Raw genomic sequence first — 57,671 nt, forward strand, 5'->3', positions numbered from 1 at the left:
AAAAGGCAAACAATCGTACCTTTCATCACTTTGGACTCTCACCCGAGAGGAAGTTCTGCTAAAAGCAGGCACATCCAGTGCCTAACGCAGAACCTCGCGCGTCGTGCGCTTCGGAGTCCAGTATGGCTCACCATATGTTTATCCCATGTGCGGGTGTGGCGGAATTGGCAGACGCACTAGACTTAGGATCTAGCGCTTCGGCGTGGGGGTTCAAGTCCCTCCACCCGCACCATAAATTGTCATTCTAACTACCTCGAATTACTTCCTGCTAGAATGACATCAGTAGTACCCGTTGAGGGTGCACCATATTTTCTTAACAAAACACAAAAGATGCGGACATAGCTCAGTTGGTAGAGCACGACCTTGCCAAGGTCGGGGTCGCGAGTTCGAGTCTCGTTGTCCGCTCCATTTATTTAACCAAAAAATAAATAAGATGTGCCCGTAGCTCAATCGGATAGAGTGTCTGACTACGAATCAGAAGGTTGGGAGTTCGAGTCTCTCCGGGCACGCCATAATGTGCCGATGTGGCGGAATTGGCAGACGCGCACGACTCAAAATCGTGTTCCTTCTGGAGTGTCGGTTCGACCCCGACCATCGGTACCATACATAAAGAAAACTTGGCTAGCGGCCAAGCCGCAGGCGCTGGTGATCGCCTTAGTTGCCCTTATCTACTAAAAAATAAGCACTTTTTCCTGACAAAGGATAAGTGCTTTTTGCCTTATAATAAAACGGTTTTTTTCTAAATTAAAACATATTCTTCATCATAGATTGGACCATAGGATTCTGCAGAAGCTTTGTAATTTGAGCCATATCAATTCCGCCCAGCATATCTGAAAGCCCTCCAGCTCCATTCTTGCTTCCGCTGTTTCCTCCTCCATTTTTCTTAAGAAGAGACTGAACAGCAGGGTTTTTCAGCAATTCCCCGATAGAAGGCAGGTCACTGCTTTTGGGCTTATTTTCGCTTTGCTTTTTACCGAACGGCAATATACTTGATTGCGTCTTGTTCTCGCTTTCCCCATTACGCCCTCCACCAAACAAAGAAATCCGCCGACGATTGCCTCTTCTGCTATTTCGTTCATTCAATTGTTGTTTTATTTCACGCAGCTCGCTCAGAATTTCTTCAAGTCTATACATGCTTGTTTTCGTTTGAGATACCTGATCCTGTACCCCGTGAAGCGAATGTTCAATTCGAATAAGCCTCTCGTTTGTTGAATCGCTTTTTCCTGCCTTTCGTTTCTTTTTATTTCGTGACATTAAGGGAACACCTCCTTTAGTCGTACTAAGTCATATATCATTGTATGACGGATAGGAAAGAGAAGGGATAGGGTATGTACCTAGATTAGACAAATACCGCTTTTACAATTGTTCAAAGCGTATTTTATCCTATATACTTGAAATAACCGGCTTGTTTGCAAGTTTCAATCCTGCAGCTAAGAAAGGGGTCACATGAAAAAAAATCAGAGCAATATTATAAGAGAAGAAGAAGCCGGGATGCGCGATATTTTCTTGCGCCGGCCATTTATCTTTAAATTCGTGGAAACGCTGCTCTATGTTTTCATCGTACTTGGTGTTCTTACATGGATACCAGGCAACCGGGTTGCAGCCATCCTTGTTGCGACTGTAGCGGCGATCATCATTGTCGGCTTTGCTCCGGCGATTTATAAAGCAATTTTGCATCCGCTCTATCAGATTACAAGAACGGACCTGATTATCCATATGTTTAATAAACAAACGAAGCTGCCCCTTCACGAGCTTCAGAGAGATAGTATATGGAAGCCGGTATACCGGGCAAACGGTAAGAAATACACGGTTATGGCATCACGCGAGTTTCTTGCCGATTTAGACAGGCAAATTGAACGAAGACAGAAAAGAGGGAAAGTATGAAGCAGCAGGATGAATTCTATCGGGATGCGTGGGCTGAAATCAATCTCGATGCAATAGGGGACAACGTTCGGACATTTCGGCATCATCTTCCTGAGGACGTAAAAATAATGGCGGTTGTCAAAGCGGACGGTTATGGGCATGGCGCCTATGCGGTTGCGGAAAAAGCGCTTCAGGAGGGAGCCGATTATTTAGGGGTAGCACTTCTTGATGAAGCGCTGGAACTTCGGGAGAAAGGAATTTCCTCACCTATTCTCGTCCTTAGCTCATTCCCTTCCCGCGGAATTGAGCTTGCTCTTAACAATGATATTACGATGACCGTATACCAGCATGAAATGCTGGATAACCTCATAAAAGCGGCAAAAGCTTCACAAAAGACTGCCCGTATTCACATTAAACTCGATACGGGAATGGGGCGCATCGGCATTCGTACGCTTGAAGAGCTGGACTCTTTTATCCAACTCGCTTTGACAAGCCCATGGGTTAGAATTGAAGGTATTTTCACCCATTTTGCGACGGCCGATGAAGAAGAAACGGGATATCTTGAAGAGCAAAGACAAGGTTTTAAGCAATTTATTGAACATCTAGAGGAACAGAATATTAAAATCCCTTTGGTACATTGCAATAACAGTGCGGGGGCTATGTTCTATCCGGGCGAAAGCATGCATATGATTCGTCTGGGGATTGCTTTATACGGACAGTACCCTTCCCCGTATGCAAGAACTACAGGGATTAGGCTCCAGCCCGCTTTTCAATGGAAGGCAAGGATAAGTCATATTAAATGGGTGGGGTCCAACTCGAAGATTAGTTATGGGGCAACCTTTGCTACGAAAGCCGAATCGGTTATTGCAACGATTCCGATTGGCTATGCGGATGGCTACAACCGCCTGTTGTCGAATCGCGGATTCGTACTTGTAAAGGGGAAGCGCGCGCCGATCGTTGGCCGGGTTTGCATGGATCAGTTTATGGTTGATGTTACTCACATTGAAGACGTATGTGCGGGGGATGAGGTCGTGTTAATCGGCCGCCAGGGCAGCGAAGAAATCTCGGTTGATGAAATGGCCGGCTGGCTTTCCACAATCAACTACGAAGTAACCTGCATGGTGAGCGAGCGAATTCCACGTATTTACTATGAAAAAGGGGAGAAAGTCTCCGTCGCCGACCGCTTTGCGGCACATACATGTAAAGATTAGCCATCAACTTTAATCCCTTCCCTTGTTGTTACCTGCTTCGAATCATGTTACAATCAGTAAGAATGAAAATCTCTTCTAAAATTAGAGAAGAGAGGCAGGAATTTGCCATTATTACTCGAATAATAAAAGAGCGAGTCGAATTCTCCCGCGCGTTAGACAAATGCAAAGTATATTTTTGTATAGGTTACGACATAATGGTAATAAACTGGCGCGGTAGTTCGAGCTGAACATGGAAAAGGTTGTACAGCGTTGTTGTTGGAGGTGCGATGGTCTTGTCTAAAATGGATACCAAACGTATCATGATCAGTTTGCCGGATCATCTATTACAGGAAGTGGATGGATTAGTGGAAAAGGAAAAATCAAACCGAAGCGAATTTATCAGGCAGGCGATGAGATTGTATTTGAAGGAGCGCAAAAAGCGCCACATCCGTGAGACAATGCAGCGCGGCTACATGGAAATGGCGAATATTAATTTGCATATTGCTTCGGAAGCATTTCAGGCGGAAGAAGAAGCAGATTTAACATTGGGACGTTTAGTTAGCGGGGTGTAATGTGTGATCGTGAAGCGTGGCGACGTATACTTTGCGGACCTATCTCCTGTTGTAGGCTCGGAACAGGGCGGTGTACGCCCAGTTTTGGTTATTCAAAATGATATAGGGAACCGTTTTAGTCCGACAGTCATCGTCGCAGCCATTACGGCACAGATACAGAAGGCCAAGTTGCCTACTCATGTGGAGATTGATGCGAAAGCCTATGCATTTGACCGGGACTCCGTTATTCTTCTGGAACAAATCAGGACGATAGATAAACAGAGACTGACCGATAAGATTACTCATCTTGATGAAGAGATGATGGAACGGGTAAATGACGCTCTCCAGATTAGTTTAGGACTTATTGATTTTTAATTGTAATTATCAAGCTATTTTCATAAACAAGTTCACAAGCTGCTGTGAAAAACGGTAGCTTTTTTTCTTGCCTTTTTCCGGGGGGTAGCGAGCCAGCATGGAAGGGAGACAGACGTATGGATACGAAACAAATGATTTCGCTTATTGCAGCTGAATTGAATATCAGTTTGAAACAAACCGAGCAAACAATACACTTGCTTGATGAGGGAAGTACGGTTCCCTTTATTGCCCGCTATCGTAAAGAAGCAACGGGCATGCTTGATGAGAACCAGATCCGGGAAATTCAGGAACGGATGCAATATCTCCGCCAGCTTGAGGAGAGAAAAGAAGAAGTCATCCGCAGCATCGCCGGACAGGAGAAGCTGACTGACGAATTAGAGTCAGCGATCCGGAACGCAACGAAGCTCCAGCAGGTGGAGGATTTATACCGCCCCTTTAAGCAAAAGCGCCGGACAAGAGCAACGGTCGCCAAAGAAAAGGGCTTAGAGCCGCTTGCCCAGTTTATCCTTACCGTCAGAAAAGGCAGCGCTCTGGCAGAGGCACAGAAATATATCAATGAGGAGAATGGGGTAGCCTCCGCCGAAGAAGCGATCCAGGGTGCCTCCGATATTATTGCGGAGCAGGTTGCGGACGATCCGCAGGTTCGAACATGGATTCGGGAACATACGTTAAAACGCGGCAAGCTCGTTACAGTGAAGAAGGAAGAAGAGCCGTCCGAGAAAAAAGTCTACGAGATGTACTACGAATATAGCGAGCCTGTACAGCGTGTGGCGCCGCACCGGACGCTGGCAGTGAACCGGGCGGAAAGAGAAGGCATTCTTAAAGTGAAAATTGAGGTCGATCCGGAACCTATCCTTCCATTTTTAGAGCGAAAATGGATTCAAAGGGAGAGCACAGCCGTTGACATACTGAAAGCGGCGCTTGAAGACAGCTATAAGCGGCTCATCGCTCCGGCAGTAGACCGGGAAGTGCGCAGCCTCCTTACCGAGAAAGCAGAAGAACAGGCGATCCATATCTTTTCCGAGAATTTACGCCAGCTCCTCCTACAGTCTCCCTTTCGAAATCATATCGTTCTTGCTGTTGACCCGGCCTACCGTACAGGGTGCAAGCTGGCCGTCGTTGATGAAACCGGAAAATTGCTTGAAGTTGCGGTTGTCTATCCGACACCGCCGCAAAATAAAGTAAAAGAAGCAAAAGAAAAGGTCAGAAGCCTAATTGAGAACTATAGCGTTACCATTGTTGCGATTGGAAATGGGACAGCGTCAAGGGAATCGGAACAGTTCATCGCCGAACTGCTGAAAGGGATGGATCGTGACATCTCCTATATGATTGTGAACGAAGCGGGCGCCAGCGTATATTCAGCATCGAAGCTGGCCGGGGAGGAGTTCCCTGAGCTCGATGTCGCAGAGCGAAGCGCGGTGTCCATTGCACGCCGCCTGCAGGATCCGCTGGCTGAGCTTGTCAAAATCGATCCGAAGTCTATCGGAGTAGGGCAGTATCAGCATGACGTATCCCAGGGAAAACTATCGGACAGCCTGCAGTTCGTGGTGGAGTCTGCGGTTAACTACGTGGGGGTCGATGTAAACACCGCTTCTCCCTCTCTTCTGCAATACGTGTCGGGTGTATCGAAGCAGGTCGCAAAAAATATCGTGGCACGCAGGGAAGAACTGGGAAAGTATACAGTAAGAAAGCAGCTAAAAGACATTCCGCGCCTTGGCGTAAAAACGTACGAGCAGTGTATTGGATTTTTGCGCATTGCTGAAGGGGAGAACCCGCTAGACAATACGCCGATCCATCCCGAGTCCTATAGAGGGGTAGCAGCCCTGCTTGACCGTCTCGCCATCCAGCCGGATGCAATTACGAGCGAGGAGGCAAAAGAGAAGCTGAAACAGGTCGATATCGAGGAGATGGCTGCACAATTAGGCATGGGTATGCCGACTTTACAGGACATCGTGTCTAGCCTGCTGAGACCGGGCCGGGACCCGCGGGATGAAATTAGCAAACCGCTGCTGAAGAAGGATGTACTTGATATTAAAGATTTAGCGCAGGGGATGGAATTGCAGGGAACCGTGCGCAATGTGGTCGATTTCGGGGCTTTTGTAGATATTGGATTAAAAAATGACGGACTGGTCCATATTTCCCAGATGCGCCGCCAATTTGTAAGGCATCCGCTTGATGTCGTTTCTGTAGGGGATATTGTAACCGTATGGGTAAAGGAAATCGATGTAAACAAGGGCAGGGTTGGTTTGACCATGCTGGGTGCTGATGCAGTGCGGTAAAAAAGAGAAACATGAAAAGGGGGATCGAATGCGGTTATATTCGATCACCCTGTTTTTCCCGGTATGAGAACCAGCAATCATTCAGCAGCAGAATCTGCCGCCTGTTTTTTGTATGAAACGCTCTCATTAGTTGGCGTCTGAGCCAGTGGGGCAACGTGATTCCCTCCTGTCACATACGTTTTAGCTGCTTCACTTTACTATATGTGACAGAAAGGGCAATGTTACTCGTATTCTCCTTCTTCTTTTAAGTACTCCAGTTGTGCGTGGAGGGCACGGATTTCGGTCAGAAGGGAGATAAGCGGATAGTTTTCCTCATTCAAAGAGGCAAACTGCTTCTCCAGTGTGTCCAGGTAATCGATTCCTTCGACAATAGAAGAGTGAGGATCGAGCAGTTCGAGCTCTGAACATTCACCGATAACTGCCGGAAGCGCAGGGCGTTCAGCCGCAGTAAGCTTATCGATTTCTTTATGTAAGCGGTGGAGCAGAGCGACGAGCTGGTACATATAGCTTTCCGGCATGGCGACAAACTCCAGCCGGTTCTCAGCGGTTAAAATACAATAGCGCATAGCATAGGTTCCTCCTTGTCCGTATGTACGTTCACAGTGTAACGCATGTTTGTTTGTTATTTCAATGTCTATTTCAAAGAAAATGGGATAGGGAGATGGAGAGAATGACAGATACAGAGCTGCAAAAGCGGGTAGAGGAAATTTCCTCCGCTTTTTTCAACAGGCCCTTCCTGCACAAAGCTTATTTTAACGTTCGCCTGCGCACAACAGGCGGACGCTATGTCCTGCGGACACATAATATTGAACTGAATCCAAAACATTACGAGATGTTTGGGATGGAAGAGCTTGATGGAATCATCAAACATGAGCTTTGTCACTATCACCTTCACATTACAGGAAGAGGGTACAAGCACCGGGATGCGGATTTTAAAGTGCTTCTGGGTAAAGTGGGAGGCTCACGCTACTGCCAGTCGGTAAAGCCTGTGGTAAAGAAACAAAACCAGTACGCGCTCGTATGCCATTCCTGTGATATGAGATATTTGCGGAAAAGGCGCATGGATACAAAAAAGTACGTTTGCGGCAGATGCAGGGGAAAGCTTGTACTTTATCAACTGGAGGAAGAAAATGAGTGAGAAACGGCGTGATGAATTCGCCTTAATTTCATATCTTACAGCAGGGCGCAGCATTCCGGAAGCGGTACAATCCCGCATTGTCGTCGGTAATGGCGATGATGCCGCGGTTGTAACGGGAAAGAGCGGATATGACTGGGTCGCCTGCTGTGACACCATGGTAGAAGAAGTTCATTTTAAGCGGAAGACGATGCAGCCGCATGAAATCGGGCACAAAGCGCTTGCCTCCAACGTGAGTGATATTGCGGCCATGGGAGGTATTCCTCTATTCTATCTTATTTCTCTTGGGGTCTCACCGGAATGGTGCGAGGAAGAGCTTGCTGGCATTTACCAGGGAATGGAACGGCTTGCTTCCCGGTATGGAATGGCGCTCATTGGCGGGGATACGGTTGCCGTGCCAGGCCCACTAACCATAACTGTAACCGTCCTGGGAGAAGTTGAACGGAACAAGCCGCTTCTGCGCTCTGCGGCAAAGCCGGGGGATCTTGTCTTTCTAACCGGAACGGTAGGGGATTCAGGGGCAGGGCTCGACTTGCTGTTGCAGGGAAAGCAAAGCATAAAGGACGAAGCGAAAATAGAGGAACAGTGGCTGCCTCTCATTGAGAGGCACTGCCTGCCCGAGCCCCAGGTAGCCGCCGGCAGAATCCTCTCGCAAAGCGGGCACCGGATTGCACTGGACGATATTAGCGACGGGGTGGCGAGTGAAGCCTGGGAAATTGCCCAGGCAAGTGGTGTGTCCCTTGTCCTTGATGAGCAAAGCGTTCCGCTTAGTGAGGAAATGAAAAGATACGCCGGCCATACGGGCAGGGAACCGTGGCCCTGGGTATGGTATGGCGGCGAGGATTATCAGCTTATTGGCTGTGCCCCTCCGGAAGCACAGGAAGAGCTGGCAGAACAGTTTAAGAGAGCGGGCCTGCCGCTGTACTGGGTTGGCCAGGCAGTGGAAGGAGAGGCCGCGGTGTTCTTAAGACAGCCAAACGGCGATAAAATACCGCTTCACAAAAAAGGGTATAATCATTTTAATGAATTGTAAGTAAACAAGGACGTGATGGGATGGAAGAAACAACAGCATACCGCTTTCATACGCATTCCGTAGAAGAAACATGGGGTCTTGCCGAGGCGGTAGGAAGGCTTGTCAGGCCGGGTGATGTTCTTACGATGTCTGGTGATCTCGGAGCAGGCAAGACAACGTTTACGCAGGGGCTGGCCCGGGGAATCGGAGTAGAAGGTGTCGTCAATAGCCCTACTTTTACAATTATAAAAGAGTATAAAGGACAGATGCCGCTTTACCATATGGACGTGTACCGGATGGAAGAATCAGGAGAGGATCTTGGATTTGATGAGTATTTCTACGGTGACGGAGTAACAGTAGTGGAGTGGCCGGAAATGATTGACGAACAGCTGCCGCCAGAGAGGTGTGACATCGTAATTACACGCGGTGATAACGATAGCCGAATGTTTCTGTTTACCCCCCGGGGCAGCCGCTATAAATTATTGTGCGAGGAGATAAAAAATGAAAATCCTGGCAATTGATACATCTACCCTTGTCCTGGCTGTTTCCGTTTGTACAGAAGATAAGGTGCTGGGTGAATTTACGACAAATTTGAAGAAAAACCATAGTATTGGCCTCATGCCGATGGTGAGCCGGCTCCTTGAAGAAGTAGAGGTTGATCCTTCGGAGCTTTCGGCCGTTGCCGTCGCCCGCGGGCCAGGCTCCTATACGGGAGTGAGGATCGGAGTTGCCACGGCGAAAAGCCTGGCATGGTCACTGGGTATTCCTCTTGTTGGAATTTCAAGTCTTGAAGTGCTCGCATGGAATGGAGCGTTCTTTCCAGGTCTCATTGTTCCACTGTTTGACGCGCGGCGCGGGCGGGTATACACAGGGACATACAGATGGGGAAGAGGGGGAATTGAGCTTGCCGGTGAGGAAAGAATCATTCTCCTCAAAGAGGCCGTTGAAACCTGGAAGCAGGGGGAAGACCAAGAACCGATTTTATTTCTTGGAGACGATGTATCCCTTCACAGGGAAATGATTGTAGACATTCTCGGAGAAAGAGCTGTGTTTCTCCCGGTTTCTTATCAGCTTCCGCACGCTGCGCACCTGGCTGCTGCCGGAAAGAAAGCCCTCGATAATGGGCGCACGGAGAACGTTGAAACATTTACTCCTATTTATCTTCAACTGGCGGAAGCGGAGGCCAAGTGGCTGGCCAGCCGCCAGCAGTAGGAGGAAATTCAATGGAAGAAGAACGGTTTACAATACGCAGGATGGAAATGAAGGACCTTGATGATATTGGCGAGGTGGAGAAGCTCTCCTTCTCAATACCGTGGTCACGCGAATCTTTTATTAGCGAATTGAAAACAAACCTGTTCGCCCGGTATCTCGTCATAGAGCATGATAAGAAGGTGATCGGGTACGGCGGGATGTGGATCGTGCTGGATGAAGCGCACATTACAAACATCGCTGTCCATCCGGAGTTTCGCGGCCAGCGTCTTGGCGAGAAATTAATGAGAGAATTAATGGGCACGGCCTGGAGTTCGGGTGCGGCAAGCATGACGCTTGAGGTGCGGAAAAGCAACGAAATTGCAAAAAATTTATACCGTAAGTTCGGCTTTGTAGAGGAAGGAATCCGCCGGGGGTATTATACGGATAATGGAGAAGACGCCATTATTATGTGGGCGGCACTGGCGGACGGAAAATATGAAGCTAAATAAAAATATTTTTCTATAAAGTTGTAGGAGACACGACATGACGATAAACAATTGGAGTCAAAAAGCCCGCAAGCGCTGGGAAGAGGACAGGGCATCGGGCGGGCCTGTTCGCATTCTCGGAATTGAAACGAGCTGCGATGAAACCTCGGCCGCCGTAATCGAAGATGGCCGCATCATTCGCTCGAACGCCATTTCGTCGCAGATTGAGAGCCATAAACGTTTCGGCGGTGTTGTGCCGGAAGTTGCTTCCCGCCATCATGTTGAAAACATTACCATCATTATTGAAGAAGCATTAAAAAAAGCGGAATGTACGCTCGATGATATGAATGCCATTGCGGTAACGTATGGACCCGGTCTTGTGGGAGCGCTGCTAGTGGGCGTGGCAGCGGCAAAGGCAATCGCTTTTGCAAGCGGAATTCCGCTCATTGGCGTCCACCATATTGCCGGCCATATTTACGCAAATCGGTTTGTAAAAGAAATGGAATTTCCTCTTCTGGCCCTTGTCGTATCAGGCGGCCATACGGAGCTTGTCTATATGAAAGGGCATGGAGAGTTTGAGGTTATCGGGCAAACGAGGGATGACGCGGTGGGAGAAGCTTATGATAAAGTGGCCCGCTCGTTGCACCTTCCATATCCCGGCGGCCCGCATATCGACAGGCTGGCACAGGAAGGACAGGCTTCCATCCGCCTGCCTCGCGCATGGCTAGAGGAAGGATCCTATGATTTCAGCTTCAGCGGCCTGAAGTCTGCCGTACTCAATGTGCTGCATAATGCCGGGCAGCGAGGAGAAACAATTGAGCCTGCGAATCTGGCGGCGAGCTTTCAGGAATCCGTTATCGAAGTGCTTGTGGAAAAATCATTTCGTCTTATTAAGGAAAGGCCGGTAAAACAACTGCTGCTCGCCGGCGGGGTTGCAGCCAACCAGGGGCTGCGGAGCACTCTGACCGACAGGGCGCATAGGGAAGGGATCGAGCTGGTGATTCCCCCCCTGTCTTTATGTACGGACAATGCCGCGATGATAGCAGGCGCCGGCTATATTCAATATCAAAAAGGCAACTTCGCGGATCTATCGTTGAACGGCATTCCCGGATTACCTCTTTCATAAATCGGCAACCCTATCCAATAGGGTTGTCTTTTTTTTACCTTTGTTGTCGTTATATGTGGACACATGCTGAATAAAGTTATCAACAACCTGTGGATAATGTGGATAAAACGGTGGATAACCTGCTTTAATAAGGTTTTATATGTGGATAAAATTGTGGATGTGTGGAAAAAGGGAGGCTGAGAAATGAAACAAAAACACGTCGGTGTTCTTCTTTTTGCCTGGATAAGTGCTTTGTTTATTCTTTTTCCCCACTTTGTCGTTGCTCAAAACCGATCTGACGTATTTCTTCTGTTTCTTAATCAAGTTTCCTTAGATGATATCCACAAGCTGTGTGGGAATGCCCGTTATCCGTGGTTTTCGAAAGCTGCAATTGGAGAAATGAACATGCGGACAGCAACTGGAATGAAAGATATACACAGTTACCTTACAATAGGCACCGGAGTGCGGAGCGCAGGATCTGAGTGGGCGCGGCAGGCATATGAAAGCGGAGAGCAAGAGGGGAAAAACATATACCGGCAGTACACCGGAAACGCCGGGGAAAGTAGAGATTCAGTTATTTTGCCGTACTATGCGGTGCTGCATAAAATAAACAAGGATAAGAACACCGGAGCCGTTCCCGGGATTGTTGGAAACATACTGGACAAAGAGAAAATAGGGCGGGCTGTTATCGGGAATAGCGATATGGAAGACAAGCGGAACCGGCTGGCCCCTTTACTTACGATGAATGAAAAAGGGGTAAGCCCATTGGGCCGTGTCGGGGATGAAACGCTGATGGAAGACCCGCTTTTTCCAGGGGGAATGCGAACGAACGATGCGTTTGTCAGGCAGCAGATAAGGAAGTGGAAAGCACAGGGGGTGAACCTTGTCGTGGTGGAACTCGGGGACCTTGCCCGCCTTAGCCGTTCCCGCGAAGTCCTTGAGTCTGCGAGATATGGACAGCTGCGCGAGGAATCGCTCGCACGAATGGCGGATTTCATTGGCTGGGTTGTGGATAACATGGATAACGATGACAAATTACTCGTTCTCTCTCCTTCGCTTCCCGCTCAAATAGGGAAAGAGAAAAAAGGAATGGCCCCTGCCCTTTTGTGGGAGGGCAGGGGCGGGACCGGAGGAGCTGTTACATCGAATACAACAAGGCAGCCGGGAATTATAGCGAATATCGATATTGCCCCCAGCATTCTTTCCTGGCTCGGTCTTCCTGTCCCCCGTACAATGAAGGGCATGCCGATTCGTACTGATGCTTCTGTGGATAACAAAACCTTCTGGCAGACGGTGGAACGAATCAATTATATTTATTCTTCACGCCCGGCTGTTCTGTACCCGTATGTGCTCGCGGTTGTGGCGGTTCTTCTATTAGCCACCGTGCTGCTAACTTCCATAGGAAGAGGAAGCAGCATCAGACGAATCCTTTCTGTCCTCCTTTGCCTTGCTTTGCCTTCCATTCTGCTTGTTCCGTTCCTGTTGCTTGTTTTCTCATTCTTTCCTTTGCTGATGGCTCCGCCGCTGCTTCTCCTGCTGCTCACTCTGGCGGGAGGGGCTCTGGCCGGCATTCTTCAGCGGTGGGGATTTGCCACTTGTTTTCTCTCGATCGGCTTTCTAAACTGGATTCCCGTTCTGCTTGATGGGATGACCGGGGGAGTGTTAATCGAACGATCATATCTTGGCTTCGATCCGGTAATCGGTGCCAGGTATTATGGAATTGGAAATGAGTACATGGGCGTTGTGCTCGGAAGTTCTTTATTAAGTCTCTCACTGTTAGGAGAAAAATGGGGGAAACGGCGGAGAAAGGCGTTTGTTTCTCTGTGTGCTTTTCTTTTTGCCTTTATTATTTTTTATATGGCTTGGCCCGGATGGGGGAGCAAGGCGGGCGGGGTTTTTGTTTTTCTTGCCGCCTTTTCCTGCGTATTTCTGCTCTTTACAGGAATTCCGGTAAAGGGGCGGTATACGCTTCCTGCCTTTTTCCTTGCGCTCCTGGCTGCATGCGGGCTTTTCTGGATGAATGATTGGATCGCGGACCCGAAACAATCGCATATTGGGCGGGCTGTGCACGAACTGCTGCTGGGGGATTGGGAGGAGATTGGACGAATGGTGCACAGGAAGCTGGCGATGAACGGACGGCTTCTTCTTTCTTCAGCCTGGAGCAGGCTTTTTATTGTAAGCCTGCTCATAAGCGGATTTCTTCTCTCGTTTCATTGGAACCAAGTCAGGCCGCTGCTTGAGGAACATCTTTATTTTATGAAGGGAATCAAAGGCATTGCAGTCGGGGCGGCAGCGGCGCTTTTGGTAAACGATTCGGGGATTATCGCAGCCGCACTTGCGGTGCTCTATGGGCTTCTCCCGTTGTTGTATAAGCTGCTGTGCCACCAGACGAAAAGCCCTGCCGATCGGCAGTGATCAGCAGGGCATGTTTTTTGCCGCAAGTAAAGTTTAGATTTATTCTCCATCTTCCTGCAAGTCCGTCCATTCTTCAAGGCAGGTGTCTAATGCGGCTTTTGTTTCTTCCAATTTTTCATTTAACATAAGCGCTTGTTCATGATTTTGAAATATTTCCGGCTTGCATAATTCGGCTTCAAGTACGGCAATTTCAGTCTCCAGCTGTTCGATTTGCTTTTCCAGTTCTTCAATTCTCCGCTGCTTTTGCCGTTCCGCTTTCTTTGCTTCTTTGTCCTGGCGGAATTTATCTTTATTCGACAGCCCTGGATCAGCCATTTGCTCTTTTTCTTTCGTCTGGGTGAGGGGGGCCAGGACGGGAGAATTCAGTTCCTGCAGCTCATCTTTCTTGGCTGTGTAGTAATCATAATTTCCGAGATAAGAGATGACCCCGTTTGGTGTCATCTCGATGATGCGCGTCGCAATTTTATTTAGAAAATAGCGATCGTGTGAAACAAATAAAATCGTCCCCGGGTAGTCTTCCAGCGCTTCCTCCAGAATCTCTTTGCTGAACAGGTCAAGGTGGTTTGTCGGTTCATCAAGGATAAGAAGGTTTGCTTTCTGCAGCATCAGTTTGGCAAGGGAAACGCGGGCACGCTCGCCGCCGCTAAGCTCGCTGATTTTTTTCGTTACATCGTCCCCGCTGAACAGAAAGCTGCCGAGCACGGTGCGCACGTCCTTCTCCTGCATTGTAGGGTATTCGTCCCACAGCTCATGAAGCACCTGCTTGTTCCCGCTCAGGTTTTCCTGCTCCTGATCATAGAAACCAACCGTGACGTTGCTTCCATATTGTATGCTTCCGCCGAGTGCCTGAATTTGTTTCACCACGGTTTTGAGCAGGGTAGACTTACCGAGACCGTTCGGTCCGAGCAAAGCCACCCGTTCTCCACGTGTAAGCTGGAATGTAAGATCCCGTGCGAGCGGTTTATTTTCGTACCCCACCGCGACATCCTGAAGGGTAAGCACTTGACTTCCGCTGACTCTGGTAATATCAAAATGAAATTGCGCTTTTTTCAATTCGCCTGGGGGGCGATCCATGACGTCCATTTTATCGAGCATTTTACGCCGGCTCTGGGCCCGCTTTGTTGTGGAAGCACGGGCGATATTACGCTGGATAAACTCTTCCAATTTCGAGATTTCGGACTGCTGCTTTTCGAATTGCCTGAGCTGCTGCTGAAGCCGTTCGCCTTTTTGTAAAAGATAATTTGAATAGTTACCGGCATACCGGGTGATTTTCGTCCGCTCGATTTCGTATACAATATTAACGAGGGCATCGAGGAAAAAGCGGTCGTGAGAAACAACGAGAAGGGCACCGGGATAGCTTTGCAGGTACTTCTCAAGCCAGCCCAGCGTTTCAATGTCTAAATAGTTGGTCGGCTCGTCGAGAATAAGGACATCCGGCTGCATTAACAGCAGGCGGGCAAGTGCCAGCCTCGTCTTCTGGCCTCCGCTTAATTGATTAATAGGTGTATCATAATCAGCGGGGAAAAAACGCATTCCATGGAGAACGGAACGGGTCGCAGCCTCGTACTGGTAGCCCCCGCTTGTTCTAAAATTATCAACAAGGTGCGAATAGTTGTTCATCAGCCGTTCGTGAAGTGTTTCATTGGCTATGACCTCGGGATTGCCCATCTGCTGTTCCAGCGCTCGAAGCTCTGCTTCCTTCTCTTTGAAGTGTTCGAATACCGTCATCATTTCTTCCCAGATTGAGCGCTCTGTATCAAGGCCGCTGTCCTGCGCCAGGTAACCCAGGGTTGTTTCCTTTGCCTTTTGGATTTCTCCTTCATCTGGCAGGATTTGCCCGGTAACTATTTTTAGGAGAGTAGACTTGCCTGCTCCGTTCACGCCAACAAGCCCGACTCTCTCTCCGTTTTGCAAAACCATATTAATGCCGGAGAGAACCGGGGTGGCGCTGAATGATTTGCCTATATTCACTGCTTGCAATAAAATCATCGTTTATTCACCTCAGTATTCATTCCATTCTCAGTGTATCGTAAATACGGCGGATAATAAACAGAAGAGAGGGGAAACACCGCATGGAGGAATTGATTGCAGAACAAAAGAAGCAGATAAGAAAACAGATATTGGCGATGAGGGGGGCGGCAGAACTAGAGGAGCGTGCCAAATGGTCTCGTACGGTAGCGGAAAAGCTGCTCTCCCTGCCGGAAATTCAGGAAGCAAGGCTGCTTTTTTCCTTCCTGTCTTTTGGGGACGAGGTAAACCTGGATGTTTTTATCAATGCATGCTATCAAGAGGGAAAAAAAATATATGTGCCAAAAACGGATGTCGCTCAAAAAGTAATGACGCCATATCGGTTCGAAGGGTGGGATAGCCTTAAGAAAGGTGTATACGGAATAAGAGAGCCTCTTGCCGGGCAAGCGGAGCAATGGAATGGGGAGAAATTCGACGTCATCCTTGTTCCCGGTGTTGCCTTTACACCAGTCGGTGAGCGCCTTGGGTACGGAGGCGGGTTCTATGATCGCTTTTTAGGGGGAATAGAGCAGCTTCCCCCCTTGTTCGCCCCCTGTTTTGATATGCAAGTTGTTTCCAGTCTCCCTGTGGAGAAACACGACCAAAAGGTAAATCGGATTATCACCGAGAAGGAGGTCTACATTTGTTCATAATTTAGACACGACATAGTGGGATAAAAAAACCACACAATCGGGACAGGTTATTGTACAATAAAATGATAATGCTATTGAAATTTTTATGAGATATAATGGAGGGTTACCTGAATGTGGAAAATTGGGGTCATCACATCGAGCAACTCGATTTATCGTGGCGTAAGGGAGAATGATTGCCTGCCAAGACTGGAAGCATTGCTGCAGAGTAGTCTGGACTCTTCTGTTATGCATTATCGTGTTTGTCCTGATAATATGGAGCTTCTTAAAGAAAGTATGATTGAGCTGGTTGACAGGGAGAGAGTCGATTTGCTTCTTACAATTGGGGGAACGGGGCTCAGCCCGGAAGATGTGACCCCGGAGGCCACCGAACTTGTAATCGATCGTCACGTTCCGGGTTTAGCGGAAGAAATGCGCCGCTGTGCGATGCAGAACTCTCGAAGATCACTGTTAACCAGAGCCACGGTAGGAACAAGAGGAAACGCACTTGTTATTAATTTGCCGGGAAGCATTCCCTTTATGGAATGGTGTTTCCTCGCGATTGTCGATCAAATCCCGGCCGCTCTTTCTCTTATCCAGGGAGCAAATGAAAATGTAAACACGAAGTAATGGAGCCCGTTGCTATAGAGAGGATTTTGACAGCAAATGAGCAATCAGGATCAAGACATGCGCGTGGTAGAGCACCTAACGGAACTTAGAAAACGCATCATTTGGATTCTCGTTGTTTTTATTGCAGCTTTTATTGTCGGCTTCATATACGCCGGACCTGTTGTGAAGTATTTTCAGAAAGATATAGACTTTCAATGGAGTTTACTCAGCCCGGCCGACGGCTTGCGGGTGTACATGCAGTTTGCTTTTGTTATTGCGCTGGTAGCTACGCTTCCCCTTATTTTGTATCATGTATGGCGCTTTGTATCACCGGGTCTGCGCCCGGAGGAACGAAAAGCAGCCGGGATTTTCATCATTCCTGCTTTTCTGCTTTTTTTGCTTGGCCTGCTCGTTGGGTATTATGTTGTTTTTCCGATGATTGTCCACTTCATGATTAAAATAGGAACGGAGCTTGGCGGGAAGCCGATGTATGGGATTGCCCAGTACTTCGGTTTTATGTTCAACATTGTATTGCCGCTCGCGCTTCTGTTTGAATTGCCCATCGTTGTGATGTTCTTGACACGGCTTCGCATTTTAAATCCGGTGCGCCTCACAAAGATTCGCGGTTATGCTTATCTCGCGCTGATTATTGTGGCCTCTTTAATTTCACCGCCTGATTTTGTCAGTCATCTGAGCGTTTTTGTGCCGCTTGTTGTTTTATACGAATTCAGTGTTGTCCTCTCCCGGATTGTTTACCGCAAGCAGCTGAGGCAGGACGAGAAGTGGGAAAAGGAATTTTATGCGGATGAGGAAGATGATCCTGTTTTGGATGTAGAAGAAGATAATAAGTGAGAGAGCCCGAACTTTCGGCTCTCTTTTTGCTTTTTACTTTGAATAAACTTCCCCCGGGGCGGAAAGAATGAGGAAGGAAATTTTTTTTGCATCCCGGGTCTTGCAAAATGGAAACAAAATAGCTATTATAATAATTGTGTTAGCACTCATCATGGTTGAGTGCTAACAATTAAAAAGTACTAGGGAGGTTGTTTTCAGTGTTAAAGCCATTAGGTGATCGTGTAATTATTGAACCTATCGCAAAAGAAGAAACGACTGCTAGCGGAATCGTACTACCGGAAACCGCGAAAGAAAAGCCGCAAGAAGGTAAAATTGTTGCTGTAGGCAGCGGTCGCATCGAGAACGGAGAGCGCATTGCTCTTGAAGTTCAGGAAGGCAACAAAGTAATCTACTCTAAGTATGCTGGTACTGAAGTGAAATTTGGCGAAAAAGAACTTCTGATTATGCGTGAGAGCGATATCCTCGCGATTGTAGACTAATCACTGAGAACTGCATTTTAATAATAAGACAATTAAACCGGTAAGGTAAAAATAATAAACCTACATATTCAAGGAGGGCGGAATTTTAATGGCTAAAGATATTCGTTTTAGCGAAGAAGCACGTCGCGCCATGCTCCGTGGTGTTGACACTCTGGCAGATGCAGTAAAAGTAACCCTTGGACCGAAAGGCCGCAACGTTGTTCTGGAGAAGAAATTCGGATCTCCGCTTATCACAAATGACGGTGTTACCATTGCGAAAGAAATCGAGCTCGAAGACGCTTTCGAAAATATGGGTGCACAGCTTGTTAAAGAAGTAGCAACGAAAACAAACGATGTAGCCGGTGACGGTACAACAACTGCGACTGTTCTTGCTCAAGCGATGATTCGCGAAGGCTTAAAGAATGTAACAGCCGGCGCTAATCCAATGGGTATCCGCAAAGGTATCGATAAAGCGGTTCGCCGTGCGGTTGAAGAAATCCAATCGATTTCTAAGCCAATCGAAAGCAAAGAGTCCATCGCCCAAGTAGCGGCTATCTCTGCTGCTGATGATGAAATCGGCCAATTGATTGCAGAAGCAATGGAAAAAGTAGGGAAAGACGGGGTTATCACGGTTGAAGAATCCAAAGGCTTTTCTACTGAGCTTGACGTGGTAGAAGGTATGCAGTTCGATCGCGGATATGCATCTCCTTACATGATTACAGATACAGATAAGATGGAAGCGGTTCTTGACAATCCGTTCATTCTTATCACTGATAAAAAAATCTCCAGCATTCAAGAAATGCTGCCTGTTCTTGAAAAGGTTGTTCAACAGGGCAAACCGCTTCTTATCATCGCTGAAGATGTGGAAGGCGAAGCGCTTGCTACTCTCGTTGTAAACAAACTTCGCGGAACATTCAATGCAGTAGCTGTTAAGGCTCCTGGATTCGGTGACCGCCGCAAAGCAATGCTGGAAGATATCGCTGCATTAACAGGTGGCCAGGTGATTACAGAAGACCTTGGTCTTGACATGAAATCCGCTAGCTTGCAGCAGCTTGGCCAGGCAGGCAAAGTGGTTGTAACAAAAGAAAACACAACCATCGTTGAAGGTGCGGGAGACAGAGCAAACATCCAAGCCCGCATCAACCAAATCCGTGCAAACATCGAAACAACAACTTCTGATTTCGATAAAGAGAAGTTACAAGAGCGCCTTGCTAAATTAGCTGGCGGTGTAGCAGTTGTTAAAGTAGGTGCCGCTACAGAAACAGAATTGAAAGAGAAGAAGCTTCGCATTGAGGATGCACTGAACGCAACTCGTGCTGCTGTTGAAGAAGGTATCGTAGCCGGTGGTGGTACTGCGCTCGTATCTATCTATAACGCTGTGGCTGCTGTTCAAGCTGAAGGCGATGAAGCAACAGGGGTGCGCATTGTTCTCCGTGCACTGGAAGAGCCTGTACGTCAAATCGCTGCTAACGCAGGCCTTGAAGGATCTGTTATTGCTGAGCGCCTCAAGAAAGAAGAACTCGGAATCGGTTTCAATGCTGCTACTGAGCAGTGGGTAAACATGATTGATGCCGGTATCGTTGACCCGGCAAAAGTAACTCGTTATGCACTGCAGAACGCTGCATCTGTTGCGGCTATGTTCCTGACAACAGAAGCGGTTGTTGCGGATAAACCTGAGAAGGATGCACCTGGAATGCCTGATATGGGCGGCATGGGTGGAATGGGCGGCATGGGAATGATGTAAGCCCAGCTCAAATAAAAGTAGAACTTCAATAAAAAAGTTCGGAGAGTGTTTTAGAATTTTACTTCTAAAACACTCTTTTTTACTGGATAAGAAAGCATATGTTGCTTTAAAGTAGTAGAGAAAAAGCCCGCAATTGTCTCCATCCTCGAACTACCCAGATGTTTTGCGGGATCTGCTCGCAGGGAGGTGGAGCGGACAGTTCTTCCTTCCTCGCGGAAGGGAAAGGCAAGTGGAATGAACTCCCTTTTTTCCTTTTTTGCATGAAATTTCACCACAAAATATTCAATTAAAAATTATAAAAAAATTTGACAAATTCAGCTTATTTATAATATTATTAGAAACAGAAATAGTTAGCAATTGTCATACGTAGTTTTATAATATAAAACTATATAAGTTTAAGAATCATAAAAGCCAGTTTTTAGCATGTAAAGGCTTTTGTCTTTTAAACTATTAACAAAACTTAGTTTTATAATATAAAACAATTTATATTCAAAGTTTTTTCCAAAGACAAAAAGAAAAGTTATTACCAAAAATGATAGCGTTTTCTGAAAGGGGTTACATAGTAGTTGAGATTGTTATTCTTCTAATACAAATAAAAGGGTGGAATCTACATGAAAGCAAAAAAAGGACTAACTATTTTTTCAAGTCTCTTCTTAGCAACATCGGTTCTGTTAGCAGGATGTGGCGGGGCGGAGAAAGCAGGAACAACTGCCGGTTCCGGTTCGGCGGGAAAAGAAACCAAAACCATTAAAATAGCAAATTACTTTGCAAAAGACCATCCGCAAAATATTGCCCTGCGGGAAAAGTTTAAGCCAATGGTCGAAGAAAAATCAGGCGGCACGCTGAAAGTCCAGATTTTTGACAATAGCACCCTGGGTGCAGAAAAAGAATTTTATGATGGTGTTCGTAACGGAACGATTGAGATGGGTATCCCCGGTCTTATTATGCAGGCTGATGTAGAAAAAATGCAGGTTCCGGAATGGCCATTTTTGTTCAAAGACTTCAACCATGTGAAAAAAGTGTTGAATGGGCCGATTGGACAAGAATTAACCGCAGACCTTGAAAGCAAACATGGGGTTCACCCGCTTGCCTGGAGCGCAAACGGTTTTAGAATGTTTTCCTCCAACAAAACAATTAACAGTTTACAGGATTTCAAAGGATTGCGTGTAAGGATGCCAAACATTCCTAACTATATAAAGTTAGGGCAGCTACTAGGAGCAAATGTAACACCAATGCCAATTTCGGAAGTTTTTAGTGCTCTTGAACAAAAGGTAGTCGATGGACAGGATAATCCGATAGCAACACTTCGTGCTTCAGGATGGTATGAGGTGCAAAGTGATGTGCTTGAATCAAAGCATATGTTTAGCCCTAATATTTATATTATCAACAGTAAGTTCTGGAAAGGTTTGACACCTGAACAGCAAAAAGTTATTGAAGAAGCATCAAAGACAGCTGCTGGCTATGAGTTTGATCTTCTGGAGAAGGGCTACGAAAGTGATAAGAAATTCTTGCAGGAACATAAAATCAAGTTTACAACTCCAACCCCTGAGTTTGCAGCTGACATGGAAAAAGCAGCACAGCCTTTATATGACGAAATCTATAAAAAATACCCCTGGTCTAAAGAATTGGTAGAAAAAATTAAGGCCGAAGCAAAATAGTAAACAAAAGTTAAGAAGGACTGGGGTAAAGGGATTTACTCCAGTCCTCAACTAAGAAAGGTGGGAACGAGAATGAGAAAAATATCGAAGATGTTAGAGCAAGTTCTCAATGTCTTTATGGTCGCTGCCCTTGCTTTTATGGTCATCCTCGTCTTCGGCAATGTTGTCCTGCGTTATGCCTTTAATTCCGGGATTACATGGTCGGAGGAAATGTCCCGCTATTTATTTGTCTGGTTGTCTTTTCTTGGGGCCATTGCCGCGTTAAAAGAACACGAACATCTTGGGGTGGATACGCTTGTACGCCGGTTTCCTATAAAGCTGCAAAAGGCCGCCGTCATTCTTAGTGATTTACTCATCCTCTGGGTGCTGAGCCTTGTGCTCGAGGGAAGCTGGAAAATGACCATCATTAATATGGACAGCACAGCGCCGGCTACAGGATTACCGCTGGCGGCTGTCTATGGAACCGGAATTGTCATCAGTATTGCCATGGGATTCATTACCCTCTTCAATCTGTATCGCGTTGTTTTTAACAAAGTAAAAGACGAAGACCTCATCTTAATCAAAGACACCGAAGAATCAGCCTTTACTTATGAACATGAATTTAAAGAGGGGGAAAAACAGGCATGATGATTAGTGTATTTCTCGGTTCTCTGCTTGGAACAATGGCGCTGGGGATGCCGATTGCTTTTGCCCTCTTGTTCAGCGGCGTGGCTCTCATGTTGTATCTCGATATTTTTGACAGTCAAATTATTGCCCAGAACTTAATTAATGGTGCCGATAACTTTCCGCTGATGGCCATCCCTTTTTTCCTGCTTGCAGGGGAATTGATGAATGCCGGCGGTCTCTCTCAGCGCATCGTATCCATGTCGATGAGTTTGGTCGGGCATATTCGAGGCGGACTCGGGTATGTTGCGATTATGGCAAGCGTTTTATTTGCGAGTTTGTCGGGTTCGGCGGTAGCGGATACCGCTGCGATTGGCGCGATTTTAATCCCGATGATGGTCAAAAGCGGCTATGATATCAACCGCTCCAGTGGACTCGTTGCAGCGGGCGGCATTATTGCGCCGGTCATTCCTCCAAGCATCGGATTTATTCTCTTTGGTGTAACGAGCGGCGTCTCCATTACCAAGCTTTTTATGGCGGGAATTGTGCCAGGGATTTTGCTTGGCGTCAGTCTTATCGTTGCCTGGGCGATTGTATCACGCAGAGATAATGTTACGGTACAGCCGCGTAAATCAGCCAGGGAAATTCTCAAAGCATTCAGGGAGGGGATTTGGGCCCTGTTCCTTCCGGCTATCATTATTTTCGGCCTGCGTTTCGGTGTGTTTACGCCAACGGAAGCCGCGGTTGTGGCAGCTGTATATGCTCTGGTTGTGGGGTTGTTTATCTACCGCCAGCTGACCGTGAAAGACTTATATCAGGTTTTCATTAACGCTGCGAAGATGACAAGTGTGGTTATGTTTCTCGTCGCTGCCGCTCTCGTTTCCTCCTGGCTGATTACGGTTGCGAATCTGCCGCAGGAAGTGATTGGGCTGCTCGAGCCGTTTATGGACCACCCGCTGCTCATCCTGCTGATGATTAACTTGCTTGTCGTCATTGTGGGAACGGCGATGGATATGACACCAACCATTCTTATTTTGACGCCTGTCCTCATGCCGCTGGTGAAGGCGGCAGGCATCGACCCTGTGTATTTCGGCGTCCTGTTTATTATCAATAATGCCATTGGGTTATTAACCCCGCCTGTAGGAACTGTGCTGAACGTTGTATGCGGGGTAAGCAAAATCAGTATGGAAGACATTATGAAAGGGGTCTGGCCGTTTCTGCTGGCCGAACTTATTATATTAATTCTATTAATTTTGTTCCCGTCTATTGTATTAGTACCACTACACTGGCTCACCTAATGAGAGAGGAGACTAGACAATGAATAAGCTAAAAGTTGTCGTAACAGATTGGGAGTACGAAGACCTCCGTTTTGAAGAACAAGTATTTGCCCCTTATGAAAATATCGAATTAGTGCCGGCACAATGCCGCACCGAGGAAGATGTTATTGCAGCCTGCCGCGATGCGGACGCAATTATTAACCAGTACGCTCCGCTTGGAGAGAAAGTCATCCGCTCACTTGAAAAATGCAAAGTGATCACCCGCTATGGAGTCGGTGTGAATACGATTGATTTGGAAGCAGCCACAGAGAAAGGAATCTGTGTCGCCAATGTCCCTGATTACTGTATGGATGAAGTAGCTGACCATGCGCTGGCACTTCTTCTCTCCTGGACGCGCAAAGTAACGCTGGCCAATCAGCACGTGAAGGGCAGACTGTGGGATTATAAAGTCACCCAGCCGATTTATCGCCTGCGCGGCCGGACCCTGGGCCTGGTTGGTTTCGGCAAAATCCCTCAGGCATTGGCTGAAAAAGTCAAGCCGCTTGGGCTCAATGTAATAGCTTATGACCCATTCTTTCCTGCTGAAGCAGCTGCAGAAAAGGGTGTAGTACTCACATCCCTGAATGAACTATGCGGACAGTCCGATATTATTTCCGTTCACGCGCCGCTGACCAAGTCAACCGAAGGGATGGTTGGGAAAGAGCAATTCAATGTAATGAAAAGAGATGCTTTGATTATTAATACATCCCGCGGACCTGTTATTAATGAAGCCGCTTTAATTGAAGCGTTACAGGAAAAGAAAATAGCTGGCGCCGCTCTGGATGTTGTGGAAGAAGAACCGATTGCAGCTGATCATCCTCTTCTTTCCATGGACAATATCATCCTCACCCCACATGTAGCCTGGTACTCGGAAGAGGCTGCAGAGGAGATGAGATCGAAAGCCGCCATGGGGGTAGTCGATGTGCTTATTCACAACGAATACCCGAAATACCTGGTAAATGCACAAGTAAAAGAGCGTATAAGTCTTGAGCAAAGCGAGCCAGAAGAACGGTACGCTGCGCTTACATAAAAAAATAAAGGGGGATTTAATAATGAAAAAGTGGGTTAAAAATCTTGCTATTAGTTTAGCTCTGCCCGGGCTTCTTCTGATGAGTGCCTGTGGGACGAGTGGCGGCAGCAGCAGTGCAGGGGCAGGAGCCCCGGCTTCAAAGGAAAAAACGGAAGCTGCCAGCGAGGGTAAAACACGCATTATTAAAGCGGGAATCGGTTTAAATGAAGATCATCCGGAAGGCCAGGGAATGAACAAGTTTAAAGAGCTTGTTGAGCAGAAGAGCGGCGGAAAGATGAAGGTACAGAATTTCTTCAGTGCCACACTCGGGGATGACAAGAAAATGACGGAGGCACTCCAGGGAGGACTCCAGGAGATTACTGTTCCTTCGACCTCACCGCTTGTCAGTACAATTAAAGAATATGGCATTTATGATTTTCCTTTCATGTTTAATAACGAGAAGGAAGCTGATGCAGTGTTAGATGGCCCACTCGGCCAAAAGCTATTGGACAAACTGCCTGAGCATGGGCTTGTTGGATTAGCTTACTGGGAAAACGGATTCCGTAACCTGACAAACAGCAAGCATCCTGTAAATACACCGCAGGACTTCCAGGGATTGAAAATTAGAACGATGCAGAATTCCATACACCTGGAAGCTTTTAAAAGCTTAGGTGCAAATCCAACGCCAATGGCTTTCTCTGAAGTATTCTCGGCGCTTGAAAGCAAAACAGTAGATGGCCAGGAAAACCCGCTTGCAACAATTAAATCAAACAAGTTTAACGAAGTTCAGGATTATTTAAGCATAACAAAGCATGTATACACTCCGTTTGTTTTCCTTGTAAGCAAGAAATTCTGGGATCAATTGTCTCCTGACGAGCAGAAGATCTTAAAAGAGTCAGCGATTGAGGCTGGAAAATACCAGCGTGATGTGAACCGTGAAGCGAACCAAAAAGCAGTAGAAGAACTGAAAGCAGCTGGTATGAAAGTGAATGAAGTAAGCGACGAAAACAGAAAGAAAATGCAGGAAGTTATCAAGCCAGTAGTTGATAAATTTGCAAAAGAAATTGGCGAAGATTTAGTGAAGGAAATGAATACAGAAGTAGAAAAAGCCCGCCAGCAGAAATAGAGATTATATCCCGGTAAGGAGGAGCACTGATGGAGATTATTCAGCAATTACTAAAAGAGATACCGCTGCCTCGCATGGTTAAAGTGCGCCAAAAATTCCATGCACCTGAAATAGCTGATGTGGCAGAAGCTGTACACCAGGCGATTAAAGAGGCTGATGTGCTGCACAGAATTTCATCAGGAGATCGGGTCGCTATTGCTGTGGGAAGCCGTGGTGTGGCTGATATTTCAATTCTTACCCGTGAAGTAGTGAATGCAGTTAGATCAGCGGGTGGGTCTCCGTTTATTGTTCCGGCAATGGGGAGTCATGGAGGAGCAACTGCGGAAGGCCAGATTGAAGTTCTTGAGCAGTTGGGTGTTACGGAAGAGTCCATCGGTGCTCCGATCCTTTCAAGTATGGATGTTGTAGAAGTAGGAAGGCTGCCTAACGGCCTTCCTATTTACACTGACAAATACGCATCCGAAGCGGACAAAGTCATTGTAATTAATAGGATCAAACCCCATACAGCGTTCCGTGGCCCTGTAGAGAGCGGACTGATGAAGATGATTACGATCGGCCTTGGTAAGCAAAAGGGGGCAGAAGCCGCCCATGCTTACAGCTTTAAATATATGGCGGAACATGTCCCCGAGATGGCAAAGATAGTACTCGGTAAGATGCCTATTATTTTTGGGCTTGGTACGCTAGAAAACGCGTATGATCGTCCCGCTAAAATCGTGGCTGTCCCTGCTGAAAAGATGCAGGAAATGGAGCCGCAGCTATTGCTGGAAGCAAAGGCGCTAATGCCGCGTATTATGTTCAGTCCAATTGACGTACTTGTTGTTAATGAAATCGGCAAGGATATCTCCGGGGACGGTATGGATCCGAATATCACGGGACGCTACGCAACTCCTTATGCGAGTGGCGGGCCGGAAGTTTCCCGCATTGTCGTTCTGGGATTAACCGAAAAAACACATGGGAATGCAAATGGACTTGGAACAGCTGATATGACAACGCGCACGGTATTTAATGAAATTGCCTGGGAGAAAGGCTATGCTAATGCGTTAACGAGTACGGTTGTATCCGTTATAAAGATCCCTATGGTTCTGGAAACGGAAGAACAGGCAGTAAAAGCGGCAGTAAAAACATGCAATGCATTTAATTTAAACAACGTACGGCTTGTCCGTATAAAAAATACGCTGGATATTAAAGAAATTTGGATATCGGAGAGTCTGCTGGAGGAGGCAAAGCAGATCGAAGATGTCGAGATTTTATCTGAACCTTTTGAGATGGACTTTTCTCTATAAAGATGTCAGGAGAGATACATATGAAAATTACGAATCTCATACTTTACAAGGTGCCTCCGCGCTGGCTGTTTTTAAAGGTAGAAACGGATGAGGGAATCAGTGGGTGGGGGGAGCCTATTGTTGAAGGGAAAGCGGATACGGTTGAAGCATGCGTTCGGGAAATGAGCGACTATTTGATAGGCAAGGATCCGCTTATGATTGAGGATCACTGGCAGGTATTATACCGTGGTGGATTTTACCGCGGCGGCCCTATTCTCATGAGTGCCATTTCTGGGATTGAGCAAGCGCTTTGGGATATTAAGGGTAAGTTCTACCAGGCGCCTGTGTACCAGATGCTTGGTGGGGCAGCCCGCAATAAAATCCGTGTTTACTCCTGGATTGGCGGTGACAGGCCAAATGATGTAGCGGCGGCAGCGAGGGAAAAAGCGGAAGCCGGATTTACTGCAATTAAAATGAATGCGACGGAAGAGATGAATTACATTGATACAACATCCCGCGTGGAGGAAGTAATAAACCGCATCGCCGCTGTTAGAGAGGCTGTAGGAAAGGACATTGGTATTGGCATGGACTTTCATGGAAGGGTTCATAAGACGATGGCAAAGACACTCGTCAAAGAACTGGAGCCGTATCGCCCGATGTTCATTGAAGAACCTGTACTGCCTGAAAACAATGAAGCGTTAAGGGAAATTGCCCGTTATACAAGTTCTCCAATTGCCACAGGAGAAAGGCAATATACACGCTGGGGCTTTAAGCAGCTGCTCATTGACGGTTATGTTGACATCATTCAGCCGGATCTCTCCCATGCCGGTGGGATTTTAGAGTGTAAAAAAATTGCGGCGATGGCAGAGGCGTTTGACGTGGCAGTCGCACCGCACTGTCCGCTTGGACCCATTGCGCTGGCTTCTTCACTGCAATTGGATGCATGTACGCCAAATGTGATTATCCAGGAACAAAGTCTCGGTATTCACTACAATCAGGGAAGTGATTTGCTCGATTACCTGGTTGACCCAACTGTATTTAAATATATAGATGGGTTTGTTGAAATCCCACAGGGCCCTGGGCTTGGGATTGAGGTGAATGAAGAAATAGTGAAAGAGGCGGCACAGAGAGGCCATAACTGGCGCAACCCGATTTGGCGCTATGAAGATGGAAGTGTAGCTGAATGGTAACAAGGAAAAGGAAAGGAGGAATGTTTCAATGGCAGTAAACTACCCTTACATTGACAGTGCGATAAACCCTTACCGTGATAATGTCCAGGGAAAAGCAAATGAACCGATTTGTGTAGCCGGTTTGCTTGATCGAGCGAAACAAGTTCTCGGTTCTACTTATAAAGGGCCACAGCCTGATTGGACGCTTGAGGAAATTTATAACCGGCTGCATGATAACGCACCGCGCGTTGCCATTATCGGAGGTTCGCCGGACCATCCGGCTCATATTATGGATTTCCAAACATCAGCACGGGCAGCGATTCGGATCTGGCAAAACGGAGGTGTTCCTTTCCAATTTTCAACCCCTGTCATGTGTGATGGAACAGCACAGAGTAACCAGGGGATGAGCTATTCTCTCCAAAGCCGTAATGCAGTAGCCCAAATGGTGGTGAATCAGCTGGAGGCCCATAGTTATCATGGTGCTTTTGTGATTCAGGGATGCGACAAGCAGCCGCTTGGCGTTGTCAGCGCACTAACCCACGTGGACCGGGTCCGAAGAGAGCGCGGGGAGGCCCCTTTCTTCGCAACATTTGCACCCGCACATGTTTTACAGGGCGGAACCATTCCTGTGGATTTATTTGCAGAACTTGAAGAAGTAGCTAAGCGTGCAGAAGCGCAAAATGCGGAGGATATCGCTTATGATTTGCGTGATGCGCTGGCTTATATCTTACAGTGCTCTTCCAACACCGCTTTCCAGGGGGTATTAGAAAGAGCAAGAGAACGGGGCATTATTACGAAAGCGGCCCATGATCATTATGAAAAAGAACTGGCTATTAATACATGTGACGGACAGGGCGGGGTATGCGCATTCAACGGGACAGGAAACAGCTCCCGCCATTTAGTAGCTGGTATGGGGCTTATTCACCCGACCCTTGAGCTTTTAACAGATCCGCCATCACAGGAACAGATTAACCAGTCATTGGACAGCCTGGCTGCTATGATAAACAATCCAATCTTTGGCACTTCAAACATAATGGCGGCTAACATTAAAAATGCCATTCGAATTCACAGTGCTTCTGGCGGTTCAACAAATCTTATGATGCATATTGTGGCAGGGATGCTGTACGGGGGCTATAAATTCAGTCTTTGGGATCTTGATGAAATTCATCACGAAGTTCCGATTCCGGATTTATTTGATTACAGTTTGACACAGGGCCGTGACATATTCGCGCTCGCTATGCAGTGCTGTGATGGAAAGAGCCGGGGAATGGAAACGCTGTTCCATGAATTAATTCAAAATGGCGTCCCTATGGATATTGATGCACCTACAGTAACGGGAACCACATGGCGGGAGCGTCTTTCAAAAGAAGATGGATTGTCCGCAGATCTTGTAGAAGAAAATCCCGTTATCCTTTCCGCCCCACGCCGCCCCTTTAGCGGTGTTGATGTACTGACAGGCAACTTCTTTGAAAGTGCTGTTGTCAAAATTAGCGGAATGACGACACGACAGCTTGATGAGTTCGATAAAAAGGCCGCTTTTGTTCTTTATTATGAAAATGAAGATGATGCAAACCGTGGCTTGCTTAATTCTAGCCTTCTTGATGAACTGAAGCAGCAGCACAGTTTCAAGCATGAAAATCTTGTGGCTATGTTAAAGCAGAATGGACCTGAACTGTTCGATGAATATAAGGACAGTAGATATGAAGAACTTTTTGACACAATGGTTGAGAAGGGGATCCTGAAAATTGCTGTTGTTGTTTCAGGGCAGGGACCGATAGCATTTGGAATGCCGGAAATGTTTACACCGATGCAGCATATTAATGCAAGCCGTAACCTAAAACGCGTAGCTACGCTCATTAGTGATGGCCGCTATTCTGGAGTAACGTATGGTGCAGCGATTGGCCATATGACACCGGAAGCAAAAGAAGGTGGCGGAATCCTTTACCTTAAGACGGGTGACCTTCTTTACCTAAATTTTCGGGAACGGCAAATCCAGTTTCTTGACGAAAGTGCATTCCAGAATGGTTCTCTTTCTTTCGAATTTAAGTCGACAAGAGAAGCAAGGCAGAGTCTTGGTGAAGAAAGGTTAGTAATGATTCGCCAGCGCCAGCGGCAAGTTGCTGCAAGCAATCGCATGATTGGGCATACGGATGCGGCAAATGGTGTGGTTCCACTGGCAGTTGCCGAAGATGCCACACTTGATTACCGTAGCGATGTCCTTCTGCCTGAAACAAAAAATCTAACAAAAAATATATAAATATAACAATAAAATTGAGAAAGGCGGCGAGGATTTTGGACAAAACACGTGAGGTAATTAAGGGGCTTGGCTTTCCTGCAACCGATTGTAATGATTTGCCCACATCAACAAAAACATTTCCAGACGGTGCCCAGTATCGTGTTGAAATTCCAAGCGTAGAAGGCCCGGCTTCATTTGAAGCAGTAATTGAAGCATGTGAACAGTATCAAGTGAACATTCACCGTGTATCCCAGGGCAGCGGAATCATGCTCCTTACTGATGAAGAACTGGATGAAATGGTTTCTATTGGAGAGCGTGAAAATCTTGAGGTAAGCTTGTTCGTCGGACCGCGCGGTACATGGGATGTTACAGCAATGCCCTGGGCGAGCGCGGGAAAGATTGCCGGTCTGCGGGTACAGGGAATGGATCAACTTGTTTATTCGATTGAAGATATTAAGCGGGCATGCAACAGAGGAATCCGCAGCATTCTTGTAGCTGACGAAGGGTTGCTCTGGTTGGTAAATGAGTTTAAGAAACAGGGAGAGCTTCCGCACGATTTGGTTGTGAAGATTTCTGTGCAGATGGCGCAGTCTAATCCGGTGTCTATCAAAATCGTGGAACAGATGGGTGCCGGTACGTATAATGTGCCAACTGATTTGACGCTTGCCCGCCTTGCCGCCATCCGGCAGGCAGTCGATATTCCTATCGATATTTATGTAGAAGTGCCCGATGATGTGGGAGGCTTTATTCGCCATTATGAAATTCCTGAAATTATCCGGGTCGCAGCCCCTGTTTACATTAAGTTCGGCTTGCGGAATGCGCCAAATATTTATCCGTCCGGTACACATTTAGAACCCACATCCATTGCTCTGTCACGGGAAAGAGTACGCCGCGCTAAACTTGGACTTGATATGATCAAACGGTACGCCCCTCATCTGAAAACATCCGAGAAAGGAGCAGAAGGCCTGGCTGTCCCGGTGAAAGGTGCCGAAGTATGGACGTAGTAACATTCGGCGAAACGATGGTGCTTTTTAATCCCCTCTCTACGGGTCCGCTGCGGTATGCAGGACAATTTGAGAAAACGATTGGCGGTGCGGAATCGAATGTTGCGATTGGCCTGGCAAGGCTGGGCCACCAGGTCAGCTGGATTAGCCGTCTGGGAGAAGATGAATTCGGCGTCTACGTTCGCAATTTTATTCGTGGGGAAGGCGTGGATACATCGGGTGTTGTATTTGATGAAACCCACCCGACCGCTGTGTTTTTTAAAGAGCGGCGAGCCGCACAGGAGTCAAAAGTTTTTTATTATCGGAGCGGATCGGCAGCGAGCCGCATGACGCCAAACGATATAAAGGAAGAGGATATCGCAAGGGCAAAGTATCTGCATGTCACGGGCATTACCCCGGCACTAAGCGAGACATGCAAAGAGACAGTGCTGCACGCAATTGCCCTGGCCAAGAAGAACGGGGTAAAAGTCGTTTTTGATCCGAATATTCGATTGAAGATCTGGTCAAAAGAAGAGGCCAGGCAAACGCTTATGTCGATCGCAAGGCAGTGTGATATTGTTCTGCCGGGGTTTGAAGAAGGCGAAATGCTAACGGAAAAAAACACGCCGGAAGACATAGCTAACTATTTCATAGAGGATGGAGTGTCTCTTGTTGTCGTTAAACTTGGCGCTCAGGGTGCGTATTATGCGACTGCGACGGAAGAAGAGTATGTTGCCGGATCTAAAGTGGAACAGATTGTAGACTCAATCGGAGCAGGGGATGGGTTTGCGGCAGGATTCCTGTCCGGTCTAATTAGAGGCTGGACGATAAGAGAAGCCGTAACACTTGGAAATAAAATCGGGGCTTATGCATTAACAGTAGTCGGCGATGTGGAAGGATACCCATTCTGGTCGCAGGTCTGTCCGGAGCAAGGAGATAAAGAAGTACTACGTTAAATTAGAAGAGGAGGTGGATACCTGAATGCTTCCTAAAGTAAAGCTACTGCAAAAGATGACGGAAAGCGGCGTTATTGCTGTCATTCGGCGTGTCCCACAAGAATCTATTGAAAAAATCGCAGAAAATTTAGTGGAAGGAGGGGTAACAGCACTGGAAGTAACGGTCGACACTCCTGGAGCTTTTGAAGCGATTCGGCTTCTTTCAGAGAAGCTTCAAGGGCGGGCGGTTGTTGGAGCAGGAACGGTTATTGACAGTGAATCAGCCCGGCTGGCCATTAACAGCGGTGCGGAGTTTATTTTAAGTCCCAGCCTTCATGAGGGAGTCATTCGAACAGCACTGAGATACGGAAAGGTTGCCGTGCCGGGGGTTTTTACACCGACCGAAATGATTACCGCGATTGAATGGGGCGCGGATATGGTTAAAGTGTTTCCGGCAGCCGGTCTTGGCGTGAAGTACATCAAAGATGTGAAAGCGCCATTCCCCCATATTCCTATTATCCCAACAGGAGGCATAAATTTAGATAATATCGCTTCCTTTTTCGAAGCTGAAGTAGCCGCTGTTGGAATCGGTGGAAATCTTGTAAATGCAAAGGCAGTAGAACCAGAAGACTTCATACAAATTAGAGAAACAGCTGCTAGATATGTAGAGGCAATTAAACGGGCACGTGCCACTCTCTTCTAAGGTTTTGCTAAACTTATCAGGGCTAATGTAAATTCCGTTGGCCTTGTATGCTAATATAAAACAGAATCATTTTATATTAGATAATTTTATTAAAGGGTGGTTTACATGCCAATTATTCAATCGGTAGATCGGGCACTGCGCATTCTGGACCTGTTTGATGAGTACGAAACAGAATTGAAAATTACGGACATCAGTTCGCGGATGAATCTACATAAGAGCACCGTTCATTCGCTTTTAAAAACACTACAGATTCATAATTATATCGACCAAAATCCGGAAAACGGAAAATATAGACTTGGAATGAAGTTGTTTGAGAGAGGGAATTTTGTTATCAGCAGTCTGGACATCCGCTCTATTGCAAAAACCTACCTGCTTGAGCTTTCAATGAAGACAGGAAATACGGTTCACATTGTTATTCTTGATGGAAAAGAAGGGGTATACATTGACAAGGTGGAGGGTCCGGCTGCTACTGTTTTATACTCTCGAATCGGGCGAAGGGTTCCTGTTCATTGCAGTGCAGTAGGAAAGGTTCTTGTCGCCTTTAAAGGTAAGAAAGAGCTAAAAGATATCCTCGATGGCTATGTTTATAAACAACATACTTCAAAAACGATTATTAATGAAACTGATTTTATGTCTGAATTGGAGAGAGTACGGGAATGCGGCTATGCAATGGATAACGAAGAGAACGAACCGGGCGTGGCCTGCGTAGCTGTTCCGATTTATAATCATTCCGGAGGGGTAGTGGCTGCTATGAGTATGTCACAACCGGTTACACGTCTTGATAAGAAACGTATGGATGAAACCATTGCGATTTTAAAACAGGCTGCAGATGAAATTTCGGCTCGGCTCGGATATGGCGTACATACTGTTACCGGGTAGGGCAGCGATCAAAATACTACAAACAAAAAATGAAACTCGGTTTTATAATATAAAACAATCGGAGGTTTTATTATGCGGATTATTCGATATACAAATGAAAATTTAGGTTCTACTCTTGCAGCTGTTACAGACGATGATCTCGTTTATTCTCTTCCATACAGCGATTTTATGCAGTTGGTAAACGCAGCGGATGGAGAAGGGATGACGGCCCTTGCTCTTATAAATAAGGAGATTGAAGGAGCAGATCCGTTAAAAGTTCCACTCTCTAATTTAACGTTACTTGTTCCAATCGAAGCACCCGAAGTATGGGCTGCCGGTGTAACATATGAGAAAAGCCGCGATGCAAGAAATTACGAAGCAACAGGCGGCAAGCTAGATGCTGCAACGTTTTATGATAAGGTATATGATGCAGAGCGCCCGGAGATTTTTTTTTAAGTCAACAGCTGCCCGTACTGTCGGGCCAAATCAGCCTGTATATATACGCAGCGATTCTAACTGGCAGATTCCAGAGCCCGAACTTGGGCTGGTCATTGACAGAGAAGGGAAAATCCTTGGCTATACAATTGGAAACGATATGAGTTCCCGCGATATTGAAGGAGAAAACCCGCTGTACCTGCCGCAGGCAAAGGTTTGGAAGCATTCCTGCTCGATTGGTCCGGTCATCCGCCTGGCAGAGACAGTAGAGGATCCTTACACGTTCCAGATTACATGCCGCATCTATCGAAATGAAGAAAAGGTAGTGGAAGGAACAGCCAGCACTGGTCAGCTAAAACGGAGATTTGATGAACTCATCTCTTATCTTGTGAGAGACAATGAAATTTTTGATGGTACAGTATTATTAACAGGTACATGCATTGTACCACCGAATGAATTTACCCTGCAGGATAATGATAGGATTGAAATTGAAATTTCCGATCTTGGTATCCTTAATAATCCTGTCAAAGCACAACAGCCTAACAAAAACATCGGAAGTAATGTTTGATTCTTTCGAAAAAAGGGGCGGGATCGATGAGTGTCGCAGGTAAAATCGCTCTTGTAACAGGAGCGGGATCGGGAATCGGTGAAGCGATTGCCAAAAAACTAGGCAGGAATGGTGCCATTGTAGCGGTGTGCGATATCGATGAAACAGGCGGAAGAAGAGTTGCTGAAGAAATCAACGCTGAAGGAAATCAGGCCGAGTTTTATCTGCTTAATGTTACACAAGCACTCCAGGTGGAGAGGGTAGTAGAACAGGCTGTTCAACAGTTCGGAAAGCTAGATATTATGGTTAACAATGCGGGAATCGGAAAAGCCGGAACGGTTATCGAACAAACAGAAGCCGACTGGGATGCCATGATGAATGTAAATGCCAAGGGAGCCTTCTTTGGTTGTAAGTATGCAGTAAAGCAGATGCTTACCCAGGAGAGCGGGGGAAGTATTGTGAACATCGCTTCGGTGGCCGGTATGGTCGGCGTCTTGAACCGGGCGGGCTACTGCGCCTCTAAAGCAGCTATTGTTGGGCTTACAAAATCGGTTGCTTCTGATTTTGCAGAGAAAGGAATTCGGGTTAATTCTATCTCCCCAGGAACAATTGAGTCACCGTGGATTCAGAAAATTCTATCTGATAATCCCGATCCGGTAAATGCGAGAACCCAAATGCAGCAGCGCCAGCCAATTGGCCGTATGGGGACACCGGAAGAAGTGGCAAACCTTGTCCATTTCCTGGCGAGTGAGGAAGCTTCTTTTATTACAGGAAGCAACTATGTAGCTGATGGGGGTCTTACCGTTCGATAATATATCGGTATTTACGGGGAGGAAAAAGGCTTTTATGGAGACAGCTTATAAAACCGTAATGATGAAACCGTACGACAAGGTCGCAGTGGCCCTGATGACAATTCCTGCAGGAACGGTTATCGAGGTAACGTGCCTTGATAAAACATATATCATTAAACTCGTCGACGAAATTGACTTTGGCCATAAATTTGCCGTCGTACCGATTGGTAAAGGAGAAGACATTTTAAAATACGGTGAAGTAATTGGCATGGCTTGCCAGGATATTGCGGTGGGGGAGCATGTCCATGTACACAATCTAGAAGGAAAACGGGGAAGGGGTGACAAAATTGGTGCCGGACAATAAACCAGCATTCTGGGGATACAGGCGGCATGATGGGAGAGTCGGCGTGCGAAATCACGTGCTCATCCTGCCAACAATTACGTGCGCTACCCAGGCAGCCCACCAAATTACACAGCTGGTGCAGGGGACTGTGAGCTTCATCCACCAGCATGGCTGTGCCCAGGTTGGGGTGGATTATGACCAAACGTTCCGTACGTATGTAGGTATGGGGTTAAATCCGAATGTTTACGGTGTAGTCGTGCTCGGGCTTGGCTGTGAAACCCACCAGGCGAGAAGCGTAGCCGGAGAAATTGCAAAAAGCGGCAAACCGGTTGAAGTTGTTTCAATACAAGATCATGGTGGTACGTTAATGGCGATTGCCCAGGGAGCCAGGGCTGCGGCAAAAATGGTACAGGATGCTTCTGCACTTATGCGTGAGCCTTTTGACTTTAGTGAACTTATCGTCGGAACAGAATGCGGCGGTTCGGACGCATGCTCCGGCCTTTCCGCCAACCCTGCCGTGGGAGTTGTAAGCGATATGCTTGTTGATGCGGGAGGGACAGCAATCCTCGCGGAAACGACGGAACTAATTGGAGCGGAGCATTTACTGGCCAAGCGGGCGGTGGACGAAAAAGTAGCCAGGCGCGTATATGAGGTCATTGAACAAATGGAAAGCCGGGCCATTATGATGGGTGTCGATATTCGAACAGGCAACCCGAGTCCGGGAAATATTAAGGGCGGGCTTAGTTCGTTGGAGGAGAAATCGCTTGGAGCGGCGAACAAGTCAGGCAGCAGGCCTCTGCAGGAGTTAATTGATTACGCACAGGCCCCGGCGAAAAAAGGACTTGTGTGGATGGATACACCGGGGCACGATATTGAACAGTTGACGGGAATGGTTGCTGGCGGCGCACAGGTAGTACTGTTTACAAGCGGCCGGGGAACTCCTACCGGTTCACCCATTGCTCCTGTTATTAAAATTTCTACTAACACATCAATGTTTGAGAACATGCAGGATAACATGGATATGAATGCCGGGACGATTATTGATGGTAATGAATCAATACAGTCTGTAGGACAGCGAATCTTCGATGAAATCGCCCGGGTCAGCTCCGGCAAGCTCACGAAAGCAGAGATTTTGAAGCAGCATGATTTTGGTATTTGGCGTATCGGACCGACGTTCTAACTCATTAAAATATGTTTTATAAAGGAGAGGTGTATAGCAAATGACTACACAAGTACAGGTGAAAACATATTTAAACTATATCAATGGTGAATGGGCTGCCTGCTCTGCAAACAAAGTAGACAAAAGCATTAACCCGGCAAACAAGAATGAAATCGTCGGGTATGTCCAGTCCTCTTCTAAGGAAGATTTAGATGCTGCCGTGGCTGCAGCTAAAGAAGCGCAGAAAGCGTGGCGAAAGCTTTCGGGAGCAGCCAGAGGCGACTATTTATACAAAGTAGCGAACATTATAGAGAGCCGTCTTGATGATATTGCGGAAGCCATGACAAGAGAAATGGGAAAAACATTTCCGGAATCGAAAGGAGAAACAGCTCGCGGAGTTGCCATCCTTCGTTATTTTGCCGGTGAAGGAATGCGCAAAATCGGGGATGTTATTCCGTCTACAGATAATGAAGCGCTTATGTTTACAACGCGTGTTCCATTAGGTGTTGTTGGTGTTATTTCACCATGGAACTTCCCTGTGGCCATTCCAATTTGGAAAATGGCACCCGCGCTTATCTATGGAAACACAGTTGTATTAAAGCCGGCACAGGAAACAGCCGTTACGGCAGCTAAAGTAATTGAGTGCTTCGCTGAAGCAGGGCTGCCGGCAGGTGTAGTCAATCTGGTAACAGGGCCTGGCAGTGTGATCGGACAGGGAATCATTGAACATCCGGATATTAATGGTATTACGTTTACAGGTTCCAATGCAGTAGGGAAGAGGGTCGGACAGGGAGCACTTGCCCGCGGTGCCAAATATCAGCTGGAGATGGGGGGCAAAAACCCAATTATTATTGCAAATGACGCAGACCTTGATCTCGCGGTTGATGGCACAATTAGCGGCGGACTGCGCTCTACTGGACAGAAATGCACAGCAACAAGCCGTGTTTTCGTGCAGGCTGATATATATGAAGAATTTAAGGAAAAGCTGCTTGCAAAAGTGAAAGAATTGAAAATTGGAAATGGAATGCAGGGAGAGACATGGATGGGTCCTTGCGCCAGCGAAAATCAGTTAAACACAGTCCTGTCTTACATCCAAAAAGGAAAAGAAGAAGGAGCCACTCTCCTATATGGTGGTGAAAGACCTGCAGAAAACGGTACGGAAGATGGCTTCTATGTCCAGCCTGCTCTATTTGAGGATGTAACAAATGACATGATTATCGCACAAGAAGAAATCTTCGGGCCTGTGCTTGCGTTAATTACGTTTGATGCAATTGAGGAAGCGTTACAGATGGCAAATGATGTTGAATTCGGCTTAAGCGCATCGATCTACACGAAGGACATCGGCAGCATGCTTTCCTTCATTAATGAAATGGAAGCCGGACTGGTTAGGGTTAACGCAGAAACAGCCGGCGTCGAACTTCAGGCTCCGTTTGGCGGAATGAAGCAGTCAAGCTCCCATTCACGCGAGCAGGGCCAGGCGGCTATCGAGTTCTTTACTTCTATTAAAACTGTATTTGTAAAGGCATAGATATGATCACGGTGACTTTTGAAAAAGACGGAAAATGGGGATTAGGCGTAAAAACAGAGAAAGGAATCCTTGATGTAGAAGCGTTTCTTGCATTAGAAGATGCTCAAAGCATTCCTGTTTCTGTAACGGAAGTGATTCAGCAGGGAGAAAGCGGTAAACAGGCGCTGAGCCAGCTCGTTTCTAAGGCTTTGGAAAGTGAAAGGGACGTTTTCCCTTCAGAGGATTCACTTACCTTTGGCCCGTGTGTACCCGCACCGCAAAAAATCATTTGTGTGGGCCTCAATTACAAAAGGCACGCGGAAGAATCGAAGATGGCACCACCTGAAGCGCCGCTTCTATTCAGTAAGTTTAATAACACGCTGACAGGCCATAAAGTTGATGTAAAACTGCCGGAAAAATCCTCACAGGTCGATTACGAAGTAGAATTGGCAATTGTTATAGGCAAGGAAGCAAAAAACGTAACAAAAGAAGAGGCGCTTTCCTACGTGTACGGATACTGCAACGCAAATGATTTATCCGCACGGGATTTGCAATTTAAAAGTTCGCAATGGCTGTTAGGAAAAACTTGCGATGGATTCAGTCCGATTGGACCGTATCTCGTAACCGCAGATGAAGTAGGAGATCCGAACAATTTACGTCTTCGCACGATTGTGAACGGAGAAGTGAGACAGGATTCCAATACATCTGATATGATATTCTACTGCGATGAAATTGTTAGTTATGTTTCCGAACATATGACACTTTATCCTGGGGACTTAATTTTTACCGGAACACCCGAGGGAGTTATTTTAGGGTTGCCTGAGCAAGAAAGAGTTTGGCTCAAGGATGGAGATGAAGTTACGATCGAAATTGAAAAACTCGGCACCTTAACAAACACGATGCGGAAATAACATGAAAAGACCTGGCTATTTTGCCAGGTCTTTTTTTGCCTGCGGAAGGGAACATAAATTGAATTTGAGTCTTGACTTTTTCTGTTACTCTGGTAAACTAATTTCGTCAAAACCGAACAAAATTCGACTTACCTCGTATAATATCAGGAATATGGCCTGAAAGTTTCTACCGAATGACCGTAAAACATTCGACTATGAGGATGGAAACCAACACCAGGGTTCTATCTCCGTATGCACAATAAGGGGAATCCTGGTTTTTTTATTGTGAAAAGAGGAAGAATGTAGAGTAAGGAAAGAAAACGAAACACAAGCACAAGAGGGGGATCTTCTAGAAGATGGACAAACCAAATGAGTTAATCGTGGTGCTGGACTTCGGAGGGCAGTACAATCAGCTTATCGCCCGCCGCGTTCGCGATTTAGGGGTTTTTAGTGAGCTAATGCCATACAATACACCGGTTGAAAAGCTGAAAGAGCTAAACCCAAAAGGAATTATTTTCTCGGGTGGCCCATCCAGTGTATACGAAGAAGGAGCTCCACACTCCGATGAGCGTATTTACGATATGGGCGTGCCAATTCTTGGGATTTGCTATGGCATGCAGCTCATGTCACACCATTTGAAAGGCAAAGTAGAATCTGCGAAAGTACGGGAATACGGCAAAGCAGACATCGCGATTCATAATGAGACACCGTTTTTTAAAGGATTGGATAAGAGCGAAACGGTATTGATGAGCCATACGGATAAGGTTATTGAGGTGCCGGAGGGGTTCCAGGTTGACGCAAGCAATGAAGCGTGTCCTGTGGCAGCCATCAGCCATCCGGGCAAAAACTTCTACGGCGTGCAGTTCCATCCGGAAGTTCGCCATTCTGTACGCGGCAACGATATGCTGAAAAACTTCCTCTTCAATATTTGCAAGTGCGAAGGAAATTGGTCGATGGAAAATTACATCGAGATGATGGTGGAAGAAATTCGCACGCAGGTTGGCGACAAGAAGGTTCTTTGCGCATTGAGCGGCGGGGTGGATTCTTCCGTTGTTGCGGTTCTCATCCACAAAGCAATCGGAGATCAACTGACTTGTATGTTCGTCGATCACGGCCTGCTCCGCAAAGGCGAAGCGGAGAGTGTAATGAAAACGTTCAAAGAAGGCTTCCATATCAACGTCATTAAAATCGATGCCCGCCAGCGTTTCCTGGACAAGTTGAAGGGCGTGGCTGACCCTGAGAAAAAAAGAAAAATTATCGGAAATGAGTTTATTTACGTATTTGAGGAAGAAGCGAGCAAGCTGGAAGGCATGGACTTCCTCGCACAGGGAACCCTTTATACGGACATCGTGGAGAGCGGAACAGCGACAGCCCAGACGATTAAATCACACCACAACGTGGGCGGTTTGCCGGAAGATATGAAATTAAGCCTGATTGAGCCGCTGAATAAGCTGTTTAAAGATGAAGTGCGCAAGGTCGGTGAAGAACTTGGGATGCCGCATGAAATTGTTTGGCGCCAGCCATTTCCGGGACCTGGCCTTGGCATTCGGGTGCTTGGGGAAGTAACGGAAGAAAAACTGGAGATTGTTCGGGAATCGGATTATGTCCTGCGTGATGAGATTAAAAAGGCGGACCTTGAGAAAGATATATGGCAGTACTTCACCGTCCTTCCTGATGTGCGAAGCGTAGGTGTTATGGGTGACTACAGAACGTATGATTATACGATCGGTATCCGTGCCGTTACCTCCATCGATGGAATGACAGCAGACTGGGCGCGCATTCCGTTTGATGTACTGGAGAAAATATCTGTCCGCATTGTAAATGAAGTACCGCATATTAATCGTGTTGTGTATGATATCACTTCAAAGCCGCCGGCTACGATTGAATGGGAATAAAGGCAGGATACTGAATAACAAGAGGGTGAGAAGAAGATGGATAAGTTCTTCAAGTTAAGAGAAAACAATACGAATGTCAGAACGGAAATCATTGCCGGTTTGACGACATTTATTACAATGGCATACATTCTAATAGTAAACCCGCTGACACTGACGGCGGGAGGCGCCACTGGAATGGACTTCAATGCCGTGTTCGTGGCGACAGCGCTTGGCGCCGGGCTGGTAACGATCGCAATGGGGCTTTTTGTTAATTATCCGATTGCGCTAGCCCCCGGTATGGGATTAAATGCTTACTTTGCTGCTGTTGTTATGAGTTCAGGTGGTCATATTACATGGCAGATTGGGCTCGCCTCCGTGTTTATTTCCGGTATTATTTTTATCATTTTAACGCTAACCAAGGTGCGTCAGATACTGCTCGATGCTGTTCCTGATTCCCTTCGGGCCGCCATTACGGTCGGAATTGGGCTGTTTATTACAATCATTGGATTTAAGAACAGCGGCCTTCTTACCGCTTTTTACATCGGCAAGAATCCCGCAGCTCCGTTTACAGCGCTGGGCAGTAATGATTGGTTAATGCAGCTGGGGAATTTTGTGGAGGATAAAGGGGTTCTTCTTACGGTTATCGGCTTGCTGATTACGAGCATTCTTATGGCGATGCGTGTGCAGGCTGGTATTTTGATTGGAATTATCGTAACGACACTCATTGGGATTCCGTTGGGCGTAACCAACCTTGCCTCCCTGAGTAATGCACACTGGATTCCGAACTTTAGTAACCTGGCAATCGGCCAGCTTGACTTCGCAGGAGCTTTGAATGCAGGTTTGTTAACCATCGTATTTACTTTTACCTTCGTTGAATTGTTTGATACATTTGGTACACTCACAGGAACGGCCGCGAAAGCCGGCCTGCTGGATAAACCGGATGCGAAGAAGAAAATTGGCCGTGCGATGCTCGTAGATGCGGGTGGCGTAAGTCTGGGAGCCCTGCTTGGAACAAGTACGATTACCGCTTTTGTAGAGAGCGCCGCAGGCGTAGGGCAGGGAGGCCGCACCGGCTTAACATCCGTTACGACCGGTGTGCTTTTTATCCTTGCTCTGTTCCTTGCACCGCTTGCTCTTCTCGTACCGGGCCAGGCGACAGCACCGGCTCTAATCATTGTAGGGGTGTTAATGATGGGAGCGGTTCGTGGAGTAGAATGGGATGACATGGTGTATGCGATTCCTTCCTTCTTAACCATCGTTTTGATGCCTCTTACGTATTCAATCGCCAATGGAATCTCGGCGGGAATCGTATTTTATGTCCTGCTTGCTTCCGCTAACAATGTGGCGGGCGGCAAAAATAAAATACACTGGCTTATGTGGGTACTGGCGATTCTTATTATCGCGCGTTTCTTATTCATCGATATTAACGCATAACGAAGAGAGGGGCTCCTGCAAAAAAGGAGCCCCTCCTTTGTTTTAGAAATCGACAAATTTTTTATAACACAATCAACGAATTTAAATGTATAATTATACAAAGCATACATAATAGAAACATAAGGGTACAGATAAAAGGGGATCCGAATGAAGAAAAAATTGTTGGTCTGGTTATTTGCAAGTTTCATCACACCCATTCTATTAAGCCTTCTGTTTGTGCTGTCAGCTAACTTGCTGCATCCCGGACAGTTATATCAATTGGTCTCTTCTCCTTTTAATTTATGTATAGTTATCCTGCTTCCGCTGTTTTTTTTCTCGTTAGTCGTTTTACGTGTTAATAAATCATTTAAAGAAGTAAACCGCAAAAGAGACGCGGCCGACATTCGAAAAGAAATAAAAAAGCTTTCCGGCCAGCTTATTGTTTGGAGTACATTCTTTTTTATTCTTTTTTCTTTTTTTCTTTCTTACCGGATGTTTGATAAACAGACAGAAACGATCTTTACATTTCTTATCTGCCTCGGTGTCGTTATGACTGCCTATTCTCCTTTTTACTTTGGGATTCTCGTACAGGTTCACCACTATTTATACCGAAACGGTTTTTCCGCATACAAAGATTTAAATACATGGTCCCGCAGTACGGCAATATCGGTCCTGTTTGCATTATCCGGTACTTTTATGACGACCACTTTGTTTGTCTACACCATTTCAAAAACGTTTGGAACGGCAATTACTTTATACGATGTATTTCAAAGGGCTCTTATTGTCAGTGTCATTGTAGGAGTTCCGCTTACGATGCTCATTCTTATGATCCGGCGTTTTTATTTTCAGCAGTTGAAACAAAAGCAGCATCAACTCCGTTCCTTTCATGAATTATCTGAGAAATTGTATGGGACGCTAGAGATTACGGATGAATTTCTGCGCGATATTGTTTTAACCGTGAAGAAGGTTATCGGTGCAAAGTATGCGGCGTTAGCTCTTTTCACAGAAGAGAAAAAGATAGAGAGGTTTATCCCGGTTGGCTGGGATGGTGCACCAGGGATTCATTATCCGGAAGGCAAAGGATTGCTAGGATATCTCCGCCATGAAAAAAAGCCCATGCGTACATCCAGCATTTCCAATCATCCTGCTTCTGCCGGATTTCCTGAAGGCCATCCGGCAATGGAATCGTTCCTCGGCGTTCCTATCATTGTTAATGATGTAATTATAGGGAGTTTTTACCTTACAGAGAAGAGAGGGGCTTTACGGTTTACGAAGGAAGATGAGGAAATGGTCGTTGACTTCAGCCGTTCCCTTGCTATAGCCATCCAGAATTGCAGGTATGTTGAGGAATTAAAAGAAGAGAGAAAGGCAGCGCAGGAAGCGGCAGCGCTAAAAAGCCAAATTCTCTCCACTATGAGCCACGAATTGCGGACACCGCTAAATGCTATCATCGGTTATTCCGATATAGTAATAGATGTACTTAAAGGTTCGATCCCGGAAAAACAGATGACGAACATTGAGCGCATTAAAGAAAGCGGAAAGCATCTCCTGGCACTTATTAACGATATTCTGGACTTATCCAAGATGGAATCCGGGTACATGAAAACGAACTGCCAGAGGGTAAGCCTGCGATCGCTGCTTCAATTCTGTATTCACAATGCATCGGGATTAATCGAAAACAAGCCGGTTGCCCTTCGCGTTATAGGGAATGATGATGTATGGCTGTTTAGCGATGAGCAAAAGCTCAAGCAAATTATTATGAATTTATTGTCCAACGCGATTAAGTTTACTGAAAAAGGTGAGGTAACCATTCATATTTTAGACCGCGCAGATTCGCTCCTTTTGCGAATTCAGGATACGGGGATCGGCATTTCTTTGGAAAATCAGTTGTTAATTTTCGAGCCATTTAAACAAATCGACGGGAGCTTATCCCGCAGGTATAATGGGACCGGCCTTGGGCTTCCCATCGTGCAGCGGCTTGTTCATTTACTTGGCGGAACGATCCGGGTAGAGAGTGAAATTGGCGAGGGCTCATCCTTTATCGTGGAATTACCTATAGCGATCGAAACAGCCGGAGTACCAGCAAAGAACAAGGATCGAGAGGGGGCATAACAAAAATGAGCGTTTTCTCTGTGCCGTCAAATCCTGTGGAGGAAAAGCTTGAAATCGAGCAATCAACGATCCTGCTTGTTGATGACGAAGAGTACAACCTCGATATTCTCGTACAGCTCCTCTCCGTTAAGAATTACCGAATAAGATGTGCCAGTTCGGGAATGGAAGCTCTGGAGATAATCCAGAATGAAGAAATTGATCTTGTTCTGTTAGATGTCATGATGCCGGGCATGAACGGATACGAGGTACTGCGGGAAATAAAAAAGTCTCCCCGTCAGTTTCTTCCTGTTATTATAGTTACAGCGCTTGATGGGAGAGAGGACAGGATTCGAGCGCTTGAGGGCGGAAGTGATGATTTTCTTACTAAGCCAATTGATAAATATGAATTGTATGCCCGTGTCCAGACGCTTCTGCGCACAAAGCATTATTATAAACAGCTTATTTCTGCAAACCAGCGGTTAGAGATAGAGGTACAGAACCGAACAATCGAACTGCAGAGAGCACTGCAGGAACTGCGGCGGCTAAATGAGAAGCTAGCCGCCAGCCACCGCGAAATTGTGGAGCATCTTTCATCTGCTGCGGAGTTTAAAGACCCGGAAACAGCCGCTCATATACAGCGCATCAGTTATTACTGCGGGGTACTGGCCCGCGGAATTGAAATGGATGAAGAGGAGGCGGATTTGCTTATTCAGGCAAGCCCGATGCACGACATAGGTAAAATCGGGGTACCGGACCATATTCTGCTCAAGCCGGGCAAGCTCACCGCTGAAGAGTATGAGAAAATGAAGGAGCATACGCTGATCGGGTACAAAATCCTGAATGATTCCGAATCTCCTCTGCTAAAGCTGGCCAGTGAGATTGCGATTTCCCACCACGAAAAATATGATGGGACAGGCTATCCATATGGGGTGTCAGGAGAGGAAATCCCCCTTAGCGGCCGGATTGTGGCTGTTGTTGATGTATTTGACGCCCTTACCAGCCGCAGACCGTATAAGGAAGCGTTTTCGAATGAAGTTGCCTACGATATCATTCGGAAAGGCAGAGGAAACCATTTCGATCCGCACATTGTCGATGTATTCTTTGAAAATCTCCCCGAGATTTTATACATTCAAAATAAATATCAGGATTAGGGGAAAGAGAGCCTTTTTGCAAGGGCTCTTTTTTTATGCCTAAAAATGGGCAAACGTCCATACCGCCTGAAGCATCTCCGCATAGACTGTAGCATGTCAAAAAGCTTCAAAGTAGAAAGGAGTGAGACGAAATGAGTTTTTTTGGCGGTAACGATGAAATTGGGGTGATTTTAGTCCTCTTCATCTTGCTCGTAGTAATTGCTTGCTCCTGTGACTAATATAAAGGCTTCCGAGGGCTTCTCTGCAGAAAAGAGATAAAAATGCGGAAGATGGGCATTCGTCCAAACCATGATATCACTCGTGGCATATCGTATACCACAGGTGATATCACCTGATGTTTTGCAAGGAACAACGGAGGAGGGAACATTACATGAGCTTTTTTGGTGGAGAAGAGGCAATCGGCGTAATTCTTGTGCTTTTCATCCTGCTTGTTATCATCGCTTGTGCTTGTGACTAATAGCAGGAATCTTCCTGTAAAGAAAGGCTGACGGCAACCCGCCGCCAGCCTTTCATGTGGGTAAAACGAATGATATAGTAATTAATGTGTAAAATGTTCGGAAATAAGGTTGACACAAAGAAATGCTGCTTGTTACACTATAGATGAATTGAGTGGAAAGTGAATCTAGGGTTCCGTAGCAGGGAAGCTGCTGCACGGTCCGAGCGATTCAGGTGCGCACGGCGCACTACACCGAAGGGATAAAAGCCCAGGCGGTAGGTTTCTCACAGCTACAGGAGAAATCTACCGTTTGGGCTTTTTGTTTTTGTTAGGAAGAAGCAGGGAAAGGGGATATAAAACGATGAGTCAACCGCTTGTTGGCGTTATTATGGGAAGCAGCTCAGACTGGGATACAATGAAGGAATCGTGTGCAATTTTGGAAGAGCTAGGGGTTCCATACGAGAAGAAGGTCGTTTCCGCGCACCGTACGCCTGATTTAATGTTTGAGTATGCTGAGCAGGCGCAAACGCGCGGGCTTGAAGTTATTATTGCCGGAGCCGGCGGTGCTGCTCATCTTCCGGGCATGGTAGCCGCCAAAACCGCTTTGCCTGTCATTGGGGTGCCTGTTAAAAGCTCTACGTTAAATGGCCTCGATTCGCTGCTTTCGATCGTACAAATGCCAGGCGGTGTTCCTGTGGCAACGGTCGCTATCGGAAAAGCGGGAGCAGTGAACGCAGGTTTGCTGGCCGCACAAATTATCGGAAACAAATACCCTGAAGTCCGGGAAAAATTTATAACCCGCAGAGAAACGGTGAAAAAAAATGTTTTGGAGGCGGATCCGCTCCTATGAAAAAGACGGCAGAGCACAAGCATGTGATTAAGCCGGGAGCAACGATCGGAGTGCTCGGCGGGGGACAGCTTGGGAGAATGATGGCACTTGCGGGACGAGCCTGCGGATACCGGTTTATTACACTCGATCCCACAGAGGATTGTCCGGGTGCGCAGGTGTCGGACAGGCAGATTACCGCCTCATATGATGACGTAGAAGGGGCAATGGAATTGGCCGCTTCAAGCGATGTCATTACATATGAGTTTGAGAATGTGGATGCGAAGGTAGCGGATATTTTAGAGGAGCAGTCGTACGTTCCGCAGGGAAGCAGGCTGCTGCGCACTACGCAAAACCGGATTCATGAGAAATCAACGCTTGCTTCCTTCGGCATTCCGGTTGCCCCGTTTCGTGTGATTGCAAGCGCAGCAGAAGCCGGACAGGCAGCAGAGGAACTTGGACTTCCGCTGGTGATGAAAACCGCAACCGGAGGATACGATGGAAAAGGGCAGCGTGTCATCCGCAGGATCGATGAGATTGCCGCCGGATACGAAGCGCTGGAGCAATCCGGAGCGGAAATCATTGTTGAACAATTTATTCCTTTTACAAAAGAAATCTCGGTGATTGCTGCCCGCAGTGTTTCAGGCGAGATTCAAACGTTTCCTGTCGCTGAAAATATCCATCGCGACAATATCCTCCACCTCTCCATCGTCCCGGCCCGGGTAGAAGCGGACGCTGCCGGGCATGCGGAGAAATTGGCAGCCGACATTGCAGAAAAGCTTGATGTGGTAGGCTTATCGCCGTAGAAATGTTTGTAAAAGAAAGCGGAGAGCTGGTTGTGAACGAGCTTGCGCCTCGCCCGCACAACTCGGGGCATTATACGATGGATGCCTGTGTGACTTCCCAATTCGAACAGCATATACGTGCCATATGTGATCTTCCGCTTGGATCTGCCAGGCTGCTCTCACCGGTTGTTATGGTGAACCTCCTCGGTGAGCACCTCCACCGGTGCTTGATAAGATAGAGGAGCTTCCTCGAAATGCGAAGCTTCACTTGTATGGGAAAAAGGATAGCAAACCGAAAAGAAAGATGGGGCATATTAATATTGTGTCTGAATCGATAGAACAAGCATTGCAAACGGTACAGGATATCGGAATCTGGAATGAAAGCGAGGAGCGTTAAATGATAGAACGGTATACACGCCCGGAAATGGCGGCCATTTGGACAGAGGAAAATAAGTTTAAAGCATGGCTAAAGGTTGAGATTCTTGCCTGTGAAGCATGGGCTGAGCTTGGGGTTATTCCTAAAGAGGACGTCCGGAAGCTGTGGGAAAACGCAAGCTTTGATGTACAGCGCATTTACGAGATTGAGCAGGAGACCCGGCACGATGTCGTCGCTTTTACACGTGCCGTTTCCGAAACGATTGAAGGCGATGAGAAGAAATGGATCCATTACGGGCTCACTTCAACAGATGTAGTAGATACGGCGCTTTCGTACTTGCTGCTCCAGGCAAATGAAATTATTGAACAGGACCTTGTCCGGTTTATCGACATTTTAAAAGAAAAAGCCCAGGAACATAAATACACGGTAATGATGGGACGTACGCACGGTGTCCACGCAGAACCAACGACGTTCGGCTTGAAAATGGCCCTCTGGTACGAAGAGATGAAGCGTAACCTGGAAAGGTTTCATCACGCGAAGCAGAATCTTGCTTTCGGGAAGATTTCCGGGGCGGTTGGAACGTACGCTAACATCGACCCATTCGTTGAGGCGTATGTATGTAAGAAGCTCGGCCTGCAGGCGGCTCCGGTTTCGACCCAGACGCTGCAGCGGGACCGCCACGCTGAATATATGGCAACACTCGCGCTCATTGCAACGTCAATTGACAAATTCGCCGTAGAAGTCCGCGGCCTGCAGAAGAGCGAAACAAGAGAAGTAGAGGAAGCGTTCGCGAAAGGGCAGAAAGGGTCTTCCGCAATGCCGCACAAGCGCAACCCAATCGGAAGCGAGAACATGTCGGGCCTTGCCCGTGTCATTCGCGGACATATGATTTCGGCATATGAGAACGTGCCGCTCTGGCACGAAAGGGACATTTCCCACTCTTCCGTAGAGCGCGTGATTTTACCGGATGCCACACAACTGATTAATTATATGCTGAACCGTTTCGGCAACATCGTAAAAAACCTGACAGTATTCCCGGAAAATATGAAGCGCAACATGGACCGCACCTTTGGCTTAATCTATTCACAGCGTGTCCTGTTGAAGTTGATTGACAAAGGAATGAGCCGTGAAGCCGCTTATGACACAGTGCAGCCCCGCGCCATGCAGGCATGGGAAGAGCAGCGTTCATTCCGTGACATTATTGAAGCCGATGAAAAAGTAAAGCAAATGCTCTCTCAGGAAGAGATTGCAGATTGCTTTGACTATAACTGGCACCTTAAGCACGTAGATACCATTTTCGACAGACTCGGTTTATAAAAAATAGCAGGCACATAAATACAAAGGGGAGATGCATGGTGGTCAAGCTAGAACAGCTGTATGAAGGGAAAGCCAAACGAATATACCGCACGGACAATCCGGATGTATACCAGGTTGAGTACAAGGATGACGCCACGGCTTTTAACGGAGAAAAGCGCGCGACGATTATGGGCAAAGGGGAACTCAACAATCGCATTACCTCGATTTTCTTCCGCATGCTGAAAGAGAAGGGCATCGACAACCACTTCATCGAAGAGATATCCGCCACAGAGCAGCTTGTGAGGAAGGTGGAAATTGTGCCGCTTGAAGTTGTTGTCCGCAACGTCGCTGCCGGTTCCCTGGCGAAACGCCTCGGTTTTGAGGAGGGTACGGCTCTTTCACAGCCTGTTGTCGAGCTTTATTATAAAGACGATGCGCTCGGTGACCCGCTCATTAACGATTCCCATATTGATGTTTTGGGTATTGCGACAGCAGAGGAACGTGACCGGCTGCGTGAGATGGCGCTTCAGGTTAACGAGGTTCTCTTGCAATATATGAAGGAACGCGACATTATCCTTGTTGATTTTAAACTTGAGTTTGGCCGAATAGAAGGCGGTGCTTTGCTGCTTGCCGATGAAATCTCTCCCGATACGTGCCGTTTCTGGGATGCGAATACGAAAGAAAAGCTGGACAAAGACCGCTTCCGCCGTGACCTTGGTCGGGTGGAGGATGCTTATAAAGAAATTCTAAAGCGCATTGGAGGAGAAGCGAATGTTTAAAGCTGTTGTATATGTCACGCTCAGGGAATCTGTTCTGGATCCGCAGGGAAATGCCGTTCAAGGTTCACTGCACTCCCTCGGCTTTGATGAAGTAAAGGACGTTCGCATCGGCAAATACATGGAGCTGGAATTGGACGTGAACAGCCGGGAGGCAGCCGAGGAACGGCTGACTGAAATGTGTGAGAAGCTGCTTGCGAATACCGTTATTGAAGACTACCGTTTCGAACTGGCGGAGGCGTAGGCCATGAAATACGCGGTTATCGTTTTCCCCGGATCAAACTGTGATATTGACATGTACAAGGCTGTAGAGGACTGCCTGGGTGAACCTGTTGAGTATGTATGGTATACCCGGCCCAACCTTGATGAATTTGATTGTATTCTTCTCCCTGGCGGATTTTCTTATGGAGACTATCTTCGCCCCGGTGCGATGGCGAGCATGGCTCCCGTGCTGCAGGCTGTAAAAGCGGCTGCTGAGGCCGGAAAACTTGTGATGGGCGTATGCAATGGTTTCCAGGTGCTAACGGAAGCCTGCCTTCTCCCCGGTGCTCTGCGCCGCAACAGCCAGCTGAAGTTCCGCTGCGGGATGGCGGCGCTGCGGGTGGAAAACAATAAAACAGCGTTTACTTCTGACTACGAAAAGAATGAAATCATTCAAATCCCCATTGCACATGGTGACGGTAATTACTATTGCGATGAAAGTACACTTGCAGAAATGGAAGCCAATGGCCAGATTGTTTTCCGTTACGAAGGGGACAATCCGAACGGCTCGATTGACAACATCGCGGGCGTTATAAATAAGGAAGGAAATGTACTTGGTATGATGCCTCATCCGGAGCGGGCTGTTCATGAATGGCTCGGCTCACAGGACGGCAAGCGTATGTTTACTTCGATTTTACAGAGTTGGAGGGGGAAGAACGGTGCAGCACAGAGAGCCTAGTCCACAGCAAATTGCCGAGGAAAAAGTTTACCGTGAAATGGGTTTAACTGATGAAGAGTTTGCCCGAGTTGTCGAAATAATTGGAAGAAAACCGAATTATACGGAAACCGGATTGTTCAGCGTAATGTGGTCTGAGCACTGCAGCTATAAGAACTCGAAGCCGGTGCTGCGCCGCTTCCCGACAGACGGGCCGCGTGTCCTGCAAGGCCCGGGAGAAGGCGCGGGAATTATAGATATTGGGGATAATCAGGCGGTTGTATTTAAAGTCGAAAGCCATAATCACCCTTCAGCGATAGAGCCATATCAGGGAGCAGCAACCGGTGTTGGCGGCATTATTCGTGATGTATTTTCGATGGGCGCGCGCCCTATTGCGATGCTGAACTCGCTCCGTTTCGGCGAACTGGAAACGCCCCGCATGAAATACCTGTTTGAAAATGTAGTGGCAGGCATTGCCGGCTATGGAAACTGCATGGGGATTCCGACGGTTGGCGGAGAAGTTGTTTTTGATCCGTGCTACGACGGGAACCCGCTCGTAAATGCGATGTGTGTCGGGCTTATCGATCATGACAAAATTCAAAAGGGTGTAGCCAAGGGGATCGGAAATCCGGTTATGTATGTTGGTGCTGCGACCGGGCGTGATGGAATTCACGGTGCCACCTTCGCTTCTGAGGAGCTGAGCGAAGCATCGGAAGCGAAGCGTCCCGCTGTCCAGGTTGGTGACCCGTTTATGGAAAAGCTGCTGCTGGAAGCCTGCCTTGAACTGATTGATTCAGGGGCGGTTGCCGGCATTCAGGATATGGGTGCGGCGGGGCTCACTTCTTCCAGCGCGGAGATGGCGAGTAAAGCAGGGAACGGAATTGAATTAAATCTTGATCTTCTTCCTCAGCGTGAAAAAGGAATGACACCGTATGAAATGATGCTCTCCGAATCACAGGAGAGAATGCTTGTTGTCGTTGAGAAGGGCAGAGAACCAGAAGTCGAGAAGATTTTTGAAAAATGGGGCCTGCATTCTGTTGTCATTGGCCGTGTGACCGACGACGGAATGCTTCGCCTGCTTCATAAAGGGGAAGTTGCGGCAGAAGTTCCGGTAGACAGTCTGGCGGAGGATGCGCCCGTTTATTACAAGCCGTCCGCAGAGCCGGCGTACTATAGAGAGTTTTCGAATGTTGATATGCTGGCCATTAGTGAACCTTCCAATTATGGGGAAGCCTTGAAAAAGGTTCTTTCCGCTCCAACCGTGGCCAGCAAAGAGTGGGTGTACAGCCAGTATGATTACATGGTTCGGACAAACACTGCTGTTGTTCCCGGTTCAGATGCCGCTGTGGTGGCGATTCGCGGCACGAAAAAGGCGCTTGCCATGAGCATTGACTGCAACGGCCGCTATGTATATCTCGATCCGCAAATCGGAGGCGCCATTGCTGTCGCTGAATCCGCGCGCAATGTTGTATGCTCCGGTGCGGAGCCGCTTGGGCTGACGGATTGCCTGAATTTCGGCAACCCGGAAAAACCGGATATTTTCTGGCAGTTCGAAAAAGCGGTGGACGGAATGAGCGAGGCGTGCCGGGAGCTTGGCACCCCTGTCATTGGCGGAAACGTCAGCCTTTACAATGAAACGAACGGTGAAGCCGTGTATCCGACACCGGTTGTCGGTATGGTTGGCTTGATTCATGATACGGCGCATATTACAACCCAGACTTTTAAAAACGATGGGGATATTATCTTCTTGCTTGGGGAAACAAAGGCGGAAATCGGCGGTTCCGAGTATCAAAAACAAATGCAAGGTTCTATCAGCGGACGGCCACCTGTCTTAGATTTGGCTGTGGAGCGTAGGCTCCAGAAGACGGTCCTGTCCGCGATTCAACAGGGGTGGGTTGCTTCCGCACACGATTTGGCGGAAGGCGGTCTGGCTGTAGCGCTTGTGGAATCGGCGGCACCGGGGCTTGGAGCTGTAGTGAACTGGGAGACTGCCCTGCGCCCTGACATTGCGCTGTTCAGTGAGTCGCAATCCCGCGTATTGCTCAGCGTGAAGCCGGAAAATGCGGCAGAAGTAAGGGGAATCGTGGAGGCGAACGGGATTGCATGTACGGAATTAGGAATAGTAACCGGTGATGAGATAAAGATAACAGTGAACGGCCGCAATGTAGTGAGTGAGGCGCTGTCTGAACTAAAAACAGCCTGGAAGGATGCGATCCCATGTCTGATGGGTTAATGATGGAACATGACGATTTGTGGGATAAGCTGAACGAGGAGTGCGGTGTTTTCGGGGTGTATAATCACCCTGACGCGCCGCAGCTCACCTATTATGGAATCCACGCGCTCCAGCATAGGGGCCAGGAGAGCGCGGGAATTTGCGCATCGAACGGGGAGAGCTTTTCCTATCACAGAGGAATGGGCCTTGTAACCGAAGCGTTTAGCAATAATGAACTTGGCAAAATCCATGGCCGGTCGGCGATCGGCCATGTTCGATATACGACGGCGGGGGAAAGCAAAATTGAGAACGCCCAGCCGCTTATTTTCAAATATACCGGGGGAAACCTCGCCCTTGCCCATAACGGAAACCTTGTGAATGCAAACCAGATTCGCCACCAGCTAGAGAGACAGGGTTCCATTTTTCAAACGACAAGCGATACGGAAGTCATCGCGCATTTAATCGCCCGTTCCGGTTATGAAATCGAGGAGGCTGTAAGGGAATCGCTGCGCATGATTAAAGGCGCTTATGCCCTGCTTGTCATGACGGAAAAGAAGCTCATCGTCGCGCTCGATCCGAACGGGCTTCGCCCGCTCGTGCTGGGCATGATCGGTGATTCATATGTCGTCGCATCAGAAACGTGCGCCTTCGAAGTTGTAGGCGCGCAGTATGTGCGCGATGTTGCCCCGGGAGAGATGATTATCATTGACGAGGACGGGCTTCGGGCTGAACGGTTCGCCGGGCAAACCCAGCGTGCGATTTGTTCGTTTGAATATATTTATTTTGCCCGCCCTGACAGCGATATTGACGGGATTAACGTCCACCTCGCCCGCAAAGAGCTGGGAAGGCAGCTGCAGAGAGAAGCTGCTGTTGAAGCGGATGTTGTGACAGGGGTGCCGGATTCGAGCATTTCAGCAGCTATCGGCTATGCGGAGGCCGCCGGCATTCCTTATGAGCTGGGCCTCATTAAAAACAGGTATGTGGGCCGCACGTTTATCCAGCCTAACCAGGAACTGCGGGCCCGCGGGGTTCGGATGAAGCTTAGCGCTGTCCGCAAAGTAGTGGAAGGCAAGCGTGTGGTCATGATCGATGATTCGATTGTCCGCGGCACGACGAGCGGCCGGATCGTAACGATGCTTCGTGAAGCCGGTGCGAAAGAAGTGCATGTGCGGATCAGTTCTCCGCCTGTCAAAAACCCTTGTTTCTATGGAATCGACACGTCCAGCCGGGAGGAATTAATTGCTTCGGAGAAGTCGCTGGAGGAGATTCGCGAGATAATTGGCGCCGACTCCCTGTATTTTCTTTCACCGGAAGGGTTGGTTGACGCGATCGGGCGTGATGATGATGCACCGAATCGGGGCCATTGCCTCGCGTGCTTTAACGGATGTTATCCGACAGAGATTTATGAAGACACGAAAAACTGTACGGAAAAATAGGGAAAGGCGGGGAAAAAAATGAGTGAGGCTTACAAGCAGGCGGGTGTCGATATTGATGCCGGCAATGAAGCGGTCGAACGAATGAAAAAGCACGTGAAGCGTACCTTTCGCCCGGAAGTTCTGACGGGGCTTGGCGGTTTTGGTGCTCTGTTCGGCCTTAATATAGAGAAATATAAAAAACCCGTGCTTGTCTCCGGTACAGACGGGGTAGGCACCAAACTGAAGGTTGCATTTGGCGCGGACCGGCACGACACTATCGGAATCGATGCCGTAGCGATGTGTGTCAATGACATTGTTGTACAGGGCGCGGAGCCGCTCTTTTTCCTCGACTATCTTGCCTGCGGGAAGGTCGTTCCGGAACGCATTGAAGCGATCGTGAAGGGAATCGCTGACGGATGCGAACAGGCCGGCTGCGCGCTCATCGGGGGCGAAACAGCGAGATGCCCGGCATGTATGAGGAAGCGGAATATGATATTGCCGGCTTTAGCGTAGGCGTTGTTGATGCTGATCGGATTATTGACGGACGAAGCATCGCACCTGGAGACGCGATTATCGGTATGCGTTCAAGCGGCGTTCACAGCAACGGATTTTCCCTTGTCCGCAAAGTTTTGCTTGAACAAGCCGGACTGAAACTCGATGACGAAGTGGCTGAACTGGGTGGAACGCTCGGCAGTAATCTGCTTACGCCAACCCGCATTTATGTGAAATCCTGCCTGGCACTTATTGAGAAGATGGAAGTAAAAGGGTTTGTTCACGTAACCGGCGGCGGGTTCTATGACAACATTCCCCGGATCCTGCCGGAAGGGACGGCGGCCCAGATTGAATACGGTTCATGGCCGGTTCCTCCGATATTCACCCTCATTGAGGAGAAAGGCGCTATCTCTAAGAAAGATATGTTCCGGACGTTCAATATGGGGATCGGCATGATTGCCATTGTTAAAAACGAAAATGCAGTTAAAGCGATTCATGCACTGGAGGAAGCTGGAGAATCGGCGTTTCTGATCGGGCGGGTCACCTCCGGAAGCAAGGACGTACAGTTCGGCGGGGTGAGCTGGGAATGAAAATCGCCGTATTTGCTTCGGGGAGCGGATCCAACTTCGGTGCGATTATGCAGGCCATTGCAGAAGGCAGCCTGACCGGTGCTGAAGTTGTGCTGCTCGTGTGCGACAAACCGGAGGCTTACGTGCTGAAACGGGCCGCTGAATACAGTGTTCCAACATTTGCTTTTCGCGCAAATGAATATTCGTCCAAAGCGGCGGTTGAAGCGGAAATTGTTCATCGTTTGGAAGAAGCGGGAGCAGAGTTTATCGTTCTTGCGGGCTATATGCGGCTCATTGGAGATACTCTCCTTGCATCATACGGCGGCCGCATGATTAACCTGCACCCGTCGCTGCTGCCTTCCTTTGCCGGAAAAGATGCGGTCGGCCAGGCATTGCGGTACGGAGTGAAAGTTACCGGCATTACGGTCCATTTTGTAGACGAAGGAATGGATACAGGACCGATTATCGCCCAGCGTATGATTCCGGTATATCAGGATGATACGAAGGAAACACTGGTGGCGAGAGTCCAGGAAGAGGAACACCGATTGCTGCCCCAGGTAGTACAGCTTATTGTAAACGGGCAGGTTCGGCTGGACGGCAGAAAAGTTACCGTTGAATGGAGAAATCCTGAACATAGCAGAGGAGTGGAAAAAGCGTGAGCACAGTTAAAGTGAAGCGAGCGTTACTCAGCGTATCGGATAAAACAGGCGTGTTAGAATTTGCTAAAGAACTTGAAAAACTCGGCGTGGAAATCATTTCAACGGGCGGAACGGCAGCCTTGCTTAAAGAAGCGGGTGTGAATGTTATCGGAATTTCAGAAGTAACCGGCTTCCCGGAAATTCTCGATGGGCGTTTAAAAACGCTCGATCCGCACATTCACGGCGGGTTATTGGCCGTTCGCGATGATGAAAAGCATCGCCAGCAAATTGCGGAACATAATATCACACCGATTGATCTTGTTGTCGTTAATCTTTATCCGTTTAAAGAAACGATAAGCAAGCCGGATGTACCGTTTGCCGAGGCAATTGAAAATATCGACATCGGCGGGCCGACGATGCTTCGCTCGGCGGCTAAAAACCATGCGTATGTAACGGTCGTGGTAGATGCGGCGGATTATGATGTGGTGCTGGCTGAGCTTCGAGAAACAGGTTCCGTTGAGGCTGAGACCAAGCGCAAGCTGGCGGCCAAAGTATTCCGTCATACCGCAGCTTATGATGCGCTGATTTCCCAGTACCTTACTGCACAGGTAGGGGAAGAGCTGCCGGATACGTATACAGTAACGTATGAAAAAGTCCAGGACCTCCGCTATGGAGAGAATCCCCACCAGGCTGCTGCTTTCTACCGGGAGCCTCTGGCTGGGACCGGAAATATCGCGACGGCAAAACAGATCCATGGCAAAGAGCTTTCCTACAATAATATTAACGATGGGAACGCCGCGCTTAACATTGTAAAGGAATTTACACAGCCGGCCGTTGTAGCGGTGAAACATACGAATCCGTGCGGAGTAGGCACAGGAGCGACCATCCTTGAAGCATACCACAAGGCGTACGCGTCCGATCCGGTTTCGATTTTTGGCGGAATTATTGCTGCAAACCGTACGATTGACAAAGAAA

General features: G+C 47.6%; 52 protein-coding genes, 4 tRNA genes, 3 pseudogenes and 2 riboswitches (1 of these 61 running past the window's edge). Of the genes and pseudogenes, 55 read left to right on the forward strand and 4 right to left on the reverse strand.

What is annotated here, in order from left to right; translation table 11 throughout:
• The first annotated feature begins 149 nt into the window (after positions 1–149).
• The 4 genes from MBEAL2_RS11235 (at position 150) to MBEAL2_RS11250 (ending at position 603) form a co-directional block, all read left to right on the forward strand.
• A tRNA-Leu gene (locus tag MBEAL2_RS11235) sits at positions 150–232 on the forward strand.
• Between the two features lie 100 nt (positions 233–332).
• Positions 333–408: transfer RNA gene (locus tag MBEAL2_RS11240), tRNA-Gly, on the forward strand.
• 27 nt (positions 409–435) lie between these two features.
• A tRNA-Arg gene (locus MBEAL2_RS11245) sits at positions 436–512 on the forward strand.
• A gap of 6 nt (positions 513–518) precedes the next feature.
• Positions 519–603 (forward strand) — tRNA-Leu (locus tag MBEAL2_RS11250).
• Between the two features lie 141 nt (positions 604–744).
• On the opposite strand, the gene MBEAL2_RS11255 is transcribed toward MBEAL2_RS11250, so the two are convergent.
• On the reverse strand, positions 745–1,254 hold the full coding sequence (locus MBEAL2_RS11255; RefSeq protein WP_047152409.1) for a hypothetical protein: 510 nt from the start codon (positions 1,252–1,254) through the stop codon (positions 745–747).
• Positions 1,255–1,446: 192 nt separating this feature from the next.
• Here MBEAL2_RS11255 and MBEAL2_RS11260 point away from each other — a divergent pair, with 192 nt between their 5' ends.
• The 5 genes from MBEAL2_RS11260 (at position 1,447) to MBEAL2_RS11280 (ending at position 6,258) form a co-directional block, all read left to right on the forward strand.
• Entirely contained in the window at positions 1,447–1,884 is a 438-nt protein-coding gene (locus MBEAL2_RS11260) for a hypothetical protein (RefSeq protein WP_047152410.1), read from the forward strand.
• Complete coding sequence (gene alr / locus MBEAL2_RS11265; protein WP_047152411.1) at positions 1,881–3,074, forward strand: alanine racemase; 1,194 nt, start codon at positions 1,881–1,883, stop codon at positions 3,072–3,074. The genes MBEAL2_RS11260 and alr overlap by 4 nt, the downstream gene beginning before the upstream one ends.
• 266 nt (positions 3,075–3,340) lie before the next feature.
• Positions 3,341–3,625, forward strand: coding sequence for a CopG family ribbon-helix-helix protein (locus MBEAL2_RS11270; RefSeq protein WP_082129901.1), 285 nt, complete (start codon positions 3,341–3,343; stop codon positions 3,623–3,625).
• A 3-nt stretch (positions 3,626–3,628) separates the two neighbouring features.
• Entirely contained in the window at positions 3,629–3,979 is a 351-nt protein-coding gene (locus MBEAL2_RS11275; RefSeq protein WP_047152412.1) for a type II toxin-antitoxin system PemK/MazF family toxin, read from the forward strand.
• A gap of 116 nt (positions 3,980–4,095) precedes the next feature.
• Entirely contained in the window at positions 4,096–6,258 is a 2,163-nt protein-coding gene (locus MBEAL2_RS11280; protein WP_047152413.1) for a Tex family protein, read from the forward strand.
• Between the two features lie 34 nt (positions 6,259–6,292).
• On the opposite strand, the gene cmpA is transcribed toward MBEAL2_RS11280, so the two are convergent.
• Positions 6,293–6,412: a cortex morphogenetic protein CmpA gene (gene cmpA / locus MBEAL2_RS31065; protein WP_152667771.1), complete on the reverse strand. Its 120-nt coding sequence runs from the start codon at positions 6,410–6,412 to the stop codon at positions 6,293–6,295.
• A 67-nt stretch (positions 6,413–6,479) separates the two neighbouring features.
• Positions 6,480–6,824, reverse strand: coding sequence for a hypothetical protein (locus MBEAL2_RS11285; RefSeq protein WP_047152414.1), 345 nt, complete (start codon positions 6,822–6,824; stop codon positions 6,480–6,482).
• 104 nt (positions 6,825–6,928) lie between these two features.
• On the opposite strand from MBEAL2_RS11285, the gene MBEAL2_RS11290 reads away from it, so the two are divergent.
• The 7 genes from MBEAL2_RS11290 (at position 6,929) to MBEAL2_RS11320 (ending at position 13,601) form a co-directional block, all read left to right on the forward strand.
• On the forward strand, positions 6,929–7,396 hold the full coding sequence (locus tag MBEAL2_RS11290; RefSeq protein WP_047152415.1) for a SprT family protein: 468 nt from the start codon (positions 6,929–6,931) through the stop codon (positions 7,394–7,396).
• Entirely contained in the window at positions 7,389–8,426 is a 1,038-nt protein-coding gene (gene thiL, locus MBEAL2_RS11295) for a thiamine-phosphate kinase (protein WP_047152416.1), read from the forward strand. Before MBEAL2_RS11290 ends, thiL begins: the two co-directional genes overlap by 8 nt.
• 20 nt (positions 8,427–8,446) lie before the next feature.
• Positions 8,447–8,926, forward strand: a complete 480-nt coding sequence (tsaE, locus tag MBEAL2_RS11300) for a tRNA (adenosine(37)-N6)-threonylcarbamoyltransferase complex ATPase subunit type 1 TsaE (protein WP_047152417.1) — start codon at positions 8,447–8,449, stop codon at positions 8,924–8,926.
• A complete protein-coding gene (gene tsaB / locus MBEAL2_RS11305; protein WP_047152418.1) occupies positions 8,907–9,617 on the forward strand; it encodes a tRNA (adenosine(37)-N6)-threonylcarbamoyltransferase complex dimerization subunit type 1 TsaB in 711 nt (236 codons plus the stop codon). The genes tsaE and tsaB overlap by 20 nt, the downstream gene beginning before the upstream one ends.
• Positions 9,618–9,628: 11 nt before the next feature.
• Positions 9,629–10,105: a ribosomal protein S18-alanine N-acetyltransferase gene (gene rimI, locus MBEAL2_RS11310; protein ID WP_047152419.1), complete on the forward strand. Its 477-nt coding sequence runs from the start codon at positions 9,629–9,631 to the stop codon at positions 10,103–10,105.
• 34 nt (positions 10,106–10,139) lie between these two features.
• On the forward strand, positions 10,140–11,207 hold the full coding sequence (gene tsaD / locus MBEAL2_RS11315; protein ID WP_047152420.1) for a tRNA (adenosine(37)-N6)-threonylcarbamoyltransferase complex transferase subunit TsaD: 1,068 nt from the start codon (positions 10,140–10,142) through the stop codon (positions 11,205–11,207).
• Positions 11,208–11,390: 183 nt separating this feature from the next.
• Positions 11,391–13,601 (forward strand): hypothetical protein, encoded by a 2,211-nt coding sequence (locus MBEAL2_RS11320; protein ID WP_047152421.1) that lies wholly within the window; start codon positions 11,391–11,393, stop codon positions 13,599–13,601.
• A gap of 39 nt (positions 13,602–13,640) precedes the next feature.
• Here MBEAL2_RS11320 and MBEAL2_RS11325 read toward each other — a convergent pair whose 3' ends face one another.
• Positions 13,641–15,590: an ABC-F family ATP-binding cassette domain-containing protein gene (locus MBEAL2_RS11325; RefSeq protein ID WP_047152422.1), complete on the reverse strand. Its 1,950-nt coding sequence runs from the start codon at positions 15,588–15,590 to the stop codon at positions 13,641–13,643.
• A gap of 83 nt (positions 15,591–15,673) precedes the next feature.
• Between MBEAL2_RS11325 and MBEAL2_RS11330 the strand changes: the two genes are divergently transcribed.
• The 39 genes and pseudogenes from MBEAL2_RS11330 to purH form a co-directional block, all read left to right on the forward strand.
• Entirely contained in the window at positions 15,674–16,261 is a 588-nt protein-coding gene (locus MBEAL2_RS11330; RefSeq protein WP_047152423.1) for a 5-formyltetrahydrofolate cyclo-ligase, read from the forward strand.
• 111 nt (positions 16,262–16,372) lie between these two features.
• Positions 16,373–16,867, forward strand: a complete 495-nt coding sequence (locus MBEAL2_RS11335; protein WP_047152424.1) for a MogA/MoaB family molybdenum cofactor biosynthesis protein — start codon at positions 16,373–16,375, stop codon at positions 16,865–16,867.
• A gap of 36 nt (positions 16,868–16,903) precedes the next feature.
• Positions 16,904–17,698 (forward strand): twin-arginine translocase subunit TatC, encoded by a 795-nt coding sequence (gene tatC / locus MBEAL2_RS11340; protein ID WP_047152425.1) that lies wholly within the window; start codon positions 16,904–16,906, stop codon positions 17,696–17,698.
• Positions 17,699–17,895: 197 nt separating this feature from the next.
• Complete coding sequence (gene groES, locus MBEAL2_RS11345; RefSeq protein WP_047152426.1) at positions 17,896–18,177, forward strand: co-chaperone GroES; 282 nt, start codon at positions 17,896–17,898, stop codon at positions 18,175–18,177.
• An 88-nt stretch (positions 18,178–18,265) separates the two neighbouring features.
• Entirely contained in the window at positions 18,266–19,900 is a 1,635-nt protein-coding gene (gene groL / locus MBEAL2_RS11350; RefSeq protein ID WP_047152427.1) for a chaperonin GroEL, read from the forward strand.
• Between the two features lie 611 nt (positions 19,901–20,511).
• Positions 20,512–21,558, forward strand: coding sequence for a TRAP transporter substrate-binding protein (locus MBEAL2_RS11355; RefSeq protein ID WP_047152428.1), 1,047 nt, complete (start codon positions 20,512–20,514; stop codon positions 21,556–21,558).
• Positions 21,559–21,630: 72 nt separating this feature from the next.
• Positions 21,631–22,185: a TRAP transporter small permease gene (locus tag MBEAL2_RS11360; RefSeq protein ID WP_047152429.1), complete on the forward strand. Its 555-nt coding sequence runs from the start codon at positions 21,631–21,633 to the stop codon at positions 22,183–22,185.
• The gene (locus MBEAL2_RS11365; protein WP_047152430.1) at positions 22,182–23,459 is read left to right on the forward strand and encodes a TRAP transporter large permease subunit; all 1,278 of its coding nucleotides are present in this window, start codon (positions 22,182–22,184) and stop codon (positions 23,457–23,459) included. The genes MBEAL2_RS11360 and MBEAL2_RS11365 overlap by 4 nt, the downstream gene beginning before the upstream one ends.
• A gap of 19 nt (positions 23,460–23,478) precedes the next feature.
• Entirely contained in the window at positions 23,479–24,507 is a 1,029-nt protein-coding gene (locus tag MBEAL2_RS11370; protein WP_047152431.1) for a C-terminal binding protein, read from the forward strand.
• A 22-nt stretch (positions 24,508–24,529) separates the two neighbouring features.
• Positions 24,530–25,612, forward strand: a complete 1,083-nt coding sequence (locus MBEAL2_RS11375) for a TRAP transporter substrate-binding protein (RefSeq protein WP_047152432.1) — start codon at positions 24,530–24,532, stop codon at positions 25,610–25,612.
• Between the two features lie 29 nt (positions 25,613–25,641).
• Positions 25,642–26,895 (forward strand): nickel pincer cofactor-dependent isomerase, group 22, encoded by a 1,254-nt coding sequence (locus MBEAL2_RS11380; RefSeq protein WP_047152433.1) that lies wholly within the window; start codon positions 25,642–25,644, stop codon positions 26,893–26,895.
• A 20-nt stretch (positions 26,896–26,915) separates the two neighbouring features.
• A complete protein-coding gene (dgoD, locus tag MBEAL2_RS11385) occupies positions 26,916–28,064 on the forward strand; it encodes a galactonate dehydratase (protein WP_047152434.1) in 1,149 nt (382 codons plus the stop codon).
• 28 nt (positions 28,065–28,092) lie between these two features.
• Entirely contained in the window at positions 28,093–30,300 is a 2,208-nt protein-coding gene (locus MBEAL2_RS11390) for a dihydroxy-acid dehydratase domain-containing protein (protein ID WP_047152435.1), read from the forward strand.
• Between the two features lie 35 nt (positions 30,301–30,335).
• Complete coding sequence (locus MBEAL2_RS11395) at positions 30,336–31,283, forward strand: U32 family peptidase (protein ID WP_047152436.1); 948 nt, start codon at positions 30,336–30,338, stop codon at positions 31,281–31,283.
• On the forward strand, positions 31,274–32,218 hold the full coding sequence (locus tag MBEAL2_RS11400; protein WP_047152437.1) for a sugar kinase: 945 nt from the start codon (positions 31,274–31,276) through the stop codon (positions 32,216–32,218). Before MBEAL2_RS11395 ends, MBEAL2_RS11400 begins: the two co-directional genes overlap by 10 nt.
• Before the next feature lie 25 nt (positions 32,219–32,243).
• Complete coding sequence (locus MBEAL2_RS11405; RefSeq protein WP_047152438.1) at positions 32,244–32,900, forward strand: bifunctional 4-hydroxy-2-oxoglutarate aldolase/2-dehydro-3-deoxy-phosphogluconate aldolase; 657 nt, start codon at positions 32,244–32,246, stop codon at positions 32,898–32,900.
• A gap of 105 nt (positions 32,901–33,005) precedes the next feature.
• Positions 33,006–33,779, forward strand: a complete 774-nt coding sequence (locus tag MBEAL2_RS11410; protein WP_047152439.1) for an IclR family transcriptional regulator — start codon at positions 33,006–33,008, stop codon at positions 33,777–33,779.
• Positions 33,780–33,851: 72 nt separating this feature from the next.
• A pseudogene (locus MBEAL2_RS11415) lies at positions 33,852–34,761 on the forward strand (fumarylacetoacetate hydrolase family protein).
• A 26-nt stretch (positions 34,762–34,787) separates the two neighbouring features.
• Positions 34,788–35,552 (forward strand): SDR family NAD(P)-dependent oxidoreductase, encoded by a 765-nt coding sequence (locus tag MBEAL2_RS11420; protein WP_047152529.1) that lies wholly within the window; start codon positions 34,788–34,790, stop codon positions 35,550–35,552.
• A 34-nt stretch (positions 35,553–35,586) separates the two neighbouring features.
• The gene (locus MBEAL2_RS11425; RefSeq protein ID WP_047152440.1) at positions 35,587–35,895 is read left to right on the forward strand and encodes a UxaA family hydrolase; all 309 of its coding nucleotides are present in this window, start codon (positions 35,587–35,589) and stop codon (positions 35,893–35,895) included.
• Positions 35,879–37,054 (forward strand): UxaA family hydrolase, encoded by a 1,176-nt coding sequence (locus MBEAL2_RS11430; RefSeq protein ID WP_152667776.1) that lies wholly within the window; start codon positions 35,879–35,881, stop codon positions 37,052–37,054. Before MBEAL2_RS11425 ends, MBEAL2_RS11430 begins: the two co-directional genes overlap by 17 nt.
• A gap of 40 nt (positions 37,055–37,094) precedes the next feature.
• On the forward strand, positions 37,095–38,561 hold the full coding sequence (gucD, locus tag MBEAL2_RS11435; protein ID WP_047152441.1) for an alpha-ketoglutaric semialdehyde dehydrogenase GucD: 1,467 nt from the start codon (positions 37,095–37,097) through the stop codon (positions 38,559–38,561).
• A gap of 2 nt (positions 38,562–38,563) precedes the next feature.
• Complete coding sequence (locus tag MBEAL2_RS11440) at positions 38,564–39,451, forward strand: fumarylacetoacetate hydrolase family protein (protein ID WP_047152442.1); 888 nt, start codon at positions 38,564–38,566, stop codon at positions 39,449–39,451.
• A 113-nt stretch (positions 39,452–39,564) separates the two neighbouring features.
• Positions 39,565–39,666, forward strand: a riboswitch (purine riboswitch).
• Positions 39,667–39,786: 120 nt separating this feature from the next.
• On the forward strand, positions 39,787–41,325 hold the full coding sequence (guaA, locus tag MBEAL2_RS11445) for a glutamine-hydrolyzing GMP synthase (RefSeq protein WP_047152443.1): 1,539 nt from the start codon (positions 39,787–39,789) through the stop codon (positions 41,323–41,325).
• 36 nt (positions 41,326–41,361) lie between these two features.
• Positions 41,362–42,738 (forward strand): NCS2 family permease, encoded by a 1,377-nt coding sequence (locus MBEAL2_RS11450; protein WP_047152444.1) that lies wholly within the window; start codon positions 41,362–41,364, stop codon positions 42,736–42,738.
• 147 nt (positions 42,739–42,885) lie between these two features.
• Positions 42,886–44,829: a GAF domain-containing sensor histidine kinase gene (locus MBEAL2_RS29210; RefSeq protein ID WP_052947669.1), complete on the forward strand. Its 1,944-nt coding sequence runs from the start codon at positions 42,886–42,888 to the stop codon at positions 44,827–44,829.
• A 5-nt stretch (positions 44,830–44,834) separates the two neighbouring features.
• Positions 44,835–45,959, forward strand: coding sequence for a response regulator (locus MBEAL2_RS11460; RefSeq protein ID WP_047152445.1), 1,125 nt, complete (start codon positions 44,835–44,837; stop codon positions 45,957–45,959).
• Positions 45,960–46,293: 334 nt separating this feature from the next.
• On the forward strand, positions 46,294–46,416 hold the full coding sequence (gene yjcZ / locus MBEAL2_RS33595) for a sporulation protein YjcZ (protein WP_269082467.1): 123 nt from the start codon (positions 46,294–46,296) through the stop codon (positions 46,414–46,416).
• Between the two features lie 154 nt (positions 46,417–46,570).
• A riboswitch (guanidine-I (ykkC/yxkD leader) is annotated at positions 46,571–46,672 on the forward strand.
• A gap of 84 nt (positions 46,673–46,756) precedes the next feature.
• Positions 46,757–47,245 carry a 5-(carboxyamino)imidazole ribonucleotide mutase gene (purE, locus tag MBEAL2_RS11465; RefSeq protein WP_047152532.1) on the forward strand — a complete coding sequence of 163 codons (489 nt, stop codon included), beginning with the start codon at positions 46,757–46,759 and terminating at the stop codon, positions 47,243–47,245.
• Positions 47,242–48,403 (forward strand): annotated as a pseudogene (gene purK, locus MBEAL2_RS11470) (5-(carboxyamino)imidazole ribonucleotide synthase). Before purE ends, purK begins: the two are co-directional and overlap by 4 nt.
• Positions 48,404–49,699: an adenylosuccinate lyase gene (purB, locus tag MBEAL2_RS11475; protein ID WP_047152446.1), complete on the forward strand. Its 1,296-nt coding sequence runs from the start codon at positions 48,404–48,406 to the stop codon at positions 49,697–49,699.
• A 38-nt stretch (positions 49,700–49,737) separates the two neighbouring features.
• Positions 49,738–50,457 (forward strand): phosphoribosylaminoimidazolesuccinocarboxamide synthase, encoded by a 720-nt coding sequence (purC, locus tag MBEAL2_RS11480; protein ID WP_047152533.1) that lies wholly within the window; start codon positions 49,738–49,740, stop codon positions 50,455–50,457.
• Entirely contained in the window at positions 50,450–50,698 is a 249-nt protein-coding gene (purS, locus tag MBEAL2_RS11485) for a phosphoribosylformylglycinamidine synthase subunit PurS (RefSeq protein WP_047152447.1), read from the forward strand. Before purC ends, purS begins: the two co-directional genes overlap by 8 nt.
• Positions 50,699–50,701: 3 nt before the next feature.
• Positions 50,702–51,394, forward strand: a complete 693-nt coding sequence (purQ, locus tag MBEAL2_RS11490; RefSeq protein ID WP_047152448.1) for a phosphoribosylformylglycinamidine synthase subunit PurQ — start codon at positions 50,702–50,704, stop codon at positions 51,392–51,394.
• Entirely contained in the window at positions 51,375–53,603 is a 2,229-nt protein-coding gene (gene purL, locus MBEAL2_RS11495) for a phosphoribosylformylglycinamidine synthase subunit PurL (RefSeq protein ID WP_047152449.1), read from the forward strand. Before purQ ends, purL begins: the two co-directional genes overlap by 20 nt.
• 2 nt (positions 53,604–53,605) lie before the next feature.
• Entirely contained in the window at positions 53,606–55,018 is a 1,413-nt protein-coding gene (gene purF, locus MBEAL2_RS11500) for an amidophosphoribosyltransferase (RefSeq protein WP_047152534.1), read from the forward strand.
• An 18-nt stretch (positions 55,019–55,036) separates the two neighbouring features.
• Positions 55,037–56,079: pseudogene (gene purM, locus MBEAL2_RS11505) on the forward strand (phosphoribosylformylglycinamidine cyclo-ligase).
• Positions 56,076–56,717: a phosphoribosylglycinamide formyltransferase gene (gene purN, locus MBEAL2_RS11510; protein ID WP_047152450.1), complete on the forward strand. Its 642-nt coding sequence runs from the start codon at positions 56,076–56,078 to the stop codon at positions 56,715–56,717. The pseudogene purM and the gene purN overlap by 4 nt, the downstream one beginning before the upstream one ends.
• Positions 56,714–57,671: the 5' portion of a bifunctional phosphoribosylaminoimidazolecarboxamide formyltransferase/IMP cyclohydrolase gene (purH, locus tag MBEAL2_RS11515; RefSeq protein WP_047152451.1), read on the forward strand. Its footprint extends 593 nt past the window's final position; only the first 958 of its 1,551 coding nucleotides appear in the window; the start codon lies at positions 56,714–56,716; its stop codon lies beyond the right edge, outside the window. Before purN ends, purH begins: the two co-directional genes overlap by 4 nt.

The organism is Aneurinibacillus tyrosinisolvens (genome assembly GCF_001015055.1).
Lineage (GTDB): Bacteria > Bacillota > Bacilli > Aneurinibacillales > Aneurinibacillaceae > Aneurinibacillus_A > Aneurinibacillus_A tyrosinisolvens.

Coding starts and splice junctions, on each gene's coding strand:
- MBEAL2_RS11255 (WP_047152409.1), bottom strand. CDS start 1,254: ATGTCACGAAATAAAAAGAAACGAAAGGCAGGAAAAAGCGATTCAACA.
- MBEAL2_RS11260 (WP_047152410.1), top strand. CDS start 1,447: ATGAAAAAAAATCAGAGCAATATTATAAGAGAAGAAGAAGCCGGGATG.
- alr (WP_047152411.1), top strand. CDS start 1,881: ATGAAGCAGCAGGATGAATTCTATCGGGATGCGTGGGCTGAAATCAAT.
- MBEAL2_RS11270 (WP_082129901.1), top strand. CDS start 3,341: ATGGTCTTGTCTAAAATGGATACCAAACGTATCATGATCAGTTTGCCG.
- MBEAL2_RS11280 (WP_047152413.1), top strand. CDS start 4,096: ATGGATACGAAACAAATGATTTCGCTTATTGCAGCTGAATTGAATATC.
- MBEAL2_RS11285 (WP_047152414.1), bottom strand. CDS start 6,824: ATGCGCTATTGTATTTTAACCGCTGAGAACCGGCTGGAGTTTGTCGCC.
- MBEAL2_RS11290 (WP_047152415.1), top strand. CDS start 6,929: ATGACAGATACAGAGCTGCAAAAGCGGGTAGAGGAAATTTCCTCCGCT.
- thiL (WP_047152416.1), top strand. CDS start 7,389: ATGAGTGAGAAACGGCGTGATGAATTCGCCTTAATTTCATATCTTACA.
- tsaE (WP_047152417.1), top strand. CDS start 8,447: ATGGAAGAAACAACAGCATACCGCTTTCATACGCATTCCGTAGAAGAA.
- tsaB (WP_047152418.1), top strand. CDS start 8,907: ATGAAAATCCTGGCAATTGATACATCTACCCTTGTCCTGGCTGTTTCC.
- rimI (WP_047152419.1), top strand. CDS start 9,629: ATGGAAGAAGAACGGTTTACAATACGCAGGATGGAAATGAAGGACCTT.
- tsaD (WP_047152420.1), top strand. CDS start 10,140: ATGACGATAAACAATTGGAGTCAAAAAGCCCGCAAGCGCTGGGAAGAG.
- MBEAL2_RS11320 (WP_047152421.1), top strand. CDS start 11,391: ATGAAACAAAAACACGTCGGTGTTCTTCTTTTTGCCTGGATAAGTGCT.
- MBEAL2_RS11325 (WP_047152422.1), bottom strand. CDS start 15,590: ATGATTTTATTGCAAGCAGTGAATATAGGCAAATCATTCAGCGCCACC.
- MBEAL2_RS11330 (WP_047152423.1), top strand. CDS start 15,674: ATGGAGGAATTGATTGCAGAACAAAAGAAGCAGATAAGAAAACAGATA.
- MBEAL2_RS11335 (WP_047152424.1), top strand. CDS start 16,373: ATGTGGAAAATTGGGGTCATCACATCGAGCAACTCGATTTATCGTGGC.
- tatC (WP_047152425.1), top strand. CDS start 16,904: ATGAGCAATCAGGATCAAGACATGCGCGTGGTAGAGCACCTAACGGAA.
- groL (WP_047152427.1), top strand. CDS start 18,266: ATGGCTAAAGATATTCGTTTTAGCGAAGAAGCACGTCGCGCCATGCTC.
- MBEAL2_RS11355 (WP_047152428.1), top strand. CDS start 20,512: ATGAAAGCAAAAAAAGGACTAACTATTTTTTCAAGTCTCTTCTTAGCA.
- MBEAL2_RS11360 (WP_047152429.1), top strand. CDS start 21,631: ATGAGAAAAATATCGAAGATGTTAGAGCAAGTTCTCAATGTCTTTATG.
- MBEAL2_RS11365 (WP_047152430.1), top strand. CDS start 22,182: ATGATGATTAGTGTATTTCTCGGTTCTCTGCTTGGAACAATGGCGCTG.
- MBEAL2_RS11370 (WP_047152431.1), top strand. CDS start 23,479: ATGAATAAGCTAAAAGTTGTCGTAACAGATTGGGAGTACGAAGACCTC.
- MBEAL2_RS11375 (WP_047152432.1), top strand. CDS start 24,530: ATGAAAAAGTGGGTTAAAAATCTTGCTATTAGTTTAGCTCTGCCCGGG.
- MBEAL2_RS11380 (WP_047152433.1), top strand. CDS start 25,642: ATGGAGATTATTCAGCAATTACTAAAAGAGATACCGCTGCCTCGCATG.
- dgoD (WP_047152434.1), top strand. CDS start 26,916: ATGAAAATTACGAATCTCATACTTTACAAGGTGCCTCCGCGCTGGCTG.
- MBEAL2_RS11390 (WP_047152435.1), top strand. CDS start 28,093: ATGGCAGTAAACTACCCTTACATTGACAGTGCGATAAACCCTTACCGT.
- MBEAL2_RS11400 (WP_047152437.1), top strand. CDS start 31,274: ATGGACGTAGTAACATTCGGCGAAACGATGGTGCTTTTTAATCCCCTC.
- MBEAL2_RS11405 (WP_047152438.1), top strand. CDS start 32,244: ATGCTTCCTAAAGTAAAGCTACTGCAAAAGATGACGGAAAGCGGCGTT.
- MBEAL2_RS11410 (WP_047152439.1), top strand. CDS start 33,006: ATGCCAATTATTCAATCGGTAGATCGGGCACTGCGCATTCTGGACCTG.
- MBEAL2_RS11420 (WP_047152529.1), top strand. CDS start 34,788: ATGAGTGTCGCAGGTAAAATCGCTCTTGTAACAGGAGCGGGATCGGGA.
- MBEAL2_RS11425 (WP_047152440.1), top strand. CDS start 35,587: ATGGAGACAGCTTATAAAACCGTAATGATGAAACCGTACGACAAGGTC.
- gucD (WP_047152441.1), top strand. CDS start 37,095: ATGACTACACAAGTACAGGTGAAAACATATTTAAACTATATCAATGGT.
- MBEAL2_RS11440 (WP_047152442.1), top strand. CDS start 38,564: ATGATCACGGTGACTTTTGAAAAAGACGGAAAATGGGGATTAGGCGTA.
- guaA (WP_047152443.1), top strand. CDS start 39,787: ATGGACAAACCAAATGAGTTAATCGTGGTGCTGGACTTCGGAGGGCAG.
- MBEAL2_RS11450 (WP_047152444.1), top strand. CDS start 41,362: ATGGATAAGTTCTTCAAGTTAAGAGAAAACAATACGAATGTCAGAACG.
- MBEAL2_RS29210 (WP_052947669.1), top strand. CDS start 42,886: ATGAAGAAAAAATTGTTGGTCTGGTTATTTGCAAGTTTCATCACACCC.
- MBEAL2_RS11460 (WP_047152445.1), top strand. CDS start 44,835: ATGAGCGTTTTCTCTGTGCCGTCAAATCCTGTGGAGGAAAAGCTTGAA.
- yjcZ (WP_269082467.1), top strand. CDS start 46,294: ATGTTTTGCAAGGAACAACGGAGGAGGGAACATTACATGAGCTTTTTT.
- purE (WP_047152532.1), top strand. CDS start 46,757: ATGAGTCAACCGCTTGTTGGCGTTATTATGGGAAGCAGCTCAGACTGG.
- purB (WP_047152446.1), top strand. CDS start 48,404: ATGATAGAACGGTATACACGCCCGGAAATGGCGGCCATTTGGACAGAG.
- purS (WP_047152447.1), top strand. CDS start 50,450: ATGTTTAAAGCTGTTGTATATGTCACGCTCAGGGAATCTGTTCTGGAT.
- purQ (WP_047152448.1), top strand. CDS start 50,702: ATGAAATACGCGGTTATCGTTTTCCCCGGATCAAACTGTGATATTGAC.
- purF (WP_047152534.1), top strand. CDS start 53,606: ATGGAACATGACGATTTGTGGGATAAGCTGAACGAGGAGTGCGGTGTT.
- purN (WP_047152450.1), top strand. CDS start 56,076: ATGAAAATCGCCGTATTTGCTTCGGGGAGCGGATCCAACTTCGGTGCG.